The organism is Streptomyces sp. NPDC050988, from assembly GCF_044456225.1.
Lineage (GTDB): Bacteria > Actinomycetota > Actinomycetes > Streptomycetales > Streptomycetaceae > Streptomyces.
Genome location: NZ_JBITFQ010000016.1, coordinates 56,471 through 112,392, shown reverse-complemented (window position 1 = coordinate 112,392; position 55,922 = coordinate 56,471). Strand labels below are relative to the sequence as shown.

Here is a 55,922-nt window from a genome sequence, read left to right as displayed (position 1 = left end):
CGGCGCCCTGCGCGCCCTGCGGCGCAGGAGACGCCATCTGATCGGCGACTACCGCCACGAGCTCCGCGAGGGGTGTGGCGGAGTTCTGAACCGGTCGCGGCGGCCCCGGATATGTCACAGGAACGCCCTTCTGGGTGGTTTGGGACTGATCAGCGTGTGGCACGGCGGTGAGCGTACCGGGCACACCCCCGCCGGAGCGAAGCGAGGGGCGTGGCGGAGTGTGCGGCGTGCCGCTGTTCCCGGGGTCGGGAGTGATCGTTGTCACGAGCTGTTCCTGGTCGGTGATCCGGGGTACTGGAGCATGGCGTTCCGGTCGGTGCCGATGACGGCCCGCCGGAGGTGGTCGGGGCTGGTCGGGTCTGGCTCAGGGCGTGAAAGTGACGGGAAGTCTGGCGGCCTGGGCCCCGGTGGGCGGCACCTGGAGGGTCTTCAGGGCGAACTCCAGGACCTCCTTGTAGACGGGCCCGCAGATCTGACCGCCGAAGTAGCTCCCCTTGGTGGCGTTCTGGATGGCGCAGTAGACGGTGACCCGGGGGTTGTCCGCGGGCGCGAATCCGGCGAAGGAAGACGTATAGCCGTGGTAGCGGCCGGTGGCCGGATCCACACGGTTGGCCGTGCCGGTCTTGCCCGCGACGCGGTAGCCGGGGATACGCGCCTTGGTGCCCGTACCCTCCCGGTCGTCCACGACGGACTCCAGCATCTGTGCCAGGGTCTTCGCCGTCTTCTCGCTGACGACCCGTGTCTCCTTGGGCTTGGCGGCAGGCGTGAACCGTCCGTCGGGTCCCTTCGTGCCGCGGACCAGGGTCGGTTCGATCCGTACGCCGCCGTTGGCGATCGTCGAGTAGACGGAGGCGGCCTGCATCGCGTTGATCGACACGCCCTGGCCGAAAGGAATCGTGTACTGCTGGGAGGTCGACCACTGGCCGGCGGGCGCGAGGATGCCCCTCGTCTCGCCGGGGAAGCCGAGCCCCGTGTAGTCGCCGATGCCGAACTTGCGCAGATACGAGTAGAGGACCTGGTTGGCCTCCTGCTGCGTCTTGCCCAGCTGGCCGGTCGCCAGGATGGTGCCGATGTTGCTGGACTTGGCGAGGACTCCGTTGAGCGTCAGGTACCAGGTCGGGTGGTCGATGTCGTCGCGGAAGAGCCGGTCACCGCGGTGCAGCCGGTTCGGCACGGTCACGTGCGTCGCGGGCGTGGCGGCGTCCTCCGCCAGGACTGCGGCCATCGACATGACCTTGGCGGTCGAGCCGGGCTCGTAGGCGTCTTCGAGGCCCCAGTTGTGCAGGGCGTTCCCGTCGGCCTTGGAGAGGTCGTTCGGGTCGAAGCCGGGCGAGTTGGCCATCGCGAGGATCTCGCCGGTCTTGTTGTCCTGCACTATGACGTAACCGCGGTCCGCCTCGGACTCCTTCACCTGCTCGGCGATGGCGTTCTGGGCGGCCCACTGGATGTCGCGGTCGATGGTCAGCTCGACCTCGGACCCTGCCACGGCGGGCTTCTCGGTGGAGCCCGCGGTCGGCACCTGCCGGCCGCCGGACTGGGCGTAGCGGATCTCGCCGTCCTTGCCCGACAGCTCCTTGTTCAGCTGCTGCTCGATGCCGCCGCCGCCCTTGCCGTCGGCGTTGACCCAGCCCAGTATCCCGGCGCCCAGCTCGCCGTTCGGATAGACCCGCTTGGTGCTGGGCTCCTGGAGGACGCCCGCCAGGACGTTCGCCGAGCCGTCCTCGCCCGCCTTGTCGGCGAGCGTGCTCTTCAGGTCCTTGATCTGCGTCCAGACCTGGGGGGTCTGGCGCCGGGCGAGCAGGACGTACCGGGTGTTCTTGGTCCGGAGCTTCGCGGCGAGTTCGTCGGGGTCCTTGTCGAGGATCGGGCCGAGCAGCGCGGCGGCCTGCTCGGGGGCGTCGCCGATCTTCGTCGCCTTCCGCGTGAAGAGCGTGGGGTCGGCGGTGATGTCGTTGGCGTCCACGCTGATCGCCAGGTCGACGCCGTTGCGGTCGGTGATCCCGCCGCGCTCGGCGGCCAGGGTGCGGCTGAGGTACCGGTTCTTCTCGGCCTTGGCGGTGTACTCGCTCGCGTCGACGGCCTGCACCTGGAGGAGCCGGACGACGAAGGCGATCAGCACGAGGGCCAGGGCGAGGCTGACCAGGCGCAGCCGAGGCCGGGGGCTGCCGAGGCGGATGACGCGCGGGCCCTGGCCCTGACCCCGGGACGGGGCCGGACGGCGGGCGGGGCGTGCGCCGGGCCCCGGCCGCCGCTGGCTGCCGGGACGTACGGGCCGGGCGGGCGAGGGCACCCGGCGGCGCGGGGGTTCCCTGTCGGACACTTCCGTCACCTGCCGGGATTCGTAGCGGGCTGCGTGGGCTGGGGGGACGGCTCCGTGACCGTCTCCGCGAGCGGCTCGGGCGCCGCGGTGGGCACGGCGGACGCGGTGGGCGCCGGGGGCTCGGCGGGCGTCGGAGGCCCGGCGGGTCCCTGGCTCTCGGTGGGCGTCGGAGACGGCGAGGGGAGGAGCACGTCGGGCGGGCGGATCACGGGGACCGACACGGACGACTGCTCGGCTGCCGCGCTGGGAACACCGCGGACGCTGCCGTCGGGGTTGAGGAAGGCCGGGTCGCCGCCGGGCACCATGCCCAGTTCGCGGGCGCGGCGCTGGAGGGCGTCGGGGGCGGAGTAGGCGTCCACGTCCCGCTGGAGCGCCTGCTCCTCGTCAGTGAGGCTCTTGGTGTCCCGCTGGAGGTCGTCGAGCTGGAACGACCCTTCGCTGAGCGCGGAGTTCAGGACCAGGAGTCCGATCAGGCCGCCGCCGAGCAGCAGTACGACCAGGAGCACGAAGGGCGTACGGGCGGCCTGTCCTGGGCCCGTCGGGAAGAGTCGCGCGAGCCGGGCCGCCCTCCCTCGCAGTTCGGGTCTGCTACTCACTCGCCCTCCCGCTGCGCTGGGGTTCTCGGCTGACGGATCCGGGCCTGCGACCCACGCGTCCGGTGAGTTCGGTTGTCCAACTCACACACCCTCCCGTCACTCGGCGTCCTCCCTGATGCGCTGGGCCCCGCGCAGCCGCGCCGGGGCGGCACGCCGGTTCTCCGCGACCTCTTCCTCGGTGGGGAGTTCGGCACCGCGCGTCAGAAGCTTGAGCCGGGGCTGGTAGCGCTCGGGGACGACCGGCAGGCCGGGCGGTGCGGTGTTGGCGGCTCCCGCGGCGAACACCTGCTTGACCAGCCGGTCCTCCAGGGAGTGGTAGGACAGCACGGCGATCCGGCCGCCGACGGCGAGCGACTTCACGGCGGCGGGGATCGCCCTCTCCAGGACGGTGAGTTCGCCGTTGACCTCGATGCGCAGTGCCTGGAAGGTGCGCTTGGCGGGGTTGCCGCCGGTGCGCTTGGCGGCCTGCGGCAGGGAGTCCCGGATCAGCTCGACGAGCCGCGCGCTGTTGCTGAAGGGCTCCTTGTCGCGTTCGCGCACGACCGCGGACACGATCCGCTTGGCCTGCTTCTCCTCGCCGTACGCCCTGAGGATCCGGACGAGTTCGCCCGCCGGGTAGGTGTTGAGCACCTCGGCCGCGCTGATGCCGGTCGTCTGGTCCATGCGCATGTCGAGCGGGGCGTCCTGGGCGTACGCGAAGCCGCGGTCGGCCTCGTCGAGCTGCATGGAGGAGACGCCGAGGTCGAAGAGCACGCCCTGGACGCGCGGGAGGTCCAGGCGGTCCAGCACGTCGGGGAGTTCGTCGTAGACCGCGTGCACCAGGGTGGCCCGGTCGCCGAAGGGGGCGAGCCGGTCTCCGGAGAGGCGCAGCGCCTCCTTGTCGCGGTCGAGGGCGACGAGGCGGGCCTCGGGGAAGCGGGCGAGCAGGGCCTCGCTGTGGCCGCCGAGGCCGAGAGTGCAGTCGACGGCGACCGCTCCCGGCCTCTCCAACGCGGGTGCCAACATGTCCAGGCATCGCTGGAGCATCACCGGGACATGTCGGCTCTGGGTCAAGGGGCCCTCTCAGGTCCGGCACGGCGCGCACGCACCGCCGGGTCCCCGCCCGCTCCGTGAAGGGGAGGCCTGCCGGCGCCGGAAGCGTCAGCCGACCGGGAGCGGGAGGAGGCCGAGCCGTACGTACGCGCCGCGCACGTGGGGAGATCCCGGCTCGTCACCGGTCCTCCGGGGGTAGCAGTCCAGCAGGGAGAGTGTCCGTCTCCCGCTTCGCGTCACTTTAGTCCACGGTCTCCCGCGGTCAACGAACCGGCCTGCGCGTCGCGGCTCTCGGCCCGGATGAAGCACCAAACCGGGTTTTTCCACCCGTACGGGCGTAGTCGATCCACCCTTGTGGGTTACCTCACAACAACGCTCATTGATGTTCTTTGTCCCCTCTCACAGCAGGCCCGGAAAGCGTGTGACCACTACCGTTATAGATATGACGACTTCCGCATCCGTTCCCACAGAGCCCGGAGACGCCATATCCAACGGCGGCACCGTCACCGACCGCCTCGTCGAGGCGAACGAGCGGTACGCCGCCGCGTTCACCGACCCCGGCATGGACGCCCGTCCCGTGCTGCACGTCGCGGTCGTGGCATGTATGGACGCCCGCCTCGACCTGCACGACGCGCTGGGCCTCGAGCTCGGCGACTGCCACACCATCCGCAACGCGGGCGGCGTGGTCACCGACGACGTGATCCGCTCCCTCACCATCAGCCAGCGCGCGCTCGGCACCCGCAGTGTCGTACTGATCCACCACACCGGCTGCGGTCTGGAGTCCCTCACCGAGGACTTCCGGCACGACCTGGAGATGGAGGTCGGCCAGCGCCCGGCGTGGGCCGTGGAGGCCTTCCGGGACGTCGAACAGGACGTGCGGCAGTCCATGCAGCGGGTGCGCACCTCTCCATTCCTTCTGCACACCGACGACGTACGTGGTTTCGTGTTCGATGTGAAGACGGGCCTGCTGCGTGAGATAGACCCCACCTGACGCGAGTTGGACCCGCTCAAAACCCCCAGGCCGTGACATATCGCGGCCAGTTATCCACAGGCGAGTGACACGAACCGGTAACGGCAACAAGAATGCGGGTGTGGCGTCACGCGGAACTTTTCGCGCGTGGTGTCCGTGTTTCGGGGTGGGCCGGTCCGCATCGCAGAGCGTCGGCCCGGGAAAGAACGGGCCGAGGAGGGCCGGGTGACGACCTATGACGATCGAGCGAGCCTTACAGATCTGACCGCCACTGTGGAGAGAGTCCGCAGTTCGGTGGAGGAAGTGATCGAGGGCAAGCCTGAGGTCGTACGGCTTTCGCTGACCGTACTGCTCGCCGAGGGGCATCTTCTGATCGAGGATGTCCCCGGCGTCGGCAAGACCATGCTGGCCAAGGCACTGGCGCGGTCCATCGACTGCTCAGTGCGGCGTATTCAGTTCACGCCCGACCTGCTGCCCTCGGACATCACAGGTGTGTCCATCTGGGATCAGCAGCGCAGGGACTTCGAGTTCAAACCGGGTGCGATCTTCGCGCAGATCGTGATCGGCGACGAGATCAACCGAGCGTCGCCCAAGACGCAGTCGGCGCTCCTGGAGTCCATGGAGGAGCGCCAGGTCACGATCGACGGCACGACCTACGAGCTGCCCAGCCCGTTCATGGTCGTGGCCACGCAGAACCCGGTCGAGATGGAGGGCACCTACCCGCTGCCGGAGGCACAGCGCGACCGCTTCATGGCCCGGGTCTCCATCGGCTATCCCAGCGCGGAGGCCGAGCTGCAGATGCTGGACATCCACGGCGGTGTGTCCCCGCTGGACGACCTCCAGCCGGTGGCGCACGCGCACGAGATCGTGAAGCTCATCGACGCGGTCCGCAACGTCCACGTCGCCGACCCGGTGCGGCGGTACGCCGTGGACCTGGTCGCCGCCACGCGTACGCACCCGGATCTGAGACTCGGCGCCTCGCCGCGTGCCACGCTGCACCTGCTGCGCGCGGCGAAGGCGTCGGCGGCCCTCAGCGGCCGGGAGTACGCACTGCCGGACGACATCCAGGCCCTCGCGGTGGCGGTTCTGGCACACCGGCTGCTGCCCACCGCCCAGGCGCAGTTGAACCGTCGTACGGCCGAGCAGGTCGTCCTGGAGATCCTCCAGCGCACGCCCGTGCCCGCGGCGCCCCAGTCGCCGAGCGGTCTGGGGATGGGCCGGGGCTCGTCCGCCTTCGGCCAGCAGCCGCCCCGGAGGCTGTGATGACCACCGGGGGGATGCCGGCGGCGCAGGCCGAGGAGGACAAGGGCGGGCTGCGTACGGCACTCGCCGGTCTCACCACGCGCGGACGGTCCTTCCTGGCCGCCGGCATCGCGGCCGCGATCTGCGCGTACGTCCTGGGGCAGAGCGATCTGCTCCGGGTCGGGCTGCTGCTCGCCGTGCTGCCACTGGTCTGCGCGACCGTGCTGTACCGCACGCGCTACCGGGTCGCCGGCAGCCGTCGCCTCTCCCCCGGGCGGGTGCCCTCGGGGTCCGAGGCACGGGTCCATCTGCGGATGGACAACGTCTCGCGACTGCCCACCGGCCTGCTGATGCTCCAGGACCGGGTTCCGTACGTGCTGGGGCCGCGGCCCCGGTTCGTACTGGACCGGGTCGAGGCGGGCGGCCGTCGCGAGGTGTCCTACCGGGTGCGCTCGGACCTGCGCGGCCGCTATCCGCTGGGGCCCCTGCAGCTGCGGCTCAGCGACCCGTTCGGGATGTGCGAACTGACCCGCTCCTTCTCGACGTACGACACCCTGACCGTCATCCCGCGCGTGGAGGCGCTGCCTCCGGTGCGGCTGACGGGCGAGGCGAAGGGGTACGGCGACGGGCGGCAGCGCTCGCTGGCCCTGGCCGGCGAGGACGACGTGATACCTCGCGGCTACCGCTACGGCGACGATCTGCGCCGGGTCCACTGGCGTCTGACCGCGCGCTACGGCGAGTTGATGGTGCGCCGCGAGGAGCAGCCGCAGCGGTCCCGCTGCACGGTGCTCCTGGACACCCGGGGCATCGCCTTCGACGGCGCGGGCCCGGACTCGGCCTTCGAATGGGCGGTGTCGGGCACGGCGTCCACGCTGGTGCACATGCTCGAGCGGGGCTTTTCGGTACGACTGTTGACCGACACCGGCACCTCGGTTCCCGGCGAGGGCGCCGACGGATTCGCCGGAGCCAGCCAGGAGTCCGCGGACGCCGCCGGGCTGATGATGGACACCCTCGCGGTGATCGACCACTCCGACGGTACGGGCCTGTCACGGGCGTACGACGTTCTGCGGGGCGGCAACGAGGGGCTGTTGGTAGCCTTCCTCGGCGATCTGGACGAGGAGCAGGCGACCGTGCTCGCCAAGATGCGTCAGCGCAGCGGCGGGGCCGTGGCCTTCCTGCTGGACAGTGAGACGTGGGTGCGCGGCGCGGCCGACGAACAGAGCGAGGAGCGGCTTCGGATGCTGCGCGAGGCGGGCTGGACCGCCCTGGCCGTACCGCCGGGCACGGGCCTGGCCGACCTGTGGCGGGAAGCCGACCGACAGCGCAACGGAGTCGCGTCGACGGGAAGCACGGCAGGGGGCGGTGGCTCATGAGCGGGCGCGCGCGACTCGCGCTGTGCGCCGTGGCGGCGACACTGATGGCGTCCGGCGCGCTGCTGCCGCTGGTCGATCCGGCGACCTGGATCCTTCAGGCGGCGTTCCTGCTCGCGGTGCAGACCGCGGTGGGGGCGGCGACCCGGCGGGTTCCCCTGGCACGGGCCGTGACGATCGCGGTTCAGGCGCTCGTGACCCTGACCCTGCTGACGCTGTTCTTCGCCCGCGAGCAGGCCATCGCCGGGCTCGTGCCCGGCCCGGAGGCGTTCCGGCACTTCGGGGAGCTGCTGCAGGCCGGCGGGGACGACGTCGGGCGGTACTCGATCCCGGCTCCGCTCTCCCCCGGTATCCGGCTGATGCTGGTCGGCGGGGTCGTGGTCATCGGGCTCGCGGTGGACGCCCTCGCCGTGACGTTCCGCAGCGCGGCCCCGGCCGGACTGCCGCTGCTCGCGCTGTACTCGGTCGCCGCGGGCCTCTCGGAGGGCGGTGGCGCCAGCTGGCTGTGGTTCGTGATGGCGGCGGCCGGCTATCTCGTGCTGCTGCTGGCCGAGGGACGTGACCGGCTCTCGCAGTGGGGCCGCGTCTTCGGCGGCGGTCCCCGGACTCCGGCGACGGACGCCTCGGCCGGCGCGGTCGCGCCGATCCGCACGGGGCGCCGCATCGGTGCCGTCGCACTGGGCATCGCCCTGGTGGTGCCGCTCGCCCTGCCCGCGCTCGACGGCGGGCTGCTGGACGGCACCGGGACCGGCGTCGGCACGGGCTCCGGCGGTGGCGGCACGATCTCCGCGGTGAACCCGCTGGTCTCGCTCCGCGACAGCCTGAACGTGGACGAGGACCGCGAGGTCATGTCGTACCGCACCAACTCCGAGGACACGCAGGACCTCTATCTGCGGATCGTCTCGCTCGACGAGTTCGACGGCACGGCGTGGAAACCGGCCAAGCGCCATGTCCAGGACGTCCCCGGGTCGTTCCCGACACCGCCGGGCCTCAGCGACGACGTCCGGCGCACCGAGATCCAGACGAGGATCTCCGCGGCGGACTGGTACGCGCAGGACTGGCTGCCCATGCCCTACCCGGCCAGCGCGGTGGGGATCGGCGGCAAGTGGCGGTACGAGCCGGTGGGCCGCACGCTCGTCGGCGACCACGGGCAGACCACGCGCGGCCAGGAGTACACGGTCAAGAGCCTGATCGTGCAGCCGACCGCGGAGCAGCTCGCCAACGCTCCGGAGGCGCCCGCGGCGCTGAGGCGCGAGTTCACCAAGGTCCCCGGGTCACTGCCTCCGGTGGTGTCGGAGACGGCTCGGGACGTCACGGCCGGCTCGGCGAACAACTACGAGCGCGCGGTGAAGCTCCAGGACTGGTTCGCCCTGGAAGGCGGCTTCACGTACGACACGGAGGTGCAGGTCGGCAGTGGGTCGCAGGCCATAGCGCGCTTCCTGAGGGACAAGGAGGGCTTCTGCGTCCACTTCTCCTTCGCGATGGCCTCGATGGCTCGCACGCTCGGCATACCGGCCCGCGTCGCGGTGGGCTTCACACCGGGTTCGCCGCAGGCCGACGGCACGAATTCGGTGGGCCTGCGGGACGCGCACGCCTGGCCCGAGCTGTACTTCGAGGGCGTGGGCTGGACCCGCTTCGAGCCGACCCCGAACCGGGGCACGGTTCCGGAGTACACCCGCACGGACACGCCGGGCACCACGCTTCCCAACCCGGACCTCCCCTCGCGCTCCTCGTCCTCGGCGCCCTCCGCCGAACCGTCGAGCAGCGAGAGCTGCACGGCGGCGGAGAAGAAGCTGGAGCAGCCCTGCGGCAGCGAGTCTCCGCAGGCGGCGTTCGGATCGACGGACGACGGACCGCCGTGGTTCGCGATCCTCGGGTTCACCCTGGCGGGGCTCGCCGCACTGGCGGTGCCGCTGCTGCCGATGCTGTGGCGGATGCGGGCCCGGTCCGTGCGGCTCGGCTCGCACGGACGCACCGAGGAGGACGCCGCGGCGGCCACCCTGGCCGCCTGGCAGGAGGTGACCGAGACGGCGTGGGACTTCGGTATCGCGCCGGACAACTCCCAGACGCCCCGCAAGGCGGCGGCACGGATCGCCCGCATCGGGCATCTCGAACCGGAGGCCGCGGCCTCCGTCCACCGGGTCGCCGACGCGGTGGAGCAGGTCCTGTACGCGCCACGGCCCCGCCCGACCGCGGGCCTCGCCGATGACGTACGCCGGATGACCGCGGGTCTGCACGCCACGGTCAGCCGCGGTACGCGTCTGCGCGCACTGCTCGCACCGCGCTCGGCCGTACGGGTTGCGTGGGCGGCGTCCGAGGGCTGGATCGCGCTGAGGTCCCGGGCCACGGCCCGCTGGACGGCGGTCCTGCGCCGCCCGTCGGGACGCCCGTCGGAGCAGAGCAACGGCTGAGGCCGTCCGGCTCGGAAAGCCGGAAGGGGGCCTACCCGGTTCGGGTAGGCCCCCTTCGCTTTCGCTGTGGGCGCGCGACGTCCGCTTCGCGTGCTCTTCGTTCTCTTCGTTGCTGCCGCGTCGGCGGGACACGGCTTCGGGCACGGCTTCAGACAGGGCTTCGGACACGGCTCAGCCCGCTTCGTTCACCGTCTCCCCGTTCACCGTCTCGGCGCGGGCAACCGGGCACGCTGAAGGGGCGGCCACCCCAAGGTGGTCACCCCTTACGTGCGTACGTCTGTCGGCCCTGGCCCGGAGGCTACTGGCCGCCTTCGTCTCGGCGCTTCTGCCAGCGCTGTTCGATGCGATCCATCATGGAGCGCCGCTGCCGGCCCTGACGACGGGCCTGCGGAGCGCCCGGCGCACCCGCGGCGGGCTGTTCGCCCGGCTTGGGGGCCTTGCGCCAACCGGTTACGGCGAGCACCGCGCAGCCCAGCATGACGAGAAAACCCACCACGCTGACCCAGATCTGCTGTGCGACCATTCCGGCCATGAGGAGCGCGATACCTACGAGGAAGCCGGCGACCGCCTGGTAGACCCGTCGCCGGGTGTACGTACGCAGCCCGCTTCCCTCAAGCGCTGTCGCGAACTTGGGATCTTCGGCGTACAGCGCTCGCTCCATCTGCTCGAGCATTCGCTGCTCGTGCTCCGAGAGCGGCACGGCGTCCTCCTCATCGTGCAGTCGCCGGGGCGACCGGGGGTCCCCTTCAGGATAGGCAGGGAATCGCCCCCGTGAAACCCGCCCCTCTGCGCCAATTCGCCAACCGGAACCCGCCATGGCGTTCCGATCCACTGAGGCGTAGATTCCCCAGCGACCGGCCCGTCATGCCGGACGGTCTCCCTCGATCATACGGCTCCGAGCGCCCGATCGGGGGGCCTGTGGCGTACTCCATCTGCCGTCGCGCCCCTGATCAGCGGCGCGCCTCCACAGCTCCCTCACTGGAGACGGCTCAGGTCTCGGTGGACTCGCGAGTCTCACCGAGCACATGGAGCTGCGTCGCCACGGAGTGGAAGGCGGCGAGTTCGGCCGCCGCGGCCTCCAGCTTGAGCAGGGCGTCCAGGGCTCCCGGTTCGGTGTCCACGAGGACGCCGGGCACCAGGTCCGCGAAGACCCGTACGCCGTGCACGGCACCGACGCGCAGGCCCGCGCCCTCGACCAGACCGGTGAGCTGGTCGGCCGTGAAGCGCCGCGGTACGGGATCACCCTCGCCCCAGCGGCCGTCCGGGTCACCGAGGGCGTGCCGGGCCTCCGTGAAGTGCCCGGCGAGTGCGCGCGCGAGCACCGCGCCGCCGAGGCCGGCGGCGAGCAGGCTGAGCACACCCTCGGGGCGCAGGGCCCCGACCGCGTTGCGGAGACCCTCGGCGGGGTCGTCCACGTACTCCAGAACGCCGTGGCAGAGCACAGCGTCGTAGCCGCCGCGCTCGACGACGTCGAAGAGGCCGTGGGCGTCGCCCTGGACGCCCTGGACGCGGTCGGCGACACCGGCCTCGGCGGCCCGGCGCTCCAGCGCGAACAGCGCGTTCGGGCTGGGGTCCACGACGGTAACGCGGTGGCCGAGGCGGGCGACGGGCACCGCGAAGTTGCCGCTGCCGCCTCCGGTGTCGAGGACGTCCAGCGACTCCCGGCCCGCGGCCTTGACCCGGCGGTCGAGGGCGTCCTTCAGAACGTCCCAGACCACGGCGGTACGGAGAGAAGCGCGGGGGCGTGAGGGGTCGGAGCGCGGCGCCGTCGGCTGAGGGCGGTGGTGGGAGACGGGCGGGCGCATCGGGTCCGACACGGCAGTTGACTCCTCGGCACGGCGCCGCGCTTGCGTACGGCGGAGCGATGGGGATACCTCCCCCGCCCAGTCCGGCGCCGGGGAGATGCAGGCGCCTCCAACCCTATTGCCTCGTGCCCCGTCGCCGGCCCTCCGTCTCGCGCGCCGGACGCGGCCCGCCTGCGGCCCCGCCCTGCCGGGCGAACCGGCGGAGCGAACCGGGGGAACGAACCGGCGGACCTGCCCGAACCGACCTGCCAGCAGCGAACGCCACGGCTGACAGCCGCGCCGAACCGGAGCCCGACCGAACCGGAGCCCGACAGGAGCCGCGCCGAACGGCCTGGGCGGCCTCCGGCGCCCCGACCCCGACCCGCAGCACACCGGGCCATCCCTGACCGGCCAACAGGCCCGCACGGGCCCGCACAGGCCCACAGTGACGGCCTCCGGCGGCTCCTGGCGAATCCCGGCCACGGCCCCGGACGCGACCCCGGACGCCGTTCATCCCGCGTCCGGCACATCCGGCACATCAGGCACGCCCTGATCGGGCTCCCGGTCCGACTCCTGCCGCGGCTGCGGCAGGACCGGCTGGAGCACCAGCATGCGCTCGACGAGGCGAAGGAACATCGCCACGTCGCGCAGCAGGTCGTCGGCGTCGCGGGTGGTCGCCGCGCCCTGGATGCCGGCCTCCGCGCGGGCACGGCGGCGGGCACCGGCGGCGAACAGCGCGCTCCACTCGGCGAGTTCGGGCGCTATCTCGGGGAGCACTTCCCAGGCGCTCCGGATCTTGGCCCGGCGCCTCGCGCTCGGCTCCGGGCGCCCGCGGGCGGCGAGCACGGCGGCGGCGGTGCGCAGGGCGGCGAGGTGTGCCGTCGCGTACCGCTCGTTCGGCGTTTCGAGCAGGGCTGCCTCGTCGAGTCCGGCACGGGCCTGGGCGAGCAGGTCGAGGGCGGCGGGCGGGGCCGTGGCCCGGCGGAGCACGGGGTGCACGTCGCTCGCCGGGCCGGTCAGTGAGGGGGCAGGGCCGGTGGCGCGTCGCCGACGGGCGGCGGCTGCGTGGTAGGTGGCCATGACGAACCTCCTGTCGTCTGTGTGACGGCTCTGTGGCCGTATGTGTCCATCGTGAGGTATGCCACTGACAATCCGTTCTGACCTGGGCTTTTGCTTCGATCACAGGTTCGGGATAGCTTTTGCACTGACCAGTCAGTTCAAAAAACCGGTCGGCTCGAGGACCCGGAGGGTGGGGGAAGTTGTGGACGGTCCGCACGGACTCGGCGTAAGGGCCGAGGACTTCGGGCTCAAGGGGCCCCGCGGGTGGGCGTTCCGCGGTATCGGCGTCGACGCGGAGCCCGGCTCGCTGATCGCGATCGAGGGGCCGTCGGGCTCGGGGCGTACGTGTCTGCTGCTCGCGCTCACCGGGCGGATGAAGCCCACCGAGGGGCAGGCGCGAGTCGGGCAGTCGGAGCTGCCGAAGCAGATGGCGGCCGTCCGCAGGTTCAGCGCGCTGGCCCATGTGCCCGGTGTCACCGACCTGGAGCCCGCCCTGTCCGTCGCCGAGCACCTTCGGGAACGGGCCCTGCTCCAGCGGCGGTTCGGCGGTTCCGTACGCGGGCTGCTGCGGCCTCGCTCGGAGCGGGTGACGGAGGCGCGCCTGCGCGTCGACAGCGCGCTGGCCGCCGCCGGGCTGGACCGGGAGGCGCTGCCCAAGGGGTCCCGGACCGCGGTGCGCGACCTGGAACGCGTCGAAGCGCTGCGGCTGTCCGTGGCGCTCGCCCTGATCGGCCGTCCCCGGCTGCTGGGCATCGACGACACCGACCTGAAGCTCTCGGGGGCCGAACGGGCCGAGGTCTGGGCGCTGTTGCGCTCCCTGACCGAAGCGGGGACCACGGTCGTGGCGGTGTGCAGCGAGGCCCCCGAGGACGCGGTCGTGGTGTCCACCGCACTCGTCGACGGACCGGCCCGCCAAGAAGACCGGAAGACCCCGAAGGCCCAGGGCGACCCGGAAGACCCGGAAGACAAGGAGACCGCGGATGCGCTCGCCGAAGCTGGCCGCGCTTGAGCTAAGGCGCTTCGGCAGGGGGCGGCTCCCGCGCGCGGCCCTGGTCGCGCTCCTGCTGCTGCCCCTGCTGTACGGCGCCCTCTACCTGTGGTCGTTCTGGGACCCGTACGGCCGTCTCGACCGTATCCCCGTGGCGCTCGTGAACGACGACAAGGGGGCGACGGCGGCCGACAGGAAGATCGTGATGGGCGACGAGATCACCAAGGGGCTGCGCGAGAGCAAGGCCTTCGAGTGGCACGAGGTGAGCTCCGCCGAGGCCCGCGAGGGCGTCGAGAACGGCAGTTACTACCTGTCGTTGACCATGCCGTCCGACTTCAGCAGGCGGATCGCCTCCAGTTCGGGCGACTCGCCGGAGACGGGCGCCCTCCAGGTGCGTACGAACGACGCGAACAACTACATCGTCGGGCAGATCTCGCGGACGGTCTTCGCGGAGGTGCGGACGGCCGCCTCGACCAAGGCGTCGCGGTCGTTCCTCGACAGGATCTTCGTCTCGTTCTCCGACATCCACGGGGAGACCGCGAAGGCCGCGAAGGGGGCCGACACGCTCAAGGGCGGGATCGGGAAGGCCAAGAAGGGCTCGAAGGACCTCGCGGACGGGCTGAAGGACGCGGAGGCGGGCAGCGGCAAGCTCTCCGCCGGTCTGAAGAAGCTCGACAAGGGCGCGGGCGACCTGGAGGACGGTTCGCGGCAGGTCTCGGAGGGGACGCAGACGCTCGCGGACAAGGTCAACGGCGTCGCGGACAAGGTGGGGCCCTTCCTCAAGGGCAACGAGAAGGAGATCGGCGACACGGCCCAGCTCGTCGCGGACTCCGCCGCTGCGATCCGCCGCAACCTCGACACGCTGGTGAAGACGGCACCGACGGCTGCCGAGGACGCCCGCACGGCCTCCGACACGCTGAACGGCGTCTACAAGGCGCGCTGCGAGACCCTGCCGCTGCCCGACGCCGCCTGCCCCGAGCTGAAGAAGGCGAAGGAGGCCGCCGCGGACGTGGCGAAGGTCGCCGACGACGTCAACACGCTGGTGGCCGGCCAGGACGGCGACCTGGACACGCTCGACAGGCATCTGGCCGCCCTGGAGAAGCAGGCCCAGGCGTTGGCCGACCGCTCGCCGCACCTCTCCGAGGACCTCGCCACCACCGTCTCCAAGGTCAACGCGCTCAACAAGGGGGCCGGAAAGGTCGCCAAGGGGGCGAAGACGCTGCACACGGGGCTCGGCACGGCCAAGTCCGGCGCGGCCGACCTGGACACCGGTGTCGGCGAACTCAGTACGGGCGCGGGCGACCTCGAAGGAGGCATGTACAAGCTCGTCGACGGCTCGGGGAAGCTCGCCGGCGGACTGCACGACGGTGCCGGCCGGATCCCCGACTACGACAAGAGCGACCGCGACCGGCGCACCGAGGTCATGGCCGACCCCGTACAGCTCGCTTCGAAGGACCTGCACAAGGCGCCCAACTACGGCACGGGTTTCGCCCCGTACTTCATTCCGCTCTCCCTGTGGGTGGGCGCGATGGTGGCCTACATGCTGATTCCGCCGCTCAACCGGCGCGCGCTCGCGGCGGGCTCCTCCGCCTGGCGCATCGCGCTGGCGGGCTGGCTTCCGGTGGCCGCCCTGGGGGCGCTCCAGACGGTCGCGCTGATGTCCGTGCTGCACTGGGGAATCGGACTGGAAATGGCGCGGACGGCCGGGACGGTGGGCTTCCTGTTCCTGGTGACGGCCTGTTTCGCGGCGATCGTGCAGTGGCTGAACGCCCGCTTCGGAGCGGCCGGCCGGATCCTCGTCCTCGCCTTCCTGATGCTGCAGCTGACGTCAGCGGGCGGCACGTACCCCGTGCAGACCAGTCCGGGGTTCTTCAACGCGATCCACCCCTTCATGCCGATGAGTTACGTGGTCGACGCCCTCAGGAGGCTCATCACGGGCGGCGGCCTGGGGCCGGTCTGGCAGGCGTGCGCCGTCCTCGCCGCGTTCACCGCCGGCGCCCTCGCGCTCACCGCCGTGTCCGCGCGGCGACGACAGGTATGGACCCTCGACCGTCTGCACCCGGAGCTGAGCCTGTGACAATCGGGGCCATGGAAAGCAGCAGGACGGTGGACAGCGGCGGCGGCCGGAGACAGGCGACCCGGCAGAAGCTCTACGAGGCGGCGGTGACCCTCATCGCCGAACAGGGCTTCTCGGCCACGACGGTCGACGAGATCGCCGAACGCGCCGGCGTGGCCAAGGGCACCGTCTACTACAACTTCGCGAGCAAGTCCGTCCTCTTCGAAGAGCTCCTCCGGCACGGAGTGGGACTGCTGACCGCCTCCCTCCGGGAGGCGGCGGAGAGGACCGCCCGGGACGGCGGCAGCAAGGTCGACGCACTGGACGCGATGATCCGGGCGGGCCTCGTCTTCATCGACCGCTACCCGGCCTTCACGCAGCTCTACGTGGCGGAGCTGTGGCGCACCAACCGGGCCTGGCAGTCCACCCTGATGGTGGTCCGTCAGGAGGCCGTCGCGGTCGTCGAGAACGTCCTGCGCGACGGGATCGCGAACGGTGAGCTGAGCGACGAGATCGACACCCCGCTGACGGCGTCGGCGCTGGTCGGCATGGTGCTCGTGGCGGCCCTGGACTGGCAGGCGTTCCAGCCGGAGCGCTCCCTGGACGACGTCCACTCGGCGCTGTCCCGGCTGCTCCAGGGAAGGGTCAGCGGGGACGGGCTCGGACACAAGTGAAGCGCCGGTCCGAAGTGGCCGCGTCCCCCGCGGGCCACGCCGGACCGGCGCCCCTTTTGTGCTCCCCCGTGTTTCCCCGTACTCCCCCGTTGGTTCCCCCGTTCCGGTCTCCCCCGGGTCCCCCCGTGCCTCGCTCCCGCCGAGTTTCTCGGCGGAAGGAGCGGCCAAGGGCGCTGCACCGTTCCGCCGCCCCGTGTCGGCGGTGCCGGAGCCGCGCCCCTTTCCGTGCCTCTACTCTCTCGTTCACGCAGGTCGGCACCCATCCGCGCGCGTACTCAACTCACTCACTAGGTACGGATACTCAGCCGTACGCACTCAGACCCAGGACGCGCCGTTGCCGACTGGTTACGATCGCCTCCGTGTCCGTACTCCCCCTGGTCTTCACCAGCGGCTGGGCCAGCGGTGTCAACGCGTACGCGGTGGTGCTGCTCCTCGGCCTCTTCGGCGCGACCGGGCTGACCGACGAGGTGCCCGAGTCGCTGCAGCGTCCCGAGGTCCTCATCGCGGCGGGCGTCCTGTTCGCCTGCGAGGCCGTCGCCGACAAGATCCCGTACGTGGACTCGGTGTGGGACAGCGTCCACACCGTGATCCGCCCGGTCTCCGGAGCCGTCGTCGCGGCGCTGCTGGCCGGGCAGAGCGGTTCGCTGTCCGAGCTGGCGGCCGGCGCGATCGGCGGCTCGTCGGCGCTTGCCAGCCACGTCGTCAAGGCCGGGACGCGGATGGCGGTCAACACCTCGCCGGAGCCGTTCAGCAACTTCGTGCTGAGCACCGCCGAGGATCTCGGGGTCGCCGGGATCATCACCTTTGCGATGTTCAACCCGCAGGCCGCGGCGATCATCGCGGGCGTCCTGCTGGTGACCGGTCTGGTCGTGCTCTACTTCCTGGTCTCGCGGATCAGACGGTTCCTGCGCCGCAGGGCCCAGCGCCGCGAGGAGAAACGCCTCGCGGAACGGGTGGGCCACCCACCGGGCTGACCTCGGACCGACCTCCGGCGGCCCCCGTCGGCTTCTGGCTCACCCCGGTCGGCCTCTGGGGCGGCCGCCCCTCGGCGGCCCCCTGCCGCACAGGCCCGGAGGCCGGCTGTCAGTGGCGGCCGATAAAGTCCCTGGCATGGCACGAATTGCGGTGATCGGCGCAGGCATGGGCGCGATGGCGGCCGCCGCCCGGCTGGCCGTCGCGGGCCACCGGGTGGTGGTGTACGAGCGCGCGGCGACGTACGGCGGGGCGGTGGGCCGCTTCGAGCGCGACGGCTTCGCCTTCGATACCGGCCCGGGGCTGCTCCACCTGCCCGCGGTCTACCGCGACCTGTTCGTCAAGACGGGCAAGGAGCCCCTGGAGGCCTGCGTCGACCTGGTCCAGGTCGACCCGGCGGCACGGCACGTCTTCGCCGACGGCACGGAGGTCTCGCTGCCCAACGCCTCCCGCGCGGGGGTCGTCTCGGCCCTGGGCGAGGCCCTCGGGGCGGGCGCCGGCGAGCGCTGGGGCGACTTCCTGGTCCGGGCGCGCGAGGCCTGGGACCGAACGCGCCGCCCGCTCCTGGAGGAGCCGCTCTGGCCCAACTGGCAGGTGCTGGCCGAGCGTGAGCCCTACCCCGCGCCGCGGCAGCGCCGGCTGCTGCGCACCCGCACGGCACGGACCCTCGCGGAGGTCGGCGCGTGGGAGCTGGCCGACCCCCGTCTCGCCGCCCTCCTGGAGAGCCACGCGCTCGCGTACGGCCTCGACCCGCAGACCGCCCCGGCGAGCGCGGCGGTCCTGCCGTACATGGAGCACGCCTTCGGCGCCTGGTATCTGCGCGGCGGGATGCGGGAGTTGGCGCGGGCCGTGCACGAGCGGTGCCTGGCCCGCCGGGTGGAGTTCGTCTTCGGCGCCGAGGTCGTCTCGGTCACGGAGAAGGACGGCCGTGCGGCAGGCGTGGAACTGCGCGACGGGACCGTCGCCGAGGCGGACTTCGTCGTGGGCGGCCCGCCGCAGCTGCTGGAGGCCCTGACGGGGCGCGACAGCCTGTACGAGGGTGACGCGCCCGGGTCGCACCCCGGGTCCCTGACCTGCGGCAAGGCCGTCGTCTGTCTCGCGCTGCGAGGCCCGCGCGAGCCCGGCGCCGTACACCGCACGGTGGTTCACACCACGGACCCGGCCGACGAGCGGAACGTCTTCGGGGCCGGGAAGCCCGCGGAGTGGCCCACCGTCTGGGTGGACCGGCCGGACGACGCACTGCTGCGCCCGGACGACGACCACGAGTCCGTGGTGCTCACGGCGACGGTGCCGTCGCTGGCGCACCACGACTGGACCGCCGAGGGTGCCGCCGACGCCTTCGCCGACCGCATGGTCACCGCCGCCGAGCGGGCGATACCGGGCCTGCGCGAGCGCATGCTGTGGCGCGAGGTGCGCACCCCCGTGGACACCGAGCGGGAGACCGGTGCCGAGGGCGGCGCCGTGCCCGCTCCCGCGCTGGCCGGTGCGGACGGCACACTGCTGCGGCCCGCCAACAGCACCCGTATACCGGGCCTGTTCACGGTCGGTGGCTGGGCGCACCCCGGCGGCGGATTGCCGCACGCGGGCATGTCCGGCGCGCTGGTGGCCGGACTCGTCGTGGAGGGGCCGGACTTCCGGGGCTCGCAGTGAGTGACCTCGCAGCGAGTGACGGCGACGGGGCGACGACCGGGGCGCACTGAGCCCCGGTCGGCACCGGCCCGTTCAGAACCGTTACTGCCGGATCATCCGGATCATCCGGAACCGTTACTGCCGACTCGCTCAGAACCGGTACTGCTCGTCGTAGCCGCCGCCGCCCTGCTGTCCGTTGCCGCCATTGGTCCCGTTGTTCCCGTTGCCGTCGTACGGATACGACTGCTCCGGCGGGAGTTCGCCGCCGTACTGGTCCTCGGTGTTGCGCTGCTGCGGCACCCAGACGCCGCCGGCCGGGGTCTCAGCGGCGTATCCGCCGTTGGTGGCGTACGGGTCCTGGGTGTAACCCTGCTGCGCGTACTGCTGCTGAGAGGCGTCGTAGGGCTGGCCGTACGACGCGGCGTCATAGGACTGCGTGCCGATGTACGGGTCGGAGTAGGCGGCGTACTGCTGTTGCTGCCCGGTGTCGTAGCCGTACTGCTGCTGGTCGTAGCCGGAGTAGCCGTCGTACCCGTAGTTCTGGCCGAGCGGGTCCTGGCCCTGCTGTCCCTGGGCCTGCGCGGCTGCCGCGTACGCCGGGTCGGTGGCCGCGGCGTAGGCGGCGTCGCTGTAGACGCCGTACTGACCCGTGTCGTCGGGCAGCGGCTGCGGCTCGTAGACGGAGGTCGACTCGGCGGCGGTGGCGGGGCGTTGTCCGAAGACCGAGTCGTCGTGCCCGTAGTCGTCGCCCTGGTCGAAGCCCTGGCTGGGAAACGTCGTGGTCTCCGCGGCGTGGAGGTCGGAGACCTCCAGCGTCGGGTCCTTGCGCTCCTCGCCGCGACGGCGCTTGCTGGCGCCCGGACGGCCGCCGAGACCGTTGACGGCCCAGCCGGAAGCGAAGCCACTGCGGAACGAGAGGGTCACATAGGTCTGCCCGACGGCGAAGGCCGCGGCACCCAGGCCGATGACCAGCACGTTCGGAATCAGGACACCGAGGACCACCCCGAGGAAGCCGGCGAAGGCCAGCAGCCGCCAGCGCAGCCGCGCCTTGTACTGCAGAAGTACCTCGCCGAGCAGCCATAGCGCGACGATGCCGAATGCGATGTAGAGGACCGTCCAGCCCATGTACGCCCCTCTCCCAGGTGGCCGCTACGCAGTGTGTCGTACGACGATGCGACCGGTCTAGGCCCGCTGTGGGTGATGCAGGCCCAGGTTCTCGTAGATTTCCAGCGTCGCGGTGGAGTTGTTCAGCGTAATGAAATGCAGTCCGGGGACTCCCTCGGCCAGCAGCCTCGCGCAGAACTCCGTGGCGAACTCAATGCCAATGGAGCGTACAGCCGCCGGATCGTCTTTGGCTGTGAGGATCCGCTCTTTGAGGGCGTCCGGGAACGAGGCGTTGCTGAGCTTGGGCAGCCGTTCCAGCATCTTCACGCTGGTCACCGGCATGACCTCGGGGATGACCGGGGTCTCGCAGCCCGCCGAGTCGACCCGGTCACGCAGCCGCAGATAGGACTCCGGCTGGAAGAACATCTGTGTGATCGCGTAGTCCGCGCCGGCCCGGCACTTGTCGACGAAGTGCGCGACGTCACGGTCCCAGTCGACCGAGCGCGGGTGCATCTCCGGGAAGGCCGCGACGCCCACACAGAAGTCGCCGGATTCCTTGATGAGCCGGACGAGTTCGGCCGCGTACGTCAGGCCCTGGGGGTGTGCCACCCAGTCGGCCATCGGGTCGCCGGGCGGGTCGCCGCGCACGGCGAGCATGTTGCGGATCCCGGCGTCCGCGAACTGGCCGATGATGTTGCGCAGCTCGGCGATGGAGTGGTTGACCGCGGTGAGGTGGGCGACCGGGGTCAGGGTCGTGTCGGCGACGATCTGCTCGGTCTCCCTGACCGTGCCCGCCCGGGTCGAACCGCCCGCGCCGTAGGTCACCGACACGAAGTCGGGGGCCACGGCCTCGACCCGGCGCAGCGCGTTCCACAGGTTCCGCTCGCCCTTCGGGGTCTTCGGCGCGGAGAACTCGAACGAGTACGTTTCCTTGCCGGTTGCGAGCATGTCACGCACTGTGCGTGCGCGGTCCGTCCTGGTGGAAGCAGATCCGAGGGCCATACCCGCAGGTTAGCCAGGGGGCGACGGTCCCCCAACCGGATCCGGGAAATTTGCCCGATTTGTCGATTTGTTGTCCACCACTCGGACAACTGCCCACTCGGTCGACCACACCCCCGGGCCCCTGCCTCAGGTCACCTACGCGTGACGCAGGCGCTTCGCGAACTCCGCCGCCGCCGCGCCCGGATCGTCGGCCTCGGTGATCGCCCGTACGACGACGATGCGGCGGGCGCCCGCTTCGAGCACCTCGTCGAGGTTGCCGAGGTCGATGCCGCCGATGGCGAACCAGGGGCGGTCGGTGGCCAGCCCGGCGGTGTACCGGACCAGCCCGAGACCCGGCGCGTGGCGGCCGGGCTTGGTGGGGGTCGGCCAACAGGGGCCGGTGCAGAAGTAGTCCACGCCCTCCTGGACGGCGGCGGCAGCGGCCTCCGCGTCGGCGTGCGTGGAGCGGCCGATCAGGACGTCGTCGCCGAGGATCGCCCGGGCGGCGGGCACCGGAAGATCGCCCTGGCCCAGGTGCAGCACGTCGGCGCCGATGGCGTGGGCGACGTCCGCCCGGTCGTTCACCGCGAGCAGCTTGCCGTGCCGACGGCAGGCGCCCGCGAGGACGGCGAGGTGCTCCAGCTCCTCGGCCGCCTCCATGCCCTTGTCCCGCAGCTGCACGATGTCCACGCCGTTCGCCAGGACCGCGTCCAGGAAGTCGGCGAGGTCGCCCTGGCGCCTGCGGGCGTCAGTGCAGAGGTACACGCGGGCGTCGGCGAGCCGGGCGCGTGCGGTGGATTCGGGCATGCGTGGGTCCCCCGTGTCGTGTCGGTGGCGTACGGGCCGTGAGGATCGCGGCCCGTACGCCGGACGGCGTGATCAGGTCAGACGGCGAGCGCCTGGGCGCGACGCTTCACCTCCGTGCCGCGATTCTCGCTCAGGGCCTGCGCGGGCGTGCCGGGCAGGCTCTCGTCGGGGGTGAAGAGCCACTCGAGCATCTCTTCGTCGGTGAAGCCGTCGTCCCGCAGGAGCGTCAGGGTGCCGGTCAGGCCCTTGACGACCTTCTGCTCGGCCCCGTCGATGAAAGCGGCGGGGACGTGCAGCGCGCGGTTCTCACCACGGCGTACGGCGATGAGCTGGCCTTCCTTGACCAGTTGCCGGACGCGGGTCACCTCGACACCGAGCTGTTCGGCGATGTCGGGGAGGGTGAGCCAGGCGGGGACGAGAGCATCGATCTTTGCGTCAATCTCGGTCACGAACACAAGCCTGCCATCTCGGACTGACAGTCGGTACCCGGGCCGGTGCGACCGTGTCACGCCCGCGGCCCCGCTGCCCCTTTCGCACCTGGGCCGCAGCCCCGTCAGGGGCGCGGGGAACTGCGCGACCAGCCACGGACGGCCCGCAGACACCAAACGACCTCCAGCCCCGTGCGGCCCGGCGGCCTCCAGCCGTGCGGCCCGGCGGAGCGTCTACGCGGTCGCGCCCTTGAGCGGCAGCGCGGGGTCGGACAGAAGCCCGGAATCCATCGGCGTGCCCGCCTCGATCAGCCGCCTGCCCTGTGCCAGGTCCCGAGGCCGTCCCACCGCCAGGACCGCGACCAGGCGGTTCTCGCGGAGCCAGCACACCGACCAGGACGGTCCGGCCGGGTCACCGCGCCGGACCAGGGCGTCGGCGGACCCGTGATGGCCCGCGTACTGGACGAAGCGGCCGAACTGCTCGGACCAGAAGTACGGCACGGGGTCGTACGTGACGGACGTCTCACCGACGATGTTCGCGGCGACCGTGCGCGGGCCCTGGAGGGCGTTGTCCCAGTGGTGGACGAGCAGGCGCTCCCCGTAGCGGCCGGACGGGAACGAGGCGCAGTCACCGACCGCGTACACGTCCGGGGCGGAGGTGCGCAGGTGGTCGTCCGCGACGATCTCGCGACGGGCGCCCAGCTCGATCCCGGAACCGGCCAGCCAGGCCGTGGCGGGCCGCGCCCCGATGCCCACGACGACGGCACCCGCTGGCAGCCGTGAGCCGTCGTCGAGCACCACCTCGCCGGACTCGACGTGCTCCACGCGCGCGTGGGTGCGCAACACCGCCCCGCTGTCCGCGTACCAGGCGGCCATCGGAGCGGCCACCTCCTCGGGCAGCACACCGGCCAGCGGCCGGTCGGCGGCCTCCACGACGGTCACCGCGCAGCCCGCCTCGCGCGCCGCCGTGGCGAACTCGGCGCCGATCCAGCCCGCGCCCACCACCACGATGTCGTGCTGCCGTGCGAGGACGGGGCGCAGCCGCTCGGCGTCGTCGAGCGTGCGCAGCAGATGGACGCCGGGTACGCCCTGGGCGCCCGGCAGTTGGATCGGCTCGGCACCGGTGGCGATGACGAGGACGTCGTACGGAACCGGGCCGTCGGCCGTGTCGAGTTCATGCCGCGAGGGGTGCACGCCGGTCACTTCGAGCCCCAGGCGGAGCTCCACGTCGAGCGCCTCGAAGTCGACGTCGAAGGCGGAGCCCTCGGCCTTGCCGAGCAGTACGGCCTTGGACAGCGAGGGCCGGTCGTACGGCTGATGGGGCTCCGCGCCGATCAGGGTCACGCTTCCGGCGAAGCCCCTCTCCCGCAGGGCGACGGCGGTCTGTACGCCGGCCATGCCCGCCCCGGCGATCACGGCGCTCCGTCGCGCCGCCGGGCTCCGTCCCTGCGTCTGCTCACTCACACGATCACCATAGACACTGGTGAAATCGTCGGTCAGGGGGCGCGATCGGTGAGCTGTTGCACAGCGTCAGGCTTCGGTGACCTCTTCGACCACACTTGTCCCGCTGCCCTCCTGCGACTCCCACTCCCAGGTCTCCTCCAGGCGCACCCGCCCGTCGGGCAGTTCGAGGACCTGGGACACGCAGTGCCCGGACGAGGTGCTGCCGTCGACCTTCAGCTGCACGTACCGGAAGTCGAGCCGGTCGCCCGCGCGCGTGCCCACGAGATGGCCGCGTACGACGTCGCCGCCCGCGTACTCGGCCCAGATCTCGCCGTCCTTCTCGTGGTAGGCGAACCGGGTACGGGTGCCCACCTGGCCCGGCGCCTGGTCCGCGACCGGAGAGAGGAGGAGTCCGTCGAGCGAGCGGGCCATGCGTGAAGGCTCCCTTACAGGCTGTTGGGGCGAAGGGCTAGGGTGGCCAACGTAAAGCACTCGCGGGAGTCCGGACGCACCGGGCTGAGAGGGAGGCTGGGACGGCCTCCGACCGTACGAACCTGATCCGGGTCATGCCGGCGAAGGGAGGGGCTGGACGCCCATGTCGCGTACACCGGAGACACCCGTAGCACCCGATAGGCCCGATGCGCCCGATGCGCCCGATAGAAGGCGCACGGCAGACGTCCTGGTCGTCGGGGGCGGGATCATCGGCCTCGTCACGGCCTGGCGGGCCGCGCAGCGCGGGTTCACGACCGCGCTCGTGGACCCGGAGCCCGGCGGCGGCGCCGCGCAGGTCGCCGCTGGGATGCTGGCCGCCGTCACCGAACTCCACTACGGCGAGCAGACCCTGCTCGGCCTCAATCTGGCCTCGGCGCGCCGCTATCCGGACTTCGCGGCCGAGCTGACCGAGGCCACCGGCCAGGACCTCGGATACCGGCAGTGCGGCGCGCTGGCGGTCGCGCTCGACGCCGACGACCGCGCCCATCTGCGCGAAGTCCACGCCCTGCAACGCCGGTCGGGCCTGGAGTCGGAGTGGCTCAGCGGCCGCGAGTGCCGGCGTCTGGAGCCGATGCTCGCGCCGGGCGTGCGCGGCGGGCTCCGGGTCGACGGCGACCACCAGATCGATCCGCGGCGGCTCTCCGGGGCCCTGGTCACGGCCTGCGAGCGGGCCGGAGTGACCTTCCACCGGACGTGGGCCGACCGCCTGACTGTCGTACGGGACCGGGCCGTCGGAGTCGTCACGCCGGACGGCACCGAGCTGTCGGCGGGCCAGGTCGTCCTCGCCGCGGGCAGTCTCAGCGGACGCTTCGCGGGCGTCCCCGACAACGTGCTGCCGCCGGTGCGCCCCGTGAAGGGACAGGTGCTGCGGCTGACGGTCCCGAAACGGTACGCGCCCTTCCTGAGCCGCAGCGTGCGTGCCGTCGTCCGCGGCAACCACATCTATCTGGTGCCGCGGGAGAGCGGCGAACTGGTCGTCGGCGCGACCAGCGAGGAGCTGGGCTGGGACACCACGGTGACCGCCGGCGGCGTGTACGAGCTGCTGCGGGACGCCCACGAACTCGTCCCCGGCATCACCGAGCTGCCGCTCACCGAGACACGGGCCGGACTGCGCCCGGGCTCCCCCGACAACGCGCCCCTGCTCGGCCCGACCGAACTCCCCGGTCTCCTGCTCGCGACCGGCCACTACCGCAACGGCGTACTCCTCACGCCCGTCACCGGGGACGTGATGGCGCACGCCCTGACCACCGGTGAACTCCCGGACGAGGCCCGCCCGTTCACACCCAGGCGGTTCGGTGCCGCCGCACTCTCGGAGCAGCCCGCATGAGCATGAGCATCTTCGTCAACGGGGAGCGGCGGCAGCTGGCCCCGGACACGGCCCTGGACACCCTCGTCGCAGCGCTCACCGCGGCTCCCTCCGGTGTCGCCGCCGCACTCAACGAAACCGTCGTCCCGCGCGCGCAGTGGTCGAAGACCCTCCTCTCCGAGGGAGACCGCGTCGAAGTCCTCACCGCCGTCCAAGGAGGCTGACCCATGGCCGACGATCCCTTCGTCCTCGGCGGTACGTCCTTCACGTCCCGTCTGATCATGGGCACCGGTGGCGCGCCCAGCCTCGACGTCCTGGAGCGCTCACTCGTCGCGTCCGGCACCGAGCTGACGACGGTCGCGATGCGCCGCGTGAACCCGAAGGCCCACGGCTCGGTGCTGTCCGTGCTCGAACGGCTGGGCATCCGAGTGCTGCCCAACACGGCGGGCTGTTTCACCGCCGGGGAGGCCGTTCTGACGGCCCGGCTCGCGCGTGAGGCGCTCGGCACGGACCTCGTCAAGCTGGAGGTCATCGCCGACGAGCGCACCCTGCTGCCCGACCCGATCGAGCTGCTCGACGCCGCCGAGACCCTGGTCGACGACGGCTTCACGGTCCTCCCGTACACGAACGACGACCCGGTGCTCGCCCGCAGGCTGGAGGACGTGGGGTGCGCCGCGGTCATGCCGCTCGGCTCGCCGATCGGGTCCGGGCTCGGCATCCGCAACCCGCACAACTTCCAGCTGATCGTGGAGCACGCGCGCGTGCCGGTGATCCTGGACGCGGGTGCAGGGACGGCGTCGGACGCGGCGATCGCCATGGAGCTGGGGTGCGCGGGTGTGATGCTCGCCTCGGCCGTGACCCGGGCGCAGGAGCCGGTGCTGATGGCCGAGGGCATGCGGCACGCGGTCGAGGCGGGCCGGCTCGCGTACCGCGCGGGGCGCATTCCGCGCCGTCACTTCGCCGAGGCGTCGTCCCCTGTGGAGGGTGTCGCCCGTTTGGACCCGGAAAGGCCTGCTTTCTGACGCTTGGCCTGAACGCCTGTCCGAATACGGATGCCGCACCGCGGTCGCCGTCGTGCGACGTGCGTCACAGCTCGGCTGCAGTAGCGCCCCGGAATCGCCCGTACGGGCGGCGTTGACAGTGGCGGCTCGTACACTCACCTGCGTGGATACGACGCTTCAGGACCCGCTCGTCGGGCACGTGCTCGACGGCCGCTACCGCGTCGACGCGCGCATCGCCGTCGGCGGGATGGCCACGGTCTACCGTGCCGTGGACACCCGCCTGGACCGGGTGCTCGCGCTCAAGGTGATGCACCCGGGCCTGGCCGCCGACGCCACGTTCGTGGACCGCTTCATCCGCGAGGCGAAGTCGGTCGCCCGGCTCGCGCACCCGAACGTGGTGCAGGTCTTCGACCAGGGCACGGACGGCAGTTACGTCTATCTGGCGATGGAGTACGTGGCCGGGTGCACCCTGCGCGACGTGCTGCGCGAGCGCGGAGCGCTGCAGCCGCGGGCCGCGCTCGACGTCCTGGAGCCGGTCCTCGCCGCACTCGGCGCCGCGCACCGCGCCGGGTTCGTGCACCGCGACATGAAGCCGGAGAACGTCCTGATAGGGGACGACGGCCGGGTGAAGGTCGCGGACTTCGGTCTCGTACGGGCCGTGGACACGGTCACCAGCACGACCGGGGCCGTGCTCGGCACGGTGTCGTATCTCGCGCCCGAGCAGATAGAGAACGGCACGGCCGATCCCCGGGTCGACGTGTACGCGTGCGGCATCCTCCTCTTCGAGATGCTGACCGGCGACCGCCCGCACTACGGGGACTCGCCCGCCACCGTGCTCTACAAGCACCTCCACGAGGACGTGCCCCGGCCGTCGGCGTCCGTGCCGGGCCTGGCCTACGAGCTCGACGAGCTGGTCACGACGGCCACCGCACGCAACCCCGACCTCCGTCCGTACGACGCGGTCGAGCTGCTCTCGCAGGTCCTGGACGCCCGGAACGCACTGAGCGCCGACCAGCTGGACGCCATCCCGCCGCAGGCGGTCGCCACGGACCACCAGAACGCCGACGACCGTACGAGCGTGATCCCGCTCTCGCTGTCGGTGCAGCGGCCCCTCCCGGTGAACGACGACGACGCCGAGCTGAACCGCACGAGCTACCTGCCGTCCCCGCCGCCCGAACCGCCGCGCCGCGGCCGTGGAGGCCGCATGGTGGCGCCCCGTCGCGGTCTGATCGCGATCGTCGCCGCGGTGCTGCTGGCCCTCGGCCTGGGCGCGGGCGTCTGGTACATCAACTCCGGCCAGTTCACCACGGTCCCTGGAGTGCTCTCCAAAACCGAGGCCCAGGCCAAGAGGCAGCTCACGAGCGCCGGTCTCGACGTGAAGGACGTCAAGCGCAGCTTCAGCGACACCGTCAAGCCGGGCCGGGTCATCAGCAGCGACCCGAAGCCGGGCGCCCGGATCCGGGACAACGACTCGGTGACCCTGACGGTCTCCAAGGGCCCCGAGATCGTGCGCGTGCCGGACCTGGAGGGCTACTCGCTGGACAAGGCCAAGCAGCGCCTGAAGAACGAGGGCCTGGTGGCGGGCATGGTCACCAAGGGCTTCAGCGACGACGTACCGGTGGGTTTCGTGATCCGTACGGAGCCTGGGGCGGGCACCGAGCGCCGCGGCGGTTCGGCGATCGCGCTCACCGTCAGCAAGGGCAACCCGGTGGACGTGCCCGACGTCGTGGGTGACGACCTGGAGGACGCCAGGCAGGAGCTGGAGGAGGCCGGCCTGACGGTCGAGGTCGCCTCCGAGCAGGTCACGTCCGAGTACGAGGCCGGTCAGGTCGCCAAGCAGTCGCTGGATCCCGACACCAAGGCGGCCGGGGGTGACACCGTCACGCTGACGGTGTCCAAGGGCCCGGAGATGATCGAGGTCCCGGACGTCGTGGGCGACAGCGTCGACGACGCGAAGCAGGAGCTGGAAGCGGCCGGCTTCAAGGTCGAGGAGGACCGCGGCCTGCTCGGCCTCTTCGGCGACACGGTCGAGAGCCAGTCGGTGGACGGCGGCGACACGGCCCCCGAGGGATCGACGATCACGATCGAGATCCGCTGACGCAGACCCAGCCCCACCAGCCCCAGCCCCAGACGCAGACGCAGACGCAGACGCAGACGGGCACAGCAGCACACGGGCACGCAGGCATGCCGGGCGCACAGGCACCCGCAGAGACATGGCCGCCGACCGGGAGACCGGGACCGCGTGACACCCTGAAGGGGTGAGCACTCAGCAGTCCCGCAACCCCGTCGGCGGCCATGTCCCCGTCGCCGGAGGCCTCGCCTCCGTCGGCCTCTCGTACGCGCGCGAGCTGGCCGCCGAGACCGTCCAGGTCTTCGTCGCCAACCCGCGCGGCTGGGCGACCCCGCCCGGAAACCCCCTCCAGGACGACGAGTTCCGCGCGGCCTGCGCCGCCGAGTCGATCCCCGCGTATGTCCACGCCCCCTATCTGATCAACTTCGGCTCGCACACCGAGGCGACCGTGGAGAAGTCGGTGGAGTCGCTGCGGCACTCACTGCGGCGCGGGCGGGCGATCGGGGCGCTCGGCGTCGTCGTGCACACGGGCTCCGCGACCGGCGGCCGGGAACGCTCGGTCGCGCTGCGGCAGGTCCGCGAGCACCTGCTGCCGCTGCTCGACGAGCTGACCCACGACGACGACCCGTTCCTGCTGCTGGAGTCGACCGCCGGACAGGGCGCCTCGCTCTGCTCACGGACCTGGGACTTCGGACCGTACTTCGAAGCACTGGACTCCCACCCCAAGCTGGGCGTCTGCCTGGACACCTGCCACATCTTCGCGGCGGGCCACGACCTCACCGGGCCCAGCGGGATGCACCAGACGCTCGACCTGCTGGTGGACACGGTCGGCGAGGGCCGGCTGAAGCTGATCCACGCCAACGACTCCAAGGACGTGGCCGGCGCCCACAAGGACCGCCACGAGAACATCGGCGCGGGGCACATCGGCGAGGACCCGTTCCGCGCGCTGATGACCCACCCCGCCACCGAGGGCGTACCGCTGATCATCGAGACGCCCGGCGGCAAGGAGGGGCACGCGGCGGACGTGGAGCGGCTGAAGAAGCTCCGGGACAGCTGAGCGAAACCGCCACCAAAAGCCCGAGAGGCCCGAGAACCCAGGAAGCCCAGGAGATCCAAGAAATCCAGACAGGAGCCCCAGGCAGGCGCGCCGGGGCCTACAGCTCGGGGCCGTCCCCGGGCTCCTCCTGGTACGAGTAGCGCTGTTCGCGCCAGGGATCGCCGACGTTGTGGTAGCCGCGCTCCTCCCAGAAGCCGCGGCGGTCGGCCGTCATGTACTCGACGCCGCGGACCCACTTGGGACCCTTCCACGCGTACAGCTGCGGCACGACGAGACGCAGCGGGAAGCCGTGCTCCGCGGTGAGCAGTTCGCCGTCCTTGTGGGTGGCGAAGATCGACCGCTCGGACGCGAAGTCGTCGAGGCGCAGATTCGAGCTGAAGCCGTACTCCGCCCAGACCATCACATGGGTGACGGTGGGCGCCGGCGGGGCGATCTCCAGGATCGTACGGGCCGGGATGCCGCCCCACTCCGCGCCGATCATGCTGAACTTGGTGACGCAGTGCAGATCGGCCACGACCGTGGCGTACGGCAGGGCGGTGAACTCCTCGTGGGTCCAGCAGTGCTTCTCGCTGTCTGCGGTGGCGCCGAAGACCCTGAACTCCCAGCGCTCGGGACGGAACTTCGGCACGGGCCCGTAGTGCGTGACCGGCCAGCCCCGCTGAAGTCGCTGCCCCGGCGGAAGCTCCGACTGCGCTGCTTCTCCAGATTCACGACCCACCGGCTGACCCATGACTCCATCCTGACAGACCCCGGACGATGGGCATGACCAGGTACGCACCGACTCTGACAACTCGGCACAACCAGGACTAAGCAAGTACTTACTTACTAAGCATGCACTTACTGGACGATCTTCTACGCCGGTGCAATCATGCGGCGCAACCTGCCAGTTCCCCCCGCTTGGAAGGAGCCTCTGCGATGCAGGGCGACCCCGAGGTCATCGAATTCCTCAACGAGCAGCTGACCGCCGAACTCACCGCGATCAACCAGTACTTCCTGCACGCGAAGATGCAGGAGAACTTCGGCTGGACGAAGCTGGCGAAGTACACGCGGCACGAGTCCATCGACGAGATGAAGCACGCGGAGATCCTGACCGACCGCATCCTCTTCCTGGACGGTCTGCCGAACTACCAGCGGCTGTTCCACGTCCGCGTCGGGCAGACGGTCACGGAGATGTTCCAGGCGGACCGGCAGGTCGAGGTCGAGGCGATCGACCGGCTCAAGCGCGGTATCGAGGTGATGCGGACCAAGGGCGACATCACGTCCGCGAACATCTTCGAGTCGATCCTCGAGGACGAGGAGCACCACATCGACTATCTGGACACCCAGCTGGAGCTGGTGGAGAAGCTCGGCGAGGCGCTCTACATCGCGCAGCTCATCGAGCAGCCGGACAGCTGAGCGGCGAGCAGCCGGAACAGCTAGGCCGCCTCTTCCAGCTCTTCCACTTCGGAGAGCACGGGCATGCCCTGGTCGGCCAGCTCACGCCGAGGGCACTCACCCCTGCCCAGCAGTGCCTGAATGCGTCGTACGCACGAGCCGCAGTCGGTGCCCGCCTTGCAGGCCGACGCTATCTGCCGGGGGGTGCAGGCGCCGTCGTCCGCGTGCTTCTTCACCTGCGCCTCGGTCACCCCGAAGCAGTTGCAGACGTACACGCGGTTCACCTCCCGACGGGATTCGTTGGGTTGTCGTGCCATCCCGATAATCGGTGAGGCTAACCTAACCTTACCCGCCGGACCTGAGCCGCAAAAGTGCGATGGGGCGCGGATCGTATGTGATCCGCGCCCCAATACACGTCTTGTAACAACCGAAACGGCTGCCGACCCACTACTGGTCCCGGTACATCTCCGCCACCAGGAACGCCAGGTCAAGGGACTGGCTGCGGTTCAGTCGCGGGTCGCAGGCCGTCTCGTAGCGCTGGTGCAGATCGTCGACGAAGATCTCGTCGCCGCCGCCCACGCACTCGGTGACGTCGTCACCGGTGAGCTCGACGTGGATGCCGCCCGGGTGGGTGCCCAGGCCCTTGTGGACCTCGAAGAAGCCCTTGACCTCGTCGAGCACGTCGTCGAAGCGGCGGGTCTTGTGACCTGAGGCCGCCTCGTACGTGTTGCCGTGCATCGGGTCGGTGATCCAGGCGACGGTCGCGCCCGAGGCGGTGACCTTCTCGACCAGCTCGGGCAGCTTGTCGCGGACCTTGTCGGCGCCCATGCGGACGATGAAGGTCAGCCGGCCGGGCTCGCGGTCCGGGTCGAGACGCTCGATGTACTGCAGCGCGTCCTCGGCCGTCGTCGTCGGGCCCAGCTTGATGCCGATCGGGTTGCGGATCTTCGAGGCGAACTCGATGTGCGCGCCGTCCAGCTGACGGGTGCGCTCACCGATCCACACCATGTGCCCGGAGACGTCGTACAGGTGACCCGTACGGGAGTCGACCCTGGTCAGCGCCGATTCGTAGTCGAGGAGCAGCGCCTCGTGGGAGGCGTAGAACTCGACGGTCTTGAACTCCTCCGGGTCGGCCCCGCAGGCGTGCATGAAGTTCAGTGCCTGGTCGATCTCGCGCGCCAGCTGCTCGTAGCGCTGCCCCGACGGCGAGGTCTTCACGAAGTCCTGGTTCCAGGCGTGCACCTGACGCAGGTCGGCGTAGCCGCCGGTGGTGAAGGCGCGCACCAGGTTGAGCGTCGAGGCGGAGGCGTTGTACATCCGCTTCAGGCGCTCGGGGTCCGGGATGCGGGCCTTCTCGTTGAACTCGAAGCCGTTGACCGAGTCGCCGCGGTAGGTCGGCAGGGTCACGCCGTCACGGGTCTCGGTGCCCTTGGAGCGCGGCTTCGAGTACTGGCCGGCGATGCGGCCGACCTTCACGACCGGCACGGACGCCGCGTACGTGAGGACGGCGCCCATCTGGAGCAGGGTCTTGAGCTTGTTGCGGATGTGGTCGGCGGACACGGCGTCGAAGGCCTCGGCGCAGTCGCCGCCCTGAAGCAGGAACGCCTCGCCCTTGGCGACGGCTCCCAGCCGGGCACGCAGCTGGTCGCACTCGCCGGCGAAGACGAGCGGCGGATACGACTCGAGGTCCGCGATCACATCGCGCAGAGCCTCGGCATCGGGGTACTCGGGCTGCTGCGCCGCGGGCAGGTCTCGCCAGGTGTTGCCAGCGCTTGCGCTGGACTTAGCGTTCACGGTCACGACCTCAACATTACGGGGTCATGTCGGGCGTCCATCCCCATGCTCATCAATTGAGACGGGCCGCGCTCGATCGAACGCCCCGACGTGTACGCCGTACGTACGCCGTATGTGTGCCGTCACACAGGGTTTCACATGGGGTAGGGTGCGGCGCATGTTCGCGCACTCGATCCAGAACCCGATCCAGAACTGGTGGTGGACCGCTCATCCGGCGGCCCACTGACTGCGCGTACGCAAGACTTCGCGAAGGCCGCCCGAGGGGCGGCCTTCGGTGTTTTCGCGACCGGGACCGTTCCTCTCCACTCCTCTCCCACGAGACGCCGAGAAGGAACCCGGACCCATGAATCTGCTCGACCTGCCGGCCGATCCCCGCCCGTTCGCCCTGCTGCGCCGCCGCACGCCGGGCCATGATCACGACACCGTCGAGCTGCTGCTCGGCCCGGTCACCGCGTACGAGCGGCTGGCCGACATCCCCGAGGGCCTCGCCCTCATCCCGTACCGCCAGATCCGGGAGCGCGGCTTCGACGTCCGCGACGACGGCACCCCGCTCTCCGTACTCACTCCTGAGGAGTCGTACGAACTCTCCCTGGAGCAGGCCCTGTCGGAGCTGCCCGCGCACGACGTGCGGGTCGAGGGCGGTGGCTTCGACGTCGCGGACGAGGCGTACGCGGAGATCGTCGGGCGGGTACTGCACGAGGAGATCGGGCGGGGCGAGGGCGCGAACTTCGTCATCCGGCGGACGTACGAGGGCGAGATCCCGGGGTTCGGACGGGCCGACGCGCTGGCGCTCTTCCGGCGGCTGCTGGTGGGTGAGCGGGGCGCGTACTGGACGTTCGTCGTGCACACCGGAGAGCGGACGCTGGTCGGGGCGAGCCCGGAGGTGCATGTCCGGATGTCCGGCGGGACGGTCGTGATGAACCCGATCAGCGGGACGTACCGCTATCCCGCCGAGGGGCCGACGCCCGAGGACCTGCTGGAGTTCCTGGCCGACGGCAAGGAGATCGAGGAGCTCTCGATGGTCGTCGACGAGGAGCTCAAGATGATGTGCACGGTCGGCGACATGGGCGGTGTTGTGATCGGGCCGCGGCTGAAGGAGATGGCCCATCTCGCGCACACCGAGTACGAGTTGCGGGGCAAGTCGTCGCTGGATGTGCGGGAGGTGCTGAAGGAGACCATGTTCGCGGCGACGGTCACCGGGTCGCCGGTGCAGAACGCCTGCCGGGTCATCGAGCGGTATGAGCCCCTCGGGCGGGACGGTGTCGGGCGCGGGTACTACGCGGGGGCGCTGGCGCTGATCGGGCGCGACTCCGGCGGGGCCCAGACCCTCGACTCCCCCATCCTCATCCGGACCGCCGACATCGACGGGGCCGGCCGGCTGCGGGTCCCGGTCGGTGCGACGCTCGTACGGGGGTCGGACCCGGCGAGCGAGGTCGCCGAGACACACGCGAAGGCGGCCGGGGTGCTGGCGGCGCTGGGGGTACGCCCCGGACGGCCCGGCGTGGAGAAGGTACGGGCGAGTCTCGCGGACGATCCTCGGGTGCGGGCGGCGCTGGACGGACGGCGGGCGGCGCTTGCGCCGTTCTGGCTGCGGATGCAGGAGCGGTCGGCCGAGCTTGAGGGCCATGGCCATGCGCTGGTCGTGGACGGGGAGGACACCTTCACGGCGATGCTCGCGCATCTGCTGCGCTCGTCGGGTCTTGAGGTGACCGTCCGGCGGTACGACGAGCCGGGGCTGCGGGAGGCGGTGCTCGCGCACGAGGGTCCGCTGGTGCTGGGTCCGGGGCCGGGGGACCCCTCGGACATGACGGACCCGAAGATGGCCTTCCTGCGCGGCCTCACCGCGGAGGTGATCCGGAGCCACCGGCACGGCGTGCTGGGGGTCTGCCTCGGGCATGAGCTGATCGCGGCGGAGCTGGGCCTGGAGACCGTCCGCAAGGAGGTCCCCTACCAGGGTGCCCAGACGGACATCGACCTCTTCGGGCGGGCCGAGACCGTCGGTTTCTACAACAGCTTCGTGGCGCGGTGCGACGACGAGGCGGCGGCGGAGCTGGCGGCCCATGGGGTCGAGGTCAGCCGCAGCCGGTCGGGCGAGGTGCATGCGCTGCGCGGGCCCGGTTTCGCCGGGGTCCAGTTCCACCCGGAGTCGGTGCTGACGCTGCGCGGCACGGACGTCGTACGGGAGCTGGTGGCTCAGGTGGGTGCGGGGGCGGGCGCCAGCGCGTTCTCGGAGCGGCGGCCCGCGGTGTAGTCCGCGTGGCAGTGCTCTTTCGCCCCCGCCGCCCCTACCCATTCCCGTCCCTTACTCAGGGGCTCCGCCCCCGAACCCCCGCTCCTCAAACGCCGGAGGGGCTAGATAATTCGCGGCCCGGGCCGAACCTCTATAGCCCAGTCCAGGCACATCTCAGCCCGTCCGGCGTTTGAGGACGAGGCCGTTCAGGCCGATAGCGGGGGTCTGGGGGCGGCAGCCCCCAGAAGGGACGGGAACGGGTAGGGGCGGCGGGGGCGAGGAACCTCCGGGTCAGCCGAAGAAGACTCCTACCTCCTCGTAGAGGCGGGGGTCCACCGTCTTCAGGCGGGCCGTGGCCTCGGCGATGGGGACTCGGACGATGTCGGTGCCCTGGAGGGCGACCATCTTGCCGAAGTCGCCGTCGCGGACGGCCTCGATGGCGTGGAGGCCGAAGCGCGTGGCCAGCCAGCGGTCGAAGGCGCTGGGAGTGCCCCCACGCTGGACATGGCCGAGGACCGTCGTGCGGGCCTCCTTCCCCGTGCGGCGCTCGATCTCCTTGGACAGCCACTCCCCCACCCCGGAGAGGCGGACGTGACCGAAGGAGTCCAGCGAGCCGTCCTTGAGGACCATGTCGCCGTCCTTCGGCATCGCCCCCTCCGCGACGACCACGATCGGCGCGTACGAGGCCTTGAAGCGCGAGGTCACCCACGCACAGACCTGGTCGACGTCGAACCGCTGCTCGGGGATGAGGATGACGTTCGCGCCGCCCGCGAGCCCCGAGTGGAGCGCGATCCAGCCCGCGTGCCGCCCCATCACCTCGCAGACGAGCACCCGCATGTGCGATTCCGCGGTGGTGTGCAGCCGGTCGATCGCCTCGGTCGCGATACCCACGGCGGTGTCGAAGCCGAAGGTGTAGTCCGTGGCGGAGAGGTCGTTGTCGATGGTCTTCGGGACGCCGACCACCGGGACGCCGTACTCGTCCGTCAGACGGGCGGCGACGCCCAGCGTGTCCTCGCCGCCGATCGCGATCAGCGCGTCGACCTCCAGCTTGGCGAGGTTCTCCTTGATCCGGCGGATGCCGTTCTCGACCTTGAGGGGGTTGGTGCGCGAGGAGCCGATGATGGTGCCGCCGCGGGGCAGGATGCCGCGCACGGCGGGGATGTCGAGCCGGACGGCGTCGCCCTCCAGGGGCCCCCGCCAGCCGTCCCGGAAGCCGGTGAAGTCGTAGCCGTACTCCTGAACGCCCTTGCGGACGATGCCCCGGATGACGGCGTTGAGCCCGGGGCAGTCGCCGCCTCCGGTCAGTACTCCGACCCGCATGGAAAAGTCCCTTCGCCGCGGTTGGCTGATGGGACTCACGCTAATAGTGATCCAGGTCACTTCAGCAGAGGGCGGAAGGTCAATTCCGGTGAATTGTGCGGGGGTTGATCTTGCGTCTTCACTCTTTGGTGGGACGCGGACGGTTTACACGTCGTCGAGGCCCCGCTCTATGGCATAGCGCACCAGTTCCACGCGGTTGTGGAGCTGGAGCTTGCCGAGGGTGTTCTGTACGTGGTTCTGGACCGTGCGGTGGGAGATCACGAGGCGCTCGGCGATCTGCTTGTAGCTCAGGCCCTTGGCGACCAGCCGGAGCACCTCGGTCTCCCGGTCGGTGAGCTGCGGAGCCTTGGGCTCGTCACCGCCCGTGGCGGGCCCGGGGTCGGAGGCGAGCCTGCGGTACTCGCCGAGGACCAGGCCCGCGAGCCCGGGCGTGAAGACGGGGTCGCCGACGGCCGTGCGGCGCACCGCGTCGATCAGCTCGTCCGTGGACGCCGACTTGAGCAGATAGCCGGTGGCCCCCGACTTGACCGCCTCCAGGACGTCCGCGTGCTCGCCGCTCGCGGAGAGGACCAGGACGCGCAGGGCGGGATTGGCCCCGACCAGCTCCTTGCAGACCTGCACACCGGGCTTGGCCGGCAGGTTCAGGTCGAGGACGAGGACGTCGGGAGCGGCAGCCTGCGCGCGGCGTACCGCCTGCTCGCCGTCGCCCGCCGTGGCGACCACGTCGAACCCGGACGCGGCCAGGTCGCGCGCGACCGCGTCGCGCCACATGGGGTGGTCGTCCACCACCATGACCCTGATCGGGCCCTGTCCGTCACTCATCGCCGCCCTGCCTTCGCCATCGCCATCGCCACGGCCTCCGTCGGCCTCCCCGCCGTCTTCCCTGTCGCCGTCCTCGTCATCGCTGTTCCGCCTTCCCCCGTGGACCCTTCGGGTCCTTCACGTTCGTCACGTCCGACTTCGGGACCTTCAGTTCGACCTCCGTGCCCTGGCCCGGCACCGAGATCAGCTCGGCCGTGCCGCCGATCTCGCGCAGCCGTCCGCGGATCGACAGGGCCACGCCGAGGCGGCCCTCCCCCTCGGCCTGGGCGAGCCGGCCCTCGGGGATGCCGGGACCGTCGTCCCGTACGGTCACGATCACCTCGTCCGGCTCGTCCTCGACCAGGATCCACGCGCGGGCGTCCGCGCCCACGTGCCGGTGGACGTTGTCCAGGGCGGCCCCGACGGCGGCGGCCAGCTCCTTCGCGGCGGCCGGGGCGAGCGGCACCGGGGTGCCCGGCGCGGAGAAGGTCACCTTCGCCGTGGCGTACGGGGCGAGCAGCGAGCGCAGGTCGCAGGGGCCGCCCTCGTCCGCGTCCGGCTCGTCCACCGCGCGCACCAGGGCGCCCTCGGCCTCGTCCTCCGACACGCGTGAGACCGGTACGAGCCCGCCCGAGACCAGTGTGCGCAGCGCGACCTCCTGCTCGCCCGCGAGGCGGCCCAGTTCCGCGGCGTCGCCGCCGAGTGCGGAACCGCGCCGCTGCACCATGGCCAGCACCTGGAGGACACCGTCGTGGATGTCCCGGGCGAGCCGCTCCCGCTCTCGGGTCGCGGCCTCGATCTCCAGGGCGCGGGCGAGGGTGCGCTCGGAGGCGCGGGCCACCTCGACGACGTATCCGATGGCGATGGAGGCGACCCAGACGAGCAGCACGTTGTGGAGGGTGTCCTGGCTGAGCGCACCGCGCTGGACGACGTTGGCGACGCCGACGAGCGCCGAGGCGAAGGCCGCCCAGCGCCAGCCGCCCTTGATCGCGAACGCCAGCACGGAACCCGCGGTCCATATCGACGGGAGGGTCGGGCCGCCGTCCACGATCCGGTCGTGGGCGTCCGCGACGGGCGTGAGGAGGATGCCGGTGAGCGCGATGGTCAGGTCGGCGGCGAGGAAGCGCTTGGTGCAGCTGGCCGCGTTGGCCACCCTGGGCAGGGTCGCGAAGGTCCACGCGATGAGCACCAGGTAGTAGCCGATGGCCACTTCGGGACGGATGAAGCTGCTGTAGTGGGTGGCGAAGAGGCCGATCGCGTAGAACATCGTCAGGACGCGGTACGCGGTCAGCGCACGCCACAGCGGCTGCTCGACCGACATTCTCATGACTCTCTCGCGCTTGGCCATGTCCCCCACTACCCCATCCCCCGACGGCCGCGTCTAGGAGTCGGACCGTTCCTTCTCGTCCTTCTCGGTCTGCTTCTCCGCCTGTGCGGCTTCCTTCTGGGCTTGCTCGGCTTCCTTCTGGGCTTCCTTGAGCGCCTGCTTCTGCGCCTTCGCCTCGTCCGCGATCTGCCGTTTGGCGGCCGTCGCGTAGATGTCGACGTACTCCTGACCGGAGAGCTTCATGATCTCGTACATGACCTCGTCGGTCACGGCCCGCAGGACGAACCGGTCGTGCTCCATGCCGTTGTACCGGCTGAAGTCCAGTGGCCTGCCGATGCGGATGCCCGGGCGCATCAGCTTGGGCATCACCTTGCCGGGCGGCTGGATCTTCTCGGTGTCGATCATGGCGACCGGGATGACGGGAGCGCCGGTGGCGAGCGCCACGCGCGCGAGGCCGCCGGGCTTGCCCCGGTACAGGCGGCCGTCGGGCGACCGCGTGCCCTCGGGGTAGATGCCGAACAGCTCGCCGCGCTCGATGACGTCCACGCCGCTCTTGATGGCCGCCTCGCCCGCGCCGCGCCCTCCGGAGCGGTCCACCGGCAGCTGGCCGACGCCCTTGAAGAAGGCGGCCGTCATCCGGCCCTTGACGCCGGGCGTCGTGAAGTACTCGGCCTTCGCGATGAACGTCACCTTGCGGTCCAGGACCGCGGGCAGGAAGAACGAGTCCGAGAACGACAGGTGATTGCTCGCCAGGATGGCCGGGCCCTCGGCGGGAATGTTCTCGAGGCCTTCCACCCAGGGTCTGAAAGCGAGCTTCAGGGGCCCTCCGATGGAAAACTTCATTGCGCCGTAGATCAACCGAGTGCCTCCTGTGTCTGTCGGTCAGACCTTAACCCGGAGCACTGTCAAAGGACCCGACGGCCCTGGTCGGTGTCAGTGCGGTCGCGTACGGTGAAGTACGCCTCGAAGCTTCGGGGTGGTCGTCGCGTCGCCCCGGAATGAACAGGGAACCGTTCTCCCGAATGAACAGTTCTCGATGAACAGCCGTCCCTCTTCATGAGTCGTCCTTCTTCCAGAGCGTCCTTCCTCCATCGTCCAAGAGCGTCCTTCTTCCATGAGTCGTCCTTCCATGAGTCGTCCCTCTTCAATGAACAGGAGACCGAAGGTGCCGGTCCTTCCTGGAGCCGAGCCGTTCCGCCACGAGGGCGGAGAGGTCGGGGTCCTTCTCTGCCACGGGTTCACCGGTTCTCCGCAGTCGCTGCGCCCCTGGGCGGAGTATCTCGCCGAGCGCGGTCTGACCGTCGCCCTGCCGCTGCTGCCCGGGCACGGCACGCGCTGGGAGGACATGCAGCTCACGGGCTGGCAGGACTGGTACGCGGAGGTGGACCGCGAGCTGCGCGCCCTGCGCGAGCGCTGCTCCCGGGTCTTCGTCTTCGGCCTCTCCATGGGCGGCGCCCTCACCCTGCGGCTCGCCGCCAAGCACGGCGACGAGATCAGCGGCATCGTGGTCGTCAACCCGGCGAACAAGGTGCACGGTCTTTCGGCGTACGCCCTTCCGGTACTCCGTCATCTCGTCCGTACGACGGAGGGGCTGACCAGCGACATCGCGAAGGAGGGCAGCTTCGAGGTGGGCTACGACAGGGTGCCCCTGCACGCGGCGCACTCGTTGCGGAACTTCTTCCGGCTGGTCGACGGCGAGCTGCCGCAGGTGACGCAGCCGATGCTGCTCCTGCACAGCCCGCAGGACCATGTCGTGCCGCCCGCCGACTCGGCCCGCATCCTCAGCCGGGTGTCGTCCGTGGATGTCACGGAGATACTCCTGGAACAGAGCTACCACGTCGCGACGTTGGACCACGACGCGGACCGGATCTTCGAGGAGAGCTTCGCCTTCGTCTCCCGGCTCGCACCCGGCGCCGGCAAGGAGACCGGCGCGGGCCAGGCGGGTCAGCAGGAAGGGACGGCCACTGGTGGCTGAGCACGACGCGGACCGCGAACCCGAGGAGAAGGACGCGCCGTCCGGCGAGGAACAGGGCCCGTCGTTCGACGAGGCCGCCGCGTGGGAGGCGATCGTCGCGGGGTACGGCGACGAGCCGCCGGACCCGCCCGGCGCCAAGCCCTTCAAGTCGATCGAGGACCTGGCGCTCCTTGAGCCCGAGACGAACGACTCGGGCGACGCCGACACGAAGAGCGCCAAGAGCTCGAAGGGTCCCAAGGAAACGAAGGGCTCCACGGACACCACCGAGGCCACGGAGCCGACGGCGCAGGACGAGCCCTCCGCCGAGACCGAGAAGCCGCTCGGCAGCTCCGTCGCGTTCGCGCCCGGTGTCTCCGGCCCGCGCGACTACTCGATGCCCGAACCGGTCGAGGAGGACTTCGACGAGGACGACGAGGGCCACTTCGTGCCGCCCGAGCCGCCCCCGCTGCCCGCCGCGGACGCGACGGCCAAGTTCGCCTGGCTGGCCGTGATCGGCGGCCCGCTCCTGCTCCTCCTCGCCGTCCTGCTCGGCTGGACCATGACCTGGTGGCTCGCCACCATCGGCATCGGCGGCTTCCTCGGCGGCTTCGCCACGCTGGTGGGCCGCATGCGCGGCGACGACGAGGACGAGGACGACCCGGGGCGCGGCGCGGTGGTCTGACGCCGCGCACAGGTACGTACGGAAGCCCGCCCGGAGAAGCTCCCGGGCGGGCTTTCGCGTGCGTGCGGCCCCGCCGCGGAACCCTCGATGGAACCCGATCCCGTCGATCGGCGAAGTAGGGGTGGACAACCCGAGCAAGCCCAAGCCTTCGAGGCGTTCAGACGAACGAAAGGAGCCCCGATGACCGTCGGACCGGGCGTCCTCACGCGCGAGGAGAGGCGCGAGGAAAGCGACGCCCGTGTGATCGAACGGTCCCGGGACGAGCCCGAGCTGTTCGCCGTGCTCTTCGACCGTCACGCCGACACCGTGCACCGTTACGCGGCCCGGCGGCTCGGTCCCGAGGCGGCGGAGGACCTGATGGCGGAGACGTTCACGACGGCCTTCCAGCGGCGCCACACGTACGACCTGGAGCGGGCCGACGCCCGCCCGTGGCTGTTCGGCATCGCGACGAACCTCGCGAGCCGGCATCGAAGAGCCGAGGCGCGCCGTTTCAAGGCGCTCTCGCGGCTTCCGCTTCCCGTCGAGCACGAGGAGGCGGTGGCGGATCGCGCGGTCGCCAGGGCCGGCGCCACAGGGGTGCGCCGGGAACTGGCGGCCGCGCTGTCCGGGCTCTCCGCCCGGCATCGTGACGTGGTGCTGCTGGTGGCCTGGGCCGGCCTCGACTACGAGGAAGTGGCCCAGGCCCTCGGTGTGCCCGTCGGCACCGTCAGATCCCGGCTGCACCGGGCGCGCGGCAGGCTGCGCGAAGCACTGGGCGGATCCGATCCGACAGCTTTCCGGGAGGCAGACGCCCATGCGTGAACTCGACGAACTGAGCCAGTGGGACGCGGGGGCGCCCCCGCTCGACGACACGACCCGGGAGCGGGCGCGCACACGCCTGCTCACCGCGATGCGCGACCCTGCTCCCGCCGTGCGCCGTCGGCGTCCTACCCTGCGCATCGCCCTGACGGGCGCGGTCACGGCGGCGGTCGCCGCCACGGTCCTCGTCGCGGTCCGCGACGACGGCGGTACGGGGCACACGGCGACACCGCCGAGCGGGAGCTCCCCCGCCCTGCGGAACGTGAGCGCGCGGACGGTGCTGTACGGCGCCGCCGCATACCAGCGGAAGCACGAGGAGCCGGTCGCGCCCCGGGACGACCAGTTCATCTACACGAAGGAGATCGTCAAGGAGAGGAACCTGAAGACGGGCACCACCAAGACGTACGTCGACGAGAACTGGCGGTCGGTGGACGACTCCCGGCGGTCCTGGGTCATGGAGGTCGGCAAGGGCTGGTGGGCCGATCCTCCGAAGGCGAACGAGTCCATCTGGCCGACGCAGGACTGGACCCGGCTCGAGAAGCTGCCGACCGAGCCGGACAAGCTGCTCAAGGCGATGCGCGACCCGTTCGACAAGACGCCGGACTACTCGAAGCCCGTCACGGAGGACGAGTGGCAGATGGTGGGGTTCAGCCTCGCCGGACTTCTCTACCGCGTCCCCGTGATGCCCGAGGGTCTCAGGGCTGCCGCCTACGAAGCACTCAGCAGGGTGCCCGACGTGAAGGTGACCCCGGGGCTCACCGACGCCAAGGGCCGGGCGGGCATCGGGATCTCGCTCTCCGGGCCGGGCACCATCGGCAGCACGTTCATCTTCGACCCGGAGTCGTACGAGTTCCTCGGCTTCCGCGACAGTCGTACCTCGGGTGACGGCGCGGACATGAAGTCCTACACCCAGCTGACGTACCTCGACGGCTGGGCGGTCACCGACCGGGCCAGGCAGCGGCCCTAGGCGACCGGCTGGGAGGCGGGCACCCGGAGGGCCGCCAGGACCGGCAGGTGGTCCGTGGCGGCCCGCAGATCGGCCTCCGTCACTCCGGGGTGGCCGAGCGGTACCCCGCAGCCCAGGACCTCCACGCCCTCCGTGGCGAAGAGCGCGTCGATGCGCTGGTGGGGGTCGGCGGGTGTCGAGGTGTACTCCGCGCCCCAGGGGGCCACCGCCCAGCCGTCCTGGAGCTCGGTGGCGAGGCGCTTGAAGGTGCGGCCGTTCGGTCGTTCGTTGAGGTCGCCGCCCGCGACGGCGTGCGGGGTGCCCAGGGCGGCGAGGCGGTCGAGGAGCATGCCGCCCTGCTCGTGGCGCTCGTCCTTCTGCAGGGAGAGGTGGCAGCTCAGTACGCCGAGACGGGCGGCGCCGCCGAAGCGGACCACCGCGGTGGCGAAGCCGCGTCTGTGCAGTCCCGGGGTGAGCGGGAGCAGTACGTCCTCGGTGCGCTCGACCGTCGCCCGAAGGGAGCAGAGAAGGGCGGGGCCCGACGCCGTGCCCCCGCCGGAGAGGATCACCTGGCCGGACGCGGCCGCCAGGCGGGCCAGTTTCTTGCGCCACCGGAAGAAGCGGGGGGCTTCCTGGACCAGGACGAGGTCCGGTTCGCAGGCGCTGATCACTCGGGCGAGTGCGGCGGTGTCGTCTCGCATGGAGCGGATGTTGTAGCTGAGGACCCGGATGACGGCCGAGCCGTCGGATTCCGTACGGGACGCTGGTAGCGGACTGGCGGAAGGGCTGGTCGGCATGTCGATCAAGATATATGCCCCGCCGGTTCTGGGTCGTCAGATTCACCGCGGGTGGGTGGGGGCTGGTCGCGCAGTTCCCCGCGCCCCTGGGTGGGTGGGGGTTGGCGTGGTGTGTCGGGTGCGGGTTCGTTCTGGCTGAGCGCGCAGTTCCTCGCGCCCCTAAAAGATTGCGCAGTTCCCCGCGCCCCTGAAAACGGGCGGTAGCCCCTGCTTTTAAGGGGCGCGGGGAACTGCGCGACAAGCCCCCACCGGCCCGCAGATCCCTACGACCCTCAACACATCAACCCCTCAAACAGAACCGCCCGCCGCCCCCGGAGGGAAACGGCGGGCGGTCGAAGCGCGACTACATGATCGGATCGGGCTCCCGAGCCAGGTCCGCCGCACCCACCAGCCCCGCCTCGTTGCCCAGTCGGGCGGCGATGACGTCGGCGACGGGACGCCAGTTGCCGCCCACGAGCCAGCGCTTGTAGGACTTGCGGATGGGGTCGAGTACCAGCTCGCCCTCGTCCGAGAGACCGCCGCCGACGATGAACGCGGAGGGGTCGAAGAGCGAGGCCAGATCGGCCAGACCGGCGCCGGCCCAGCGGGCCAGCTCGCGGTACGAGTCGACGGCCACCGCGTCACCCTGGCGGGCGGCCATCGAGATGTGCTTGCCCTCGATGCCGTCGGGGGAGCCGTCGCCGAGCGACAGCAGGATCTCCGCGTTCTCGGGGGTCGCGTTGGCGCGCTGCTTCGCGTATCTGACGAGGGCGCGCCCGGACGCGTACTGCTCCCAGCAGCCCTGGGAGCCGCAGCCGCACAGCAGGCCGTCGGGGACCATCCGGATGTGGCCGAACTCGGCGGCCACACCGAAGTGCCCGCGGCGCAGCTTGTTGCCGATGATGATGCCGCCGCCGAGGCCGGTGCCGAGCGTGATGCAGATGACGTTGCGGTGGCCTTTGCCCGCGCCGAACTTGTACTCGCCCCACGCCGCCGCGTTCGCGTCGTTCTCGACGACGACCGGCAGGCCCACGCGGGCCTCCACCTCGTCCTTCAGGGGCTCCTGCCGCCAGTCGATGTTCGGCGCGAAGTAGACCGTCGAGCGCTGGCGGTTGACGTACCCTGCGGCACCGATGCCCACGCCGACGATCTCGTGCCCCGCCCGGGCGCCCTCTACGGCCGCGGCGATCGCGTCCACGATGGCCTGCGGCGTCGTCGGAGTCGGCACCTTGAAGGTCGAGAGGATGTTGCCTTCCTCATCGACCACGCCGGCCGCGATCTTCGTGCCGCCGATATCGACGCCGATGGTGAGTCCCATGAATCCCTCAGTTTCGGTCGAGCCCCGCTACGGCCAACCGTACCCGAGGGGCTTCAGTCGAGGTCGATGTGTTCACCGGGACCGGTGCCCTCGTCACGGGGGCCCTGGGCGGTGTCACGGGTGGTCCAGCGCCGCTCCTGAGCCTCGACCGCGGAGCGGTAGGCGGCGAGCAGTTCGGAGCCGGCGGTGGCCAGGTGGTCGAAGACGTCGGGGTTGCGCTCGATGACGGGCTCGACGGCGGCCTTGGCCTGCTGCACGACCTGGTTGACCATCTGCTGGGCGGCGCCGCCCGCGACCGCGCCGAGCAGCGGCGACTGGAGTCCGGAGAGCTTGTCGGCGACGGCGTCGACGAGTTTGCGCAGTTCCTCGGCGGCCGAGCCGGGCGGCTGGCCGTACTGGGTGCGGCGGCGGGCCTTCTCCGCGGCGAGGTCCTCGGCGCACGCCTTCGCCCAGGCATCGGCGTCGGTCGCGCGCACCTCGTCGAGCGCGTCCTCGGCGGCGTCGGCGTCGGACGTGGGGCGCTCATCGCTCATGGCGGACTCCAAGCGTGGGATCTGTATCTCTCGACGTTACCCGAACGGGGGTACGCCGTTCATCGTGCGCGCGGCCACAGAAACGGGACTCGGTCACCTTCCGCGGGGCCACAGGTCCGGGTCCGGCGCGAAGCGGACGGCCAGTTCGCCGTCGCGCAGGGAGGCACCGTCCACCGTGCAGCGGCGCAGGGCGGACGGGAGCGGGACGATCCGGCGGAACTGCCCTGCCGTGACTACGAGTTCGTCGCCACGGCGTACGAGGTCGAGCTCCTCCCGTATCGCACCGGGGAGCGGGATGTGCCAGACGAGCACGCCGTCGTCGGCGAGCCGGTCGGCGACCGGCCACTCGACCGGTCCCGGGGCGTCGCCGGGCGCGGGCACGGGCAGCGCGGCGAGGTCCTCGGCGCCGCGCGGGTCCCGGCCGAGGTGGGGCAGCTCGCACACGTCGAACGTCCGCCCCCACTCGTCACGCCACTCGTCGAGTGCCTTGCGCTGCTGTACGGCGAGAGCGGCGAGCCAGGTGTCGGGGGACGCGTCGGGCAGGACGCGGTTCGCGACCAGGGCGTCGGTGCGCAGGCCGCGCAGGGCGAGTCCGGTGGCGGCGGTGCGTACGGCGTCGGTGCCGGCCGGGCCCGGCTCCGCGACCAGCCGTACGGTCGTGGCCGCGTCCTCGACGGCCAGCTGGACGGCGGCCAGCTCGACGTCCCAGCGGGCCGCCGTCTCGTACAGCCACTCCGAGGGCATCGGGACGCCGGCGAGACGGCCGAGTACGGGGCGCAGCGCGCGGGCCGCCTGGCGCTCCGCGGGGAGCAGGCGGCGGAGGTAGCGGCGCAGCTGTTCGGGCAGGGCGAGGAGGGCGAGCGCCTGGGGGGTGGGCGGCAGGTCGACGACCAGGAGGTCGTACGTGTCCGCCGTGGCCGCGTCGCGCAGGGCGCGGAGCAGGGCGAGTTCCTCGGCGCCGGGGAGGGGGGTGAGTTCCTCGCCGTCCAGACGGGCTGCGCCCAGGAGGTCGAGGGCGGTGGTGGCGCGGTCCTGGAACGCGAGGAGGTCCGTGCGGAAGGCGTCGGTGGCGTCCGGCCGCCAGGTGGTGAGGCCGGGTGCGGCCTCGGTGGGGGTGGCGCCGGTGGGGGTGCCGAGGATGGTGCCGAGGGTGTCGGTGCGGTCGGCGGTGAGCACCAGGGTGCGGGTTCCCTGGCGGGAGGCCGCCAGTGCCGTGGCCGCGGCGACGGTGGTGCGGCCGGAGCCGCCGGGGCCGGTGATCAGGATGGTGCGCATGTCTGTCAACGGTACCTGTGCCTGGCCGGTGGGCTGAGCAGAGAGGGTTTCGCCCCCGCCGCCCCTACCCGTTCCCGTCCTCTGGGGGCTGCGCCCCCAGACCCCCGCATCGCGCTGACGCGCTCGTCCTCAAACGCCGGACGGGCTGAGGGGGTGGGGGCTGGCGCGGGTGGGTGGGTTGAACGGGGGTGGGTGGGAGATCAGCCTGAACGCGCTCGTCCTCAAACGCCGGACGGGCTGAGGGGTGGGCGGGGCTGGCGAGGGTGGGTGGGTTGACCGGGGTGGGTGGGAGATCGGCCTGAACGGCCTCGGGGGGGGGGGGCGGGGCGGCGGGGGGGGCGGGGGGGGGCCCCCCCGCCGGGGGGGGGGGGGGCGCGGCGGCCCCCCCCCCCCCCCCCCCCCCCCCCCCCCCCCGGCCCCCGACGAGATGTCACCGAGCGTGCTCCGTACGGCCCCCCAGCGGTGGCCACATGATCGAACCCCCACCAGATTGGGCTGAGTGTTCGTCAGTGTCCGCCCAGGAGAGGGTCTCTTATCGTGCGTGCCCAGTCGCTGACGCTGGCCGCGGCCGGCGCGGCCCTGCTCGCCCCCACCACGATCTCCGACGTCGCACCCTTGCCCGATGCCGTGCACGAGCGCGCGGGCAACGCGGGGCCCCCGGGAAACGCCGGGTCCGCGGGGGATGTCCGGGCCGCGGACCTGCTGGCCGCGGTGCGCGACTGCGTGCCCGTCTCCCGCGGCCTCTACCGCACCGACGACGGGGCGCCCGCGGACATCCCCGTCTGCGGAAAGCGCGGCGCGGTCTTCTGGAAGGCCGACCTGGACATCGACTGCGACGGCCGCCCCGGCCCGTACTGCAACGAGACCACCGACCCGCTCTTCGCCGACACCACCGCCTTCCAGCAGTCCGACGGCAAACACCTCAGCGCCGAGACCCTTCCGTACGTCGTCGTGCCCGCCGCGAGTCACATCTGGAACCACTACGAGCACGGCGTCCGCAGCGGCACGGTCGCCGCCGTGATCCACGGCGACCGAGTGCAGTACGCGGTCGTCGGCGACCTGGGCCCCGAGGACCTCGTCGGCGAGGCGTCGTACGCCACGGCCCGGGGCCTCGGCATCCGCCCCGACCCGCAGGGCGGCGGGGCCGCCTCCGGGGTCACGTACATCTTTTTCGAGGGCTCCGAAGCGTCTCCCATCGAGAACCCCCGGGCGGCCGTCGCCGAGGGCGAGCGACTGGCCCGGAAGTTCATCCGGCGGAACGAGGCCCGCTGAGGGCGCCCGCCTCACACCTTCCGATAGCTGTACGCGTCTGCCGCGGCCGCCTCCACCGCCGCCAGGTCGGCTCCCGTGGACGCCGTGACGACCGCCGCCACCGCGCCCTCGACGAAGGGGGCGTCCACCAGACGGGTACCCGCCGGGAGTTCGTCCCCCTCGGCCAACAGCGCCTTCACGGTGAGGACCGCGCTGCCGAGATCGGTGAGTACGGCGACACCGGCGCCCCGGTCCACGGCTGCGGCCGCCGCCGAGATCAGCTCGGAACTGGTGCCGAAACCGCCTCCCTCGATGCCGCCCGCGGGTGCCACCGGAGCGGTCGTACCGCCGCCGGCGAGCCCCGTCGCGAGTTCCGCGACCGAGGCGGCCACCGCCGCGCTGTGCGACACGAGCACGATGCCCACCAGCTTCTTGTCACCTCCCGACGCGCTCGGCATGTCACTCACCGGCCGTCTCCGCGAGCGCCGCGATCAGGAGGGCCGAGGAGGTGGCACCGGGGTCCTGATGCCCGATGCTGCGCTCGCCCAGGTAACTCGCCCGGCCCTTGCGGGCCTGCAACGGCGTGGTCGAGAGGGCGCCCTCCTCGGCGGCGGCCCGGGCCGCGGCGAAGGACTCACCGAGCGCGTCGACCGCGGGCACCAGCGCGTCGATCATGGTCTTGTCGCCGGGCGCGGCCCCGCCGAGCTGCATCACCGCGTCCACACCGGTACGCAGCGCATCGGCGAGCCCCTGCTCGTCGACCTCGGCCGCGTCACCGAGCGCCTTGCCCGTCCGGCGCAGCAGCGTCCCGTACAACGGCCCCGACGCGCCGCCCACCGTCGAGATCAGCTGCCGTCCGGCGAGCATCAGGACGGCGCCCGGCGTCTGAGGCGCCTCCTTCTCCAAGGTGGCCGCGACGGCCCTGAAGCCGCGCTGCAGGTTGCTGCCGTGGTCGGCGTCGCCGATCGGCGAGTCGAGGGCGGTCAGCCGTTCCGCCTCTCGGTCCACGGACGCGGCGGTCGCCGTCATCCAACGGCGGAAGAAGTCGGCGTCGAGCACTGGATCTCCTTGCTGAGTAAGGGAGTTGACCGGTCGCACCGGGCAGTGGGGCGGGGATCGTCACATACCCCGGCGTCACACGCCCCAGCGCAGGCCCGCCGTACGCACCGGCGCGTCCCACAGCCGCAGCAGCTCCTCGTCGACCTGACACAGGGTCACCGAGGCGCCGGCCATGTCGAGCGAGGTGACGTAGTTGCCGACGAGCGTGCGCGCCACGGGGACACCGCGCTCGGTCAGCACCCGCTGCACCACCGCGTTGAAGCCGTACAGCTCCAGGAGCGGTGTGGCGCCCATGCCGTTCACCAGGACCAGGACGGGGTTGCGGGGGCTCATGTCCTCCAGGATCGCGTTCACCGAGAAGTCGGCGATCTCCCGCGAGGTCATCATGGCCCGCCGCTCCCGGCCCGGCTCGCCGTGGATGCCGACGCCCAACTCCAGCTCCCCGGGCGGCAGATCGAAGGTGGGGCTGCCCTTGGCCGGAGTCGTACAGGCGCTGAGCGCGACGCCGAAGCTGCGCGAGTTTTCGTTGACCTGCCGGGCGAGCGCCTCCACCCGCTCCAGCGGCCGGCCTTCCTCGGCCGCCGCGCCCGCGATCTTCTCCAGGAAGAGTGTCGCGCCGGTGCCGCGGCGGCCGGCCGTGTAGAGGCTGTCCGTGACGGCCACATCGTCGTTGACGAGGACCTTGGCGATCTGGATGCCCTCGTCCTCGGCCAGCTCCGCCGCCATGTCGAAGTTGAGCACGTCACCGGTGTAGTTCTTCACGATGAACAGCACACCGGCGCCGCTGTCCACGGCGGCCGCCGCCCGCACCATCTGGTCCGGCACCGGGCTCGTGAACACCTCGCCGGGACAGGCCGCCGACAGCATCCCGGGGCCCACGAACCCGCCGTGCAGCGGCTCGTGCCCCGATCCGCCACCCGAAACGAGCCCCACCTTCCCGGGCACCGGAGCGTCCCGCCGTACGATCACCCGGTTCTCGACATCCACGATCAGCTCGGGATGGGCGGCCGCCATGCCCCGCAGCGCGTCCGCGACAACGGTTTCCGCGACGTTGATGAGCATCTTCATGGGTACCTCCTGGTGAGCCGAGCAGGCGGGGCTTCGTCCTGCGTTTTTGCTGGTCAGAGTAGATGAAACTAGTTGTCGATCTTGGCGGTCCGTGACGGCCTATGGCGGGTTGTGGCGGTACTGATGCTGACTCGATGCTGACTTTGGTGACGGGGTGTCAGGTCGCCATTGGGGATCGGGCGGGCGGCGGCTGGAGTACCGCTCTGGGCAGTATCAACCTTGCGGCAGTGAAGGTCACCTGTGCCTGCGCCGTGGCTTTTTCCCCTGCACTGCACCCCGCCGTCTGGGTGAGGCCGCGCCACCTGTTGAACTGTCGTCTCGTCGAATGGTGGCCAGGAGAGGAAGGTCAAGGCACCCCGTGTGCTCCGGCTTGGGGTGGTGCTGGCAGCAGGTTCTTCGTCTGCTGGTGGTACACGGCCACATGTCCTTCTGAACCGCGGAAATGAATGAAATCGCTTGGTGAGAAGCGGAGTTGGACCGCGCCTGGTCCGGATCTTGCGAGGCGGGATCCGGATGTCGGGCATTGATGCCGGGAGCGTCCCGGTGGTACGACGTAGCGCATGTCGTAGAAACCGTCCATGGGCGTCCAGCTGATCCAGGGCGAGCGCGTAAGTCCAGGTCAGGCTCTTGTGGCGTGAGTGAGTCCGCGGGGTTGGTGAACCGCTTGTGATCGCTCGTGACAGCTGAGGGCCCCGTCAGCTTGCTCCGAGGGGGGTCCTGCGTAGACGGGCACCTGATACGCCGACGCCCCGCCGGCTTGCTGCGGCGGGGCGTCGTAGTGCAGTTGGTCATGACGAGTTGGGGTTTGCGCTGGAGGCTCCGTTGTACTCCGGTTCGCCGCTCTCGAGTACGCGGAGGAGCGAGGCGGTGACGACGCGGGCGGTGCGGCCTATCGGTAGCACGCGGCATCCCCGACGCCCGCAGTCCCACTCCAAGTGGCGCGGACGTGCTCGGGGCTGAACTGGCCGTGAGGCGTTTCGCCCCTCTGACTGGGCACTCCTGTCAACAGTGCCTTTCGAGTCTAGTTACTTCCGGGGAAGCGGGAGACGCGGTGGACTGCTAATAGTCCGCGGAATCACCGGTTTCGGTAACCGGCCCGTGACGGATACCCTGCTCCGCTCAGCGGAGGTGAATTGCATAGGGCCCAATCGGCGCCAGCACGGCTGGTTGGGGCCTCGGCATTGTCTCCACGTGTTTCCGATGACCCATCATGTGGAGTGCGTTGCCATCCTTGAACCGGTAGCCAAGGACTCCTGACCTGCGCGGACACTGTGGGTGGGTATCGATGGCTGCCGGTTGCGCTGACCTCGCCCGGTGGGTAGTCGCTCGGTCAGGTCCCCGTTGCCTGAGGTGTGGCGCGGTTGCGTGATCGCGTCCTGGTCAGCCCGGTCTCCACGGCGGTGAGCAGGGTCAGAGCGGCGTCGAGGTGTTCGGTGTCGTGGTTGGCGGCGTCGGAGACGGCCGCGGCCCATTCCTGCCGGACGAGGGTGGTGTTGCTGCGTCCGCGTTCGGTGGAGTGGACCGTCACTCCGCGGCCGTCGGCGGAGTGGGCGCGCCGCTCGATGAAGCCCTTCTCTTCGAGCCCGCGCAGAACGGTGGAGAGATTGGTGCGCTGGAGCCCGGTCGCGGCGGCGATGCGGCTGGGTGCGGCGTCGGGGTCGCTCTTCAGATAGCGCATCACCATGCCCTCGGACTGCGACAGGTGGACAGCTCGCTCGTCCGTGTACCGGCGGAACTGGATCTCCCGGCTGATGATCAGTACGAGGTCGGCCAGTTCGGCCCACCGCTGTTCGTGGTCGGGCCCCGCTGTCGGGCCTGTCTGGTGCGCTTGGTCCTCCATCACGACTCCAGGGTACGGGGTTGTCCGTCAAGTAGTTATGTGGGCATACTCCTTATGGGCTCATAGTTATGAGTCCATAACATCTGCTCTTCTGGAGTCGTCGTGACGACAACCACCTCCTCCTCACAGGCCAGGGCAACGGCGCTCTCGCCCCATGCCACGGCCCGCGCGGGCGGGCTGCACCCGGCCGGAGTGTTCATCCTGCTGGCGGGCGCATTCCTGCCGATCATGGACTTCTTCATCACCAACGTGGCCCTGCCCAGCATCGACGCCTCCCTGCATGCCTCGGCGTCCTCGTTGGAGCTGGTGATTGCCGGGTACGGCGTCGCGTACGCGACCCTGCTCGTCCTCGGTGGACGGCTGGGGGACCGCTACGGCCGCCGCCGCGTCTTCCTCATCGCGCTCGTGGGCTTCGTGCTCGCGTCGCTGGCCTGCGGTGTCGCCCCGAGCTCCGGTGTGCTGATCGGAGCCCGCATCGTTCAGGGCGCCACTGCCGCCCTGCTCATTCCGCAGGTCCTGGCTACCTTCCACCAGGTCCTCGAAGGCGAACGCAAGTCCCGTGCCGTGGCCCTGTACGGGGCCACCTCCGGCATCGCCGCCGTCGTAGGGCAACTGGTCGGTGGCCTGCTGGTCGGCGCCGACATCGCCGGCACCTCCTGGCGCCCGATCTTCCTGGTCAACGTACCCATCGGCGTGATGGTGCTGATTGTCGCGGCCCGCATCGTGCCCGACACCCGCTCGCACCACCCCGTCGGCATCGACCTGCCCGGCACCGTGCTGTTCGCCGCCACCCTGACGGCCCTGCTCGTCCCGCTCACGGAGGGCCACGCCCTGGGCTGGCCGTGGTGGACCTGGCTGTTGCTCACCGTCGCGGTCGTGCTCGGTGCCGTCACCTACGTCGTGGAGAAGCGCGCCGAGCGGCGCGGCGAGGTGCCACTGCTGCCGCCGTCGCTGCTGCGCCTGCCGTCGATGTCCCGCGGCCTGGTCATGGTGTTCGCCTTCAGTATCGGCTTCGGCGCGTTCATGTTCGTCTTCGCCCTCACTGTGCAGAACGGTCTGCACGCCGACGCCCTGCACGGCGGCCTGGCGATCCTGCCGATGGCCCTGCTGTTCTTCGCCGGTTCACTGGTCGCGCCGCGGCTCATCGGCCGATTCGGCCGGACGGCGCTGTCCGCCGGCGCCGTCGTCCAACTCGCGGGACTGGTCTGGCTGGTGGCGGTCCTGCTCGTGAAGTGGCCGCACGTCAGTCTGTGGGCCATGGCCGTACCGCTTGCCCTGGCCGGGGCCGGGCAGTCGATGCTGTTCGCCGGCCTGTTCCGCAGCGTGCTCGCCGACGTCCCCGCCCACCTGGGCGGCATCGGCAGCGGCGCGCTGATCACTCTCCAGCAGAGCGGACTCGCCCTCGGGGTGGCCACGCTCGGCACCCTCTACATCAGCCTCGCACCGCACGGTGTCTCGCACGCCTTTGCCGGAGTCGAGTACGTGCACATGGGCATCGTCGCCCTCCTGGCGATCGGCGCCGCCGCCCTGCCGCGCTTCACCGCAGCCGCGTCGACGTCCACGCCGGCCGTCGACGCCTGAACCCGAACCTCTCGAACCTCTCGAACCTCTCGTAAGGGAGCAGTGATGAGTCTTCTCGACTTGTCGCGATGGCAGTTCGCCATCACAGTGATGTTCCACATGACCTTCCCGGCGATCACCGTCGGACTCTCGATCTTCCTGTCGGTCGTCTACGGCCGGTACTGGCGTACCGGCAGGGCGGTCTACCTACAGATGTTCCGGTTCTGGCGGCGTATCTTCGCCGTCGGCTTCGCGATCGGTGTGGTCGCCGGCGCCGTCATCACCTTCCAGATGGGTCTCAACTGGGGCGTGTACGGCGCGAAGACGGGCCCGATCATTGGGCCGATCATCGGCATGGAGGTCGTGACCGCCTTCTTCGTCGAGGCCGGCTTCATCGGCGTCCTGCTCTACGGGGACGGGCGCGTCCGCAAGGGCACGATGTTCGTGTCCACCGTGATGGTGTCGGTGGGCACCGTCCTGTCGTCCACGTGGATCATCGCGGCGAACTCGTGGATGCAGACGCCCGCCGGATTCAAGGTCGTGCACGGCCGGTTCGAGCCCACGGACTGGATGCGCGTCATCTTCAACCCGTCGTTCATCTGGCGCTGGCCGCACATGCTGGCCGCCGTGCTGATCTCGGCGAGCTTCTTCGTCGCCGGGATCGCGGCCTGGTACCTGGTCAAGGGGCGCGCGAAGGGCTTCGCCCGCCGCTCGATGTCGATCGCCCTCGGGATCGCCGCGCTGCTGATGCCCGTTCAGCTCTACCTCGGTGACGCCGTGGCCGGGCATGAACTGCCGTATCAAATCTCGAAGTTGGAGGCGATGGAGGGCAACTGGGACAACGGCAACACCGGCTTCGTCCTGTTCGCTGTCCCGGACCAGCAAGCCGCGCGGAACATCGTCGACCTCGACATTCCCTGCCTCGGCAGTTACATCGCCAAGGGCCTCAGCTGCAAGTCGGCCATGCCCGGCCTGAAGCTCACCCCGGCGGCCGACCGGCCCGACATGGCCGCGACCTTCTGGGGCTTCCGCGTCATGTTCCTGGCGGCCGTGCTGATGTTCGGCACGGCGTTCGCCGCCACGATCCTGCGCATGCGTGACCGCCTGTGGACCGCGCGCCGCTTCCACCGGTTCGTCCTCTGGACGACGCCCGTGGGGATCCTGGCGATCCTCGGGGGATGGGTCACCGCCGAGACGGGACGGCAGCCGTGGATCGTGTTCGGGCAGCTCCGCACCTCGGCCGCGGTGTCCCACCTGGCGCCCGGGGAGGTCCTGTTCTCGGTGATCGGCTTCTCCGCGCTCTACCTGATCATGCTGGTGGCCTACGTCGCCTACATCGTCCGCACGATGCGCATCGGCCCGGAACGCGACGACCCCGGGCAGGAACCTCCACCGGAGGACCTGCCGGACAGCGGGCGTGTCCGTCACGCAGAGGACACCGTGCCGCTCGGCTCCCGGGAGGTGGCGGCGCGATGACCACCACCCTCTGGTCGGCGACCGTACTCGTCTGTCTCCTGATGTACGTCGTGCTGGACGGCTACGACCTCGGCGTCGGCGTCGCCACCCTCTTCGAACGCGACCCCGCGCACCGACGGCACATGCTGGAGTCGGTCGCGGTGGGCTGGGACGGCAACGAGACCTGGCTCATCCTGCTCGGCGTCGCGCTCTGGGCGGGCTTCCCCCTGGCCTTCGGCACGCTCCTGCCGCACGCCTACCTGCCGATGACGGTCGTGCTGTTCTCCCTGATCGTGCGCGGTGTGAGTGTCGAGATGGCGTCCCAGGCGCCACCGGCGCCCCGCTGGACGGCCGCCTTCGGCGTGGCGTCGCTGCTGGCCGCGTTCGCGCAGGGCTTCGCCCTGGGGACCCTGACCTCGGCGGTACATCTGCGGGGTGACGTCTACACCGGGTCGGCCTTCGGGGCCTTCAGCTGGTTCTGCGTGCTGTCGGGGCTCACTGTCACGGCCGCCTACACCGCTCTCGGCTACGCCTACACCAAGCACAAGTCGTCCGGGCCGCTGCGGGAGTCGGCGGCACGGCGGGGTGCGGTGGCCACGGCGGTCGGGGGAGTGCTGCTGGTCCTCGTCCTCGTCACCGTCGACACCACCGCGGCACCGCTGAACCTCGACAGCCCGGGGCGCGCCTTCGCGTTCGCCGTCCTGCTGCTGTTCGCGGCCGGGGGAGCGGGCACCTCGCTCGTCACGTTCCCGTGGAAGCGGCGGTCCG

The 55,922-nt window shown here is 71.0% G+C and carries 53 protein-coding genes and 1 riboswitch (2 of these 54 running past the window's edge); of the genes, 25 read left to right on the top strand and 28 right to left on the bottom strand.

Annotated features, from left to right (window positions below; all coding sequences use genetic code 11):
• The 4 genes from ACIBEI_RS29740 to rsmH form a co-directional block, all read right to left on the bottom strand.
• A protein-coding gene (locus ACIBEI_RS29740) for a UDP-N-acetylmuramoyl-L-alanyl-D-glutamate--2,6-diaminopimelate ligase (RefSeq protein ID WP_398893310.1) crosses the window boundary here: on the bottom strand, positions 1-265 show its start. The gene continues 1,424 nt to the left of window position 1, outside the view; 265 of the gene's 1,689 nt are visible here — the first part of the coding sequence; its start codon is at positions 263-265; the stop codon falls past the left edge of the window.
• A gap of 99 nt (positions 266-364) precedes the next feature.
• A complete protein-coding gene (locus ACIBEI_RS29735; protein WP_398893309.1) occupies positions 365-2,320 on the bottom strand; it encodes a peptidoglycan D,D-transpeptidase FtsI family protein in 1,956 nt (651 codons plus the stop codon).
• 5 nt (positions 2,321-2,325) lie between these two features.
• A complete protein-coding gene (locus ACIBEI_RS29730; protein ID WP_359842694.1) occupies positions 2,326-2,916 on the bottom strand; it encodes a septum formation initiator family protein in 591 nt (196 codons plus the stop codon).
• A gap of 96 nt (positions 2,917-3,012) precedes the next feature.
• The gene (gene rsmH, locus ACIBEI_RS29725; protein WP_398893308.1) at positions 3,013-3,969 is read right to left on the bottom strand and encodes a 16S rRNA (cytosine(1402)-N(4))-methyltransferase RsmH; all 957 of its coding nucleotides are present in this window, start codon (positions 3,967-3,969) and stop codon (positions 3,013-3,015) included.
• A gap of 421 nt (positions 3,970-4,390) precedes the next feature.
• Between rsmH and ACIBEI_RS29720 the strand changes: the two genes are divergently transcribed.
• The 4 genes from ACIBEI_RS29720 (at position 4,391) to ACIBEI_RS29705 (ending at position 9,941) form a co-directional block, all read left to right on the top strand.
• Positions 4,391-4,939, top strand: a complete 549-nt coding sequence (locus ACIBEI_RS29720) for a carbonic anhydrase (RefSeq protein WP_055612089.1) — start codon at positions 4,391-4,393, stop codon at positions 4,937-4,939.
• 204 nt (positions 4,940-5,143) lie between these two features.
• The gene (locus tag ACIBEI_RS29715) at positions 5,144-6,181 is read left to right on the top strand and encodes an AAA family ATPase (RefSeq protein WP_398893307.1); all 1,038 of its coding nucleotides are present in this window, start codon (positions 5,144-5,146) and stop codon (positions 6,179-6,181) included.
• Positions 6,181-7,533: a DUF58 domain-containing protein gene (locus ACIBEI_RS29710; RefSeq protein ID WP_398893306.1), complete on the top strand. Its 1,353-nt coding sequence runs from the start codon at positions 6,181-6,183 to the stop codon at positions 7,531-7,533. The genes ACIBEI_RS29715 and ACIBEI_RS29710 overlap by 1 nt, the downstream gene beginning before the upstream one ends.
• Positions 7,530-9,941 carry a DUF3488 and DUF4129 domain-containing transglutaminase family protein gene (locus ACIBEI_RS29705; RefSeq protein ID WP_398893305.1) on the top strand — a complete coding sequence of 804 codons (2,412 nt, stop codon included), beginning with the start codon at positions 7,530-7,532 and terminating at the stop codon, positions 9,939-9,941. Before ACIBEI_RS29710 ends, ACIBEI_RS29705 begins: the two co-directional genes overlap by 4 nt.
• Before the next feature lie 298 nt (positions 9,942-10,239).
• On the opposite strand, the gene ACIBEI_RS29700 is transcribed toward ACIBEI_RS29705, so the two are convergent.
• The 3 genes from ACIBEI_RS29700 to ACIBEI_RS29690 all read right to left on the bottom strand — a co-directional run bounded on the left by ACIBEI_RS29700 (position 10,240) and on the right by ACIBEI_RS29690 (position 12,805).
• On the bottom strand, positions 10,240-10,641 hold the full coding sequence (locus ACIBEI_RS29700) for a DUF3040 domain-containing protein (RefSeq protein WP_189840297.1): 402 nt from the start codon (positions 10,639-10,641) through the stop codon (positions 10,240-10,242).
• 289 nt (positions 10,642-10,930) lie between these two features.
• Complete coding sequence (locus ACIBEI_RS29695) at positions 10,931-11,758, bottom strand: class I SAM-dependent methyltransferase (protein ID WP_398893304.1); 828 nt, start codon at positions 11,756-11,758, stop codon at positions 10,931-10,933.
• Positions 11,759-12,235: 477 nt separating this feature from the next.
• Positions 12,236-12,805, bottom strand: coding sequence for an SAV_6107 family HEPN domain-containing protein (locus tag ACIBEI_RS29690; RefSeq protein ID WP_361920428.1), 570 nt, complete (start codon positions 12,803-12,805; stop codon positions 12,236-12,238).
• Positions 12,806-12,974: 169 nt separating this feature from the next.
• Here ACIBEI_RS29690 and ACIBEI_RS29685 point away from each other — a divergent pair, with 169 nt between their 5' ends.
• From ACIBEI_RS29685 to ACIBEI_RS29665, 5 genes are all read left to right on the top strand, one after another.
• Positions 12,975-13,793, top strand: a complete 819-nt coding sequence (locus ACIBEI_RS29685; RefSeq protein ID WP_398893303.1) for an ATP-binding cassette domain-containing protein — start codon at positions 12,975-12,977, stop codon at positions 13,791-13,793.
• Complete coding sequence (locus ACIBEI_RS29680) at positions 13,765-15,849, top strand: YhgE/Pip family protein (protein ID WP_398893302.1); 2,085 nt, start codon at positions 13,765-13,767, stop codon at positions 15,847-15,849. Before ACIBEI_RS29685 ends, ACIBEI_RS29680 begins: the two co-directional genes overlap by 29 nt.
• Positions 15,850-15,860: 11 nt before the next feature.
• Positions 15,861-16,502, top strand: a complete 642-nt coding sequence (locus tag ACIBEI_RS29675; RefSeq protein WP_269650586.1) for a TetR/AcrR family transcriptional regulator — start codon at positions 15,861-15,863, stop codon at positions 16,500-16,502.
• A gap of 359 nt (positions 16,503-16,861) precedes the next feature.
• Complete coding sequence (locus tag ACIBEI_RS29670) at positions 16,862-17,476, top strand: DUF4126 domain-containing protein (protein WP_398893301.1); 615 nt, start codon at positions 16,862-16,864, stop codon at positions 17,474-17,476.
• A 136-nt stretch (positions 17,477-17,612) separates the two neighbouring features.
• On the top strand, positions 17,613-19,124 hold the full coding sequence (locus ACIBEI_RS29665) for a phytoene desaturase family protein (RefSeq protein ID WP_398893300.1): 1,512 nt from the start codon (positions 17,613-17,615) through the stop codon (positions 19,122-19,124).
• A 129-nt stretch (positions 19,125-19,253) separates the two neighbouring features.
• Here the strand turns inward: ACIBEI_RS29665 and ACIBEI_RS29660 are convergent, their stop codons facing one another.
• The 6 genes from ACIBEI_RS29660 to ACIBEI_RS29635 all read right to left on the bottom strand — a co-directional run bounded on the left by ACIBEI_RS29660 (position 19,254) and on the right by ACIBEI_RS29635 (position 24,298).
• Positions 19,254-20,228, bottom strand: coding sequence for a hypothetical protein (locus ACIBEI_RS29660; protein WP_398893299.1), 975 nt, complete (start codon positions 20,226-20,228; stop codon positions 19,254-19,256).
• Positions 20,229-20,285: 57 nt separating this feature from the next.
• Positions 20,286-21,209 (bottom strand): methylenetetrahydrofolate reductase [NAD(P)H], encoded by a 924-nt coding sequence (gene metF / locus ACIBEI_RS29655; RefSeq protein WP_398893298.1) that lies wholly within the window; start codon positions 21,207-21,209, stop codon positions 20,286-20,288.
• Positions 21,210-21,344: 135 nt separating this feature from the next.
• Positions 21,345-21,995 (bottom strand): thiamine phosphate synthase, encoded by a 651-nt coding sequence (gene thiE / locus ACIBEI_RS29650; protein WP_398893297.1) that lies wholly within the window; start codon positions 21,993-21,995, stop codon positions 21,345-21,347.
• A 77-nt stretch (positions 21,996-22,072) separates the two neighbouring features.
• A complete protein-coding gene (locus ACIBEI_RS29645; protein WP_143637890.1) occupies positions 22,073-22,444 on the bottom strand; it encodes a helix-turn-helix domain-containing protein in 372 nt (123 codons plus the stop codon).
• A 213-nt stretch (positions 22,445-22,657) separates the two neighbouring features.
• Complete coding sequence (locus tag ACIBEI_RS29640; protein ID WP_398893296.1) at positions 22,658-23,887, bottom strand: NAD(P)/FAD-dependent oxidoreductase; 1,230 nt, start codon at positions 23,885-23,887, stop codon at positions 22,658-22,660.
• Between the two features lie 66 nt (positions 23,888-23,953).
• Positions 23,954-24,298, bottom strand: a complete 345-nt coding sequence (locus tag ACIBEI_RS29635) for a hypothetical protein (RefSeq protein WP_398893295.1) — start codon at positions 24,296-24,298, stop codon at positions 23,954-23,956.
• 52 nt (positions 24,299-24,350) lie between these two features.
• Positions 24,351-24,464: riboswitch (TPP riboswitch) on the top strand.
• Here ACIBEI_RS29635 and thiO point away from each other — a divergent pair.
• From thiO to ACIBEI_RS29610, 5 genes are all read left to right on the top strand, one after another.
• A complete protein-coding gene (gene thiO / locus ACIBEI_RS29630) occupies positions 24,462-25,685 on the top strand; it encodes a glycine oxidase ThiO (protein WP_398893294.1) in 1,224 nt (407 codons plus the stop codon). Its footprint overlaps the riboswitch before it by 3 nt.
• A gap of 2 nt (positions 25,686-25,687) precedes the next feature.
• Positions 25,688-25,888: a sulfur carrier protein ThiS gene (gene thiS, locus ACIBEI_RS29625; RefSeq protein WP_055612073.1), complete on the top strand. Its 201-nt coding sequence runs from the start codon at positions 25,688-25,690 to the stop codon at positions 25,886-25,888.
• Between the two features lie 3 nt (positions 25,889-25,891).
• On the top strand, positions 25,892-26,686 hold the full coding sequence (locus ACIBEI_RS29620; RefSeq protein WP_398893293.1) for a thiazole synthase: 795 nt from the start codon (positions 25,892-25,894) through the stop codon (positions 26,684-26,686).
• Between the two features lie 142 nt (positions 26,687-26,828).
• Positions 26,829-28,763 (top strand): Stk1 family PASTA domain-containing Ser/Thr kinase, encoded by a 1,935-nt coding sequence (gene pknB, locus ACIBEI_RS29615; protein WP_398893292.1) that lies wholly within the window; start codon positions 26,829-26,831, stop codon positions 28,761-28,763.
• A gap of 160 nt (positions 28,764-28,923) precedes the next feature.
• A complete protein-coding gene (locus ACIBEI_RS29610) occupies positions 28,924-29,793 on the top strand; it encodes a deoxyribonuclease IV (protein WP_398893291.1) in 870 nt (289 codons plus the stop codon).
• A gap of 97 nt (positions 29,794-29,890) precedes the next feature.
• On the opposite strand, the gene ACIBEI_RS29605 is transcribed toward ACIBEI_RS29610, so the two are convergent.
• Entirely contained in the window at positions 29,891-30,523 is a 633-nt protein-coding gene (locus tag ACIBEI_RS29605; RefSeq protein WP_189840281.1) for a sulfite oxidase-like oxidoreductase, read from the bottom strand.
• A 185-nt stretch (positions 30,524-30,708) separates the two neighbouring features.
• Between ACIBEI_RS29605 and bfr the strand changes: the two genes are divergently transcribed.
• Positions 30,709-31,188 carry a bacterioferritin gene (gene bfr / locus ACIBEI_RS29600; protein ID WP_143637901.1) on the top strand — a complete coding sequence of 160 codons (480 nt, stop codon included), beginning with the start codon at positions 30,709-30,711 and terminating at the stop codon, positions 31,186-31,188.
• A gap of 20 nt (positions 31,189-31,208) precedes the next feature.
• Here the strand turns inward: bfr and ACIBEI_RS29595 are convergent, their stop codons facing one another.
• Both ACIBEI_RS29595 and ACIBEI_RS29590 read right to left on the bottom strand, forming a co-directional pair.
• Positions 31,209-31,451, bottom strand: a complete 243-nt coding sequence (locus ACIBEI_RS29595) for a bacterioferritin-associated ferredoxin (RefSeq protein ID WP_398893290.1) — start codon at positions 31,449-31,451, stop codon at positions 31,209-31,211.
• 163 nt (positions 31,452-31,614) lie between these two features.
• A complete protein-coding gene (locus ACIBEI_RS29590) occupies positions 31,615-32,967 on the bottom strand; it encodes a class II 3-deoxy-7-phosphoheptulonate synthase (RefSeq protein WP_200398802.1) in 1,353 nt (450 codons plus the stop codon).
• A 106-nt stretch (positions 32,968-33,073) separates the two neighbouring features.
• Between ACIBEI_RS29590 and ACIBEI_RS29585 the strand changes: the two genes are divergently transcribed.
• Together ACIBEI_RS29585 and ACIBEI_RS29580 are read left to right on the top strand one after the other, a co-directional pair.
• Positions 33,074-33,187: a trp operon leader peptide gene (locus ACIBEI_RS29585; RefSeq protein ID WP_398893289.1), complete on the top strand. Its 114-nt coding sequence runs from the start codon at positions 33,074-33,076 to the stop codon at positions 33,185-33,187.
• Positions 33,188-33,304: 117 nt separating this feature from the next.
• Positions 33,305-35,212, top strand: coding sequence for an anthranilate synthase family protein (locus tag ACIBEI_RS29580; protein WP_398893288.1), 1,908 nt, complete (start codon positions 33,305-33,307; stop codon positions 35,210-35,212).
• A 270-nt stretch (positions 35,213-35,482) separates the two neighbouring features.
• Here ACIBEI_RS29580 and ACIBEI_RS29575 read toward each other — a convergent pair whose 3' ends face one another.
• From ACIBEI_RS29575 to ACIBEI_RS29560, 4 genes are all read right to left on the bottom strand, one after another.
• The gene (locus ACIBEI_RS29575; protein ID WP_143637909.1) at positions 35,483-36,511 is read right to left on the bottom strand and encodes a 6-phosphofructokinase; all 1,029 of its coding nucleotides are present in this window, start codon (positions 36,509-36,511) and stop codon (positions 35,483-35,485) included.
• A gap of 144 nt (positions 36,512-36,655) precedes the next feature.
• Positions 36,656-37,333, bottom strand: a complete 678-nt coding sequence (locus ACIBEI_RS29570) for a response regulator (RefSeq protein ID WP_398893287.1) — start codon at positions 37,331-37,333, stop codon at positions 36,656-36,658.
• Positions 37,334-37,409: 76 nt separating this feature from the next.
• Positions 37,410-38,660 carry a MacS family sensor histidine kinase gene (macS, locus tag ACIBEI_RS29565; RefSeq protein ID WP_398893286.1) on the bottom strand — a complete coding sequence of 417 codons (1,251 nt, stop codon included), beginning with the start codon at positions 38,658-38,660 and terminating at the stop codon, positions 37,410-37,412.
• 33 nt (positions 38,661-38,693) lie between these two features.
• On the bottom strand, positions 38,694-39,482 hold the full coding sequence (locus tag ACIBEI_RS29560) for a 1-acyl-sn-glycerol-3-phosphate acyltransferase (protein ID WP_398893285.1): 789 nt from the start codon (positions 39,480-39,482) through the stop codon (positions 38,694-38,696).
• Positions 39,483-39,804: 322 nt separating this feature from the next.
• On the opposite strand from ACIBEI_RS29560, the gene ACIBEI_RS29555 reads away from it, so the two are divergent.
• The 4 genes from ACIBEI_RS29555 to ACIBEI_RS29540 all read left to right on the top strand — a co-directional run bounded on the left by ACIBEI_RS29555 (position 39,805) and on the right by ACIBEI_RS29540 (position 43,040).
• Positions 39,805-40,614, top strand: coding sequence for an alpha/beta hydrolase (locus ACIBEI_RS29555; protein ID WP_398893284.1), 810 nt, complete (start codon positions 39,805-39,807; stop codon positions 40,612-40,614).
• On the top strand, positions 40,607-41,275 hold the full coding sequence (locus ACIBEI_RS29550) for a hypothetical protein (RefSeq protein WP_398893283.1): 669 nt from the start codon (positions 40,607-40,609) through the stop codon (positions 41,273-41,275). The genes ACIBEI_RS29555 and ACIBEI_RS29550 overlap by 8 nt, the downstream gene beginning before the upstream one ends.
• A 180-nt stretch (positions 41,276-41,455) precedes the next feature.
• Complete coding sequence (locus tag ACIBEI_RS29545; RefSeq protein ID WP_398893282.1) at positions 41,456-42,076, top strand: RNA polymerase sigma factor; 621 nt, start codon at positions 41,456-41,458, stop codon at positions 42,074-42,076.
• Positions 42,069-43,040: a CU044_5270 family protein gene (locus ACIBEI_RS29540; RefSeq protein ID WP_398893281.1), complete on the top strand. Its 972-nt coding sequence runs from the start codon at positions 42,069-42,071 to the stop codon at positions 43,038-43,040. Before ACIBEI_RS29545 ends, ACIBEI_RS29540 begins: the two co-directional genes overlap by 8 nt.
• On the opposite strand, the gene ACIBEI_RS29535 is transcribed toward ACIBEI_RS29540, so the two are convergent.
• From ACIBEI_RS29535 to ACIBEI_RS29520, 4 genes are all read right to left on the bottom strand, one after another.
• Positions 43,037-43,816, bottom strand: coding sequence for an endonuclease/exonuclease/phosphatase family protein (locus tag ACIBEI_RS29535; RefSeq protein WP_398893280.1), 780 nt, complete (start codon positions 43,814-43,816; stop codon positions 43,037-43,039). The two genes, ACIBEI_RS29540 and ACIBEI_RS29535, sit on opposite strands and share 4 nt — an antisense overlap.
• A gap of 343 nt (positions 43,817-44,159) precedes the next feature.
• Positions 44,160-45,113 (bottom strand): ROK family glucokinase, encoded by a 954-nt coding sequence (locus tag ACIBEI_RS29530; RefSeq protein WP_055612056.1) that lies wholly within the window; start codon positions 45,111-45,113, stop codon positions 44,160-44,162.
• 53 nt (positions 45,114-45,166) lie between these two features.
• Positions 45,167-45,646: a DUF5304 domain-containing protein gene (locus ACIBEI_RS29525; RefSeq protein WP_398893279.1), complete on the bottom strand. Its 480-nt coding sequence runs from the start codon at positions 45,644-45,646 to the stop codon at positions 45,167-45,169.
• Positions 45,647-45,739: 93 nt separating this feature from the next.
• Entirely contained in the window at positions 45,740-46,921 is a 1,182-nt protein-coding gene (locus ACIBEI_RS29520; protein WP_398893278.1) for an ArsA family ATPase, read from the bottom strand.
• Positions 46,922-47,458: 537 nt separating this feature from the next.
• Between ACIBEI_RS29520 and ACIBEI_RS29515 the strand changes: the two genes are divergently transcribed.
• Positions 47,459-48,193, top strand: coding sequence for a glycoside hydrolase family 75 protein (locus ACIBEI_RS29515; protein ID WP_398893277.1), 735 nt, complete (start codon positions 47,459-47,461; stop codon positions 48,191-48,193).
• Between the two features lie 11 nt (positions 48,194-48,204).
• On the opposite strand, the gene ACIBEI_RS29510 is transcribed toward ACIBEI_RS29515, so the two are convergent.
• The 4 genes from ACIBEI_RS29510 to ACIBEI_RS29495 all read right to left on the bottom strand — a co-directional run bounded on the left by ACIBEI_RS29510 (position 48,205) and on the right by ACIBEI_RS29495 (position 52,139).
• Positions 48,205-48,630 carry a PTS-dependent dihydroxyacetone kinase phosphotransferase subunit DhaM gene (locus ACIBEI_RS29510; protein WP_398893366.1) on the bottom strand — a complete coding sequence of 142 codons (426 nt, stop codon included), beginning with the start codon at positions 48,628-48,630 and terminating at the stop codon, positions 48,205-48,207.
• A 1-nt stretch (position 48,631) separates the two neighbouring features.
• On the bottom strand, positions 48,632-49,231 hold the full coding sequence (dhaL, locus tag ACIBEI_RS29505) for a dihydroxyacetone kinase subunit DhaL (RefSeq protein ID WP_398893276.1): 600 nt from the start codon (positions 49,229-49,231) through the stop codon (positions 48,632-48,634).
• Positions 49,232-49,306: 75 nt separating this feature from the next.
• On the bottom strand, positions 49,307-50,299 hold the full coding sequence (gene dhaK / locus ACIBEI_RS29500) for a dihydroxyacetone kinase subunit DhaK (protein ID WP_398893275.1): 993 nt from the start codon (positions 50,297-50,299) through the stop codon (positions 49,307-49,309).
• Positions 50,300-51,629: 1,330 nt separating this feature from the next.
• A complete protein-coding gene (locus ACIBEI_RS29495) occupies positions 51,630-52,139 on the bottom strand; it encodes a MarR family winged helix-turn-helix transcriptional regulator (protein ID WP_398893365.1) in 510 nt (169 codons plus the stop codon).
• Positions 52,140-52,241: 102 nt separating this feature from the next.
• Here ACIBEI_RS29495 and ACIBEI_RS29490 point away from each other — a divergent pair, with 102 nt between their 5' ends.
• The 3 genes in view from ACIBEI_RS29490 to ACIBEI_RS29480 are tightly spaced (at most 45 nt apart) and all read left to right on the top strand, a layout consistent with a single transcriptional unit that may run on beyond the window.
• Positions 52,242-53,720, top strand: coding sequence for an MFS transporter (locus tag ACIBEI_RS29490; RefSeq protein ID WP_398893274.1), 1,479 nt, complete (start codon positions 52,242-52,244; stop codon positions 53,718-53,720).
• A 45-nt stretch (positions 53,721-53,765) separates the two neighbouring features.
• Entirely contained in the window at positions 53,766-55,175 is a 1,410-nt protein-coding gene (locus ACIBEI_RS29485) for a cytochrome ubiquinol oxidase subunit I (protein ID WP_398893273.1), read from the top strand.
• On the top strand, positions 55,172-55,922 hold the 5' portion of the coding sequence (locus ACIBEI_RS29480; RefSeq protein ID WP_398893272.1) for a cytochrome d ubiquinol oxidase subunit II. It continues 251 nt past the right edge of the window; the window shows 751 of its 1,002 coding nt (coding positions 1-751); its start codon is at positions 55,172-55,174; the stop codon falls past the right edge of the window. Before ACIBEI_RS29485 ends, ACIBEI_RS29480 begins: the two co-directional genes overlap by 4 nt.

Bases quoted from the DNA above. Each gene is read 5' to 3' on its own strand.
- ACIBEI_RS29660 (WP_398893299.1), bottom strand. From the start codon at position 20,228: ATGGGCTGGACGGTCCTCTACATCGCATTCGGCATCGTCGCGCTATGG.
- thiS (WP_055612073.1), top strand. From the start codon at position 25,688: ATGAGCATCTTCGTCAACGGGGAGCGGCGGCAGCTGGCCCCGGACACG.
- ACIBEI_RS29720 (WP_055612089.1), top strand. From the start codon at position 4,391: ATGACGACTTCCGCATCCGTTCCCACAGAGCCCGGAGACGCCATATCC.
- ACIBEI_RS29545 (WP_398893282.1), top strand. From the start codon at position 41,456: ATGACCGTCGGACCGGGCGTCCTCACGCGCGAGGAGAGGCGCGAGGAA.
- ACIBEI_RS29620 (WP_398893293.1), top strand. From the start codon at position 25,892: ATGGCCGACGATCCCTTCGTCCTCGGCGGTACGTCCTTCACGTCCCGT.
- bfr (WP_143637901.1), top strand. From the start codon at position 30,709: ATGCAGGGCGACCCCGAGGTCATCGAATTCCTCAACGAGCAGCTGACC.
- ACIBEI_RS29690 (WP_361920428.1), bottom strand. From the start codon at position 12,805: ATGGCCACCTACCACGCAGCCGCCGCCCGTCGGCGACGCGCCACCGGC.
- ACIBEI_RS29540 (WP_398893281.1), top strand. From the start codon at position 42,069: ATGCGTGAACTCGACGAACTGAGCCAGTGGGACGCGGGGGCGCCCCCG.
- ACIBEI_RS29560 (WP_398893285.1), bottom strand. From the start codon at position 39,482: ATGAAGTTTTCCATCGGAGGGCCCCTGAAGCTCGCTTTCAGACCCTGG.
- ACIBEI_RS29525 (WP_398893279.1), bottom strand. From the start codon at position 45,646: ATGAGCGATGAGCGCCCCACGTCCGACGCCGACGCCGCCGAGGACGCG.
- ACIBEI_RS29710 (WP_398893306.1), top strand. From the start codon at position 6,181: ATGACCACCGGGGGGATGCCGGCGGCGCAGGCCGAGGAGGACAAGGGC.
- ACIBEI_RS29575 (WP_143637909.1), bottom strand. From the start codon at position 36,511: ATGCGGGTCGGAGTACTGACCGGAGGCGGCGACTGCCCCGGGCTCAAC.
- ACIBEI_RS29705 (WP_398893305.1), top strand. From the start codon at position 7,530: ATGAGCGGGCGCGCGCGACTCGCGCTGTGCGCCGTGGCGGCGACACTG.
- ACIBEI_RS29635 (WP_398893295.1), bottom strand. From the start codon at position 24,298: ATGGCCCGCTCGCTCGACGGACTCCTCCTCTCTCCGGTCGCGGACCAG.
- ACIBEI_RS29535 (WP_398893280.1), bottom strand. From the start codon at position 43,816: ATGCCGACCAGCCCTTCCGCCAGTCCGCTACCAGCGTCCCGTACGGAA.
- macS (WP_398893286.1), bottom strand. From the start codon at position 38,660: ATGGCCAAGCGCGAGAGAGTCATGAGAATGTCGGTCGAGCAGCCGCTG.
- ACIBEI_RS29665 (WP_398893300.1), top strand. From the start codon at position 17,613: ATGGCACGAATTGCGGTGATCGGCGCAGGCATGGGCGCGATGGCGGCC.
- ACIBEI_RS29570 (WP_398893287.1), bottom strand. From the start codon at position 37,333: ATGAGTGACGGACAGGGCCCGATCAGGGTCATGGTGGTGGACGACCAC.
- ACIBEI_RS29495 (WP_398893365.1), bottom strand. From the start codon at position 52,139: ATGGAGGACCAAGCGCACCAGACAGGCCCGACAGCGGGGCCCGACCAC.
- metF (WP_398893298.1), bottom strand. From the start codon at position 21,209: ATGGCCCTCGGATCTGCTTCCACCAGGACGGACCGCGCACGCACAGTG.
- ACIBEI_RS29580 (WP_398893288.1), top strand. From the start codon at position 33,305: ATGAATCTGCTCGACCTGCCGGCCGATCCCCGCCCGTTCGCCCTGCTG.
- ACIBEI_RS29510 (WP_398893366.1), bottom strand. From the start codon at position 48,630: ATGCCGAGCGCGTCGGGAGGTGACAAGAAGCTGGTGGGCATCGTGCTC.
- ACIBEI_RS29680 (WP_398893302.1), top strand. From the start codon at position 13,765: ATGCGCTCGCCGAAGCTGGCCGCGCTTGAGCTAAGGCGCTTCGGCAGG.
- thiO (WP_398893294.1), top strand. From the start codon at position 24,462: ATGTCGCGTACACCGGAGACACCCGTAGCACCCGATAGGCCCGATGCG.
- ACIBEI_RS29530 (WP_055612056.1), bottom strand. From the start codon at position 45,113: ATGGGACTCACCATCGGCGTCGATATCGGCGGCACGAAGATCGCGGCC.
- ACIBEI_RS29605 (WP_189840281.1), bottom strand. From the start codon at position 30,523: ATGGGTCAGCCGGTGGGTCGTGAATCTGGAGAAGCAGCGCAGTCGGAG.
- ACIBEI_RS29520 (WP_398893278.1), bottom strand. From the start codon at position 46,921: ATGCGCACCATCCTGATCACCGGCCCCGGCGGCTCCGGCCGCACCACC.
- ACIBEI_RS29675 (WP_269650586.1), top strand. From the start codon at position 15,861: ATGGAAAGCAGCAGGACGGTGGACAGCGGCGGCGGCCGGAGACAGGCG.
- ACIBEI_RS29485 (WP_398893273.1), top strand. From the start codon at position 53,766: ATGAGTCTTCTCGACTTGTCGCGATGGCAGTTCGCCATCACAGTGATG.
- dhaK (WP_398893275.1), bottom strand. From the start codon at position 50,299: ATGAAGATGCTCATCAACGTCGCGGAAACCGTTGTCGCGGACGCGCTG.
- thiE (WP_398893297.1), bottom strand. From the start codon at position 21,995: ATGCCCGAATCCACCGCACGCGCCCGGCTCGCCGACGCCCGCGTGTAC.
- ACIBEI_RS29585 (WP_398893289.1), top strand. From the start codon at position 33,074: ATGTGTGCCGTCACACAGGGTTTCACATGGGGTAGGGTGCGGCGCATG.